The following is a 43,081-nucleotide window of genomic DNA, read 5'->3' on the forward strand; positions in this document are numbered from 1 at the left end:
TGAGGTTTCCACGGTATTGCAGCGTTTCTCACTGGCAACCTGTCGTCCTGCAACAGCTTCCTGCGAATGACCACGGTAAGATCGCGGTAAGGGTCAGACGGGGAGATCGGGGGTAGGTGGGAATGGAACCTGGGCTAATAACATTCAAACGCATCGTGGGCGCGTCCCATGACCGCACCTGACCAAGCCCCACCCGAGGATAGAGCCGTGTCCGTTATTGACTGTGATTATCTACCCGCCGACAAGGTGGTGTTTCCGCCGGAGCTGGCGCTGCTGATTAGCAGGAAGGCCAGCGCAATGGCGGCGGCATTCGAGGAGCAGGCGCTCGACCAGCTCACGAAGGACGCCCGGCGCGCCCTTTCGCGGGGAACTGAGCCAAGGCGCGTAATCAGGGAAATGCGCTTGTAGGCGGAAAAGGGAACTACCGGGGCCTCGGTAGTTTTTCAAGTACCTGCCATACCGGAATGGGAGCCCAGGCTAATTACGGAGAATCCCGGACAACACCCTTTCGCGACCACTACCCTGATCCGGGGTGGTGCTGGCGCGGGGGAATGGCAAGAACGCCTCTGTGTGGTGGAACTGCCACACGGCGCCAGCACCATCGCCGCAAAAGTGTGGCGATGGCTCCTCAAAAGTGAGGAACGAGATAATCGGACCACTTTTGGATTGATCCATCAAAGGAGTGGCGATGATGACCACTCCTTTACACCGGCGGCGGGTTTATAAAGATGGCGTTACCGTTCATCGGGGATGGAGCAACGAACCTCCGTGGCTTTTTCAGCCAGCGTGAAACGGGTCAGCAGCGAGCACCGTGTATCCCCTGGTGTATCCCTTTGGAACGCGCAGAAGACCACACCCTTTAAACACGGGGACTTTGCCTTCAGGTTCAAACGGCGCCTGGCACCAAATTGAAGAAAAAGCCTCAGGTCTTATGGCCTGGGGCTTTTTTGTGGAGGATGTTCCGAAGTGCAAAGGCGCCTGTTCGGAAAGCAGTGGATACGCTTCGAGCACATCAGTGATCCCACTTCTCATGCCTCACCGGTAGGCGGCTCAGCTCGTCCTTGATCTGCCGCCAATGCGGTATGAATCTATCCAACAACGCTAGAAATCTGGCGTTGTGAGTTGGTTCGATCAGGTGCGCCAGCTCATGCACCAGGATGTACTCCAAGCACTCCGGCGGCTTCTTCGCCAGCTCGGTATTCAACCGAATATTGCCAGTGGCCGGGTTGCAGCCGCCCCAGCGTGTTTTCATCCGCTGCACGAAGATGCGCTGGGCCTTAACGCCCATCAGGGACTGCCATTTGTCCAATAGCGTCGGCAGCTTCGCCCGAAGCAGTTCGCGATACCAGCTTTCCAGCAACTCTTGTCGGCGTGCATCGTCACTCCCTGTCCGAATCTGCAACACCAGCGTGGAATGCTTCAGCTCCACAACTGGCGCGGCATCCACTTCGATCACCTCCAGCAAATAACGCTTGCCCCACACCTGATGGCTTTCGCGGTTCAGGTACTCACGTTCCGGCTCGCGTGGCTGGGCGCGCATCTGCCGCTGTTGCGCCTTGATCCAGCTCAGCCGGGAAATGGCGAATGCTCGCAGGGCGTCTAGTCCCATTTGCATAGGCGCAGAGATATGCACCCGGCCTTCGGGCGGATATACGTAGAGATGCGCGTGCTTATTGTTCTTTCTCTGAACCTCGACACGGATATCGCCAAGGTCAATATGCTCGGCCATCAGTATTCCTGTTGGGCAACAATGATTGGAAACAGACGCTCAACCTCTTCCACGCTGTTCAACACCTTGTACATGGCTTGCTTGACCATCATTTCCCTGGCCTGAATGCCACGCCAGCCATCCGGTCGCGCCTGTTTCACAGCGTTGTCGATCTTTAGCGCCAGATCCAGAACAGCATCCCCGGTAGACTGGCCGTAGGGCGCTGCTGGCTCGGCCACCGTGTTCTGTGGCGTCAGGTTGTTGTAGAGCGCCAGTTTGCCAGGGGTGTTCAGCGTGTCCGGCGTGTCCTCAGCCTTTCCGGCTTGCACTTTGGCCGCCAGCTCGCCAATGCGTTTGAGGTACTCCTCGTATTCAATGGCCTTTTCCTTACGCAGTTTGATGATTTCATCGAGCAGGGCCGACATTTTCGCGAAAAAGGCCGGGTCGGTCGGATTTTCCTTGATGATCTTGCTGCGCACGTTGTTCTCGATGGTTTCGGCAACCGCCCCCTGATTACCTTTCATCTCGCCCAGTTTTTTGGCAATGGCCTCGGCAATGCCGCTCTTCACGATCAGCTCCAACAGGCCGATGTTGTCAAAGGGGGAGATTTTGCGTGGTTCGCTGGCCTCGATATAGGTATCGATCAGGTGCCGCATGTCCGCCTCGAACGGCTTGATATCGAGCGTCTCACAGCTGGCCTTGCGGATGATCTCGCGCAACGCCAAGTACCGGTCCAGCTTGCGTTTGATCTCTTCGATCTGCGCCATGCTGTAACCCGCAGCTTCCATCTCATCAGCCAGGTTTGCATAGGCGCGAAGCAGCGCCACTACAGCTCTGTAAAGGGCCACTCGCTGCGGCTCGCAGTTCTGCAGGTCGTCTGCTATTTCAGTATTGCCGCAGAAGTAGTGGATATGCGCCAACTCATCCTTTGGCGGAGCAACCGGTTCGCACAACAGCGCCAGCGCCTCCAGGGCATCGTCCAGGCGCTCCCTGCCTTGCTTCAGGCGATCTTGCAACAGCACTTCTGGATCGGCACCGCCGGCGCTGTGATCCAGCTCGGAGGTGTAGACCGCAATAGCATTTTCGACACTCTTGAACAAATCCTTGTAGTCGACGATATAGCCAAATTCCTTGTCTTCGCCATCCAGACGGTTGGTCCGGCAGATGGCCTGAAACAGGCCGTGGTCGTGCATCGACTTGTCGATATACAGATAGCTGCACGGCGGTGCGTCAAAGCCGGTGAGCAGCTTATCCACCACAACCAGCAGCTTCATGTTGGCTGGTTCCTTGATGAACAGCGCCTTGGCGTGTTCTTCATAGGTTTCAGTCTTGGACATGCCCGGCTTCGCCTGCATGCTGTCCAGAAAGTCGGTATAGGTGTTGTAGATGAACTGCTTGTCGGTTTCGGTATTGGCGCCGGTTTCCTCCAGCGTCACATCCTTGGCCAGCGGGTTGTAGGACGTGATGACCGCGCACTTGCCCTTGAACAACGACTTCTGGAACAGAGTGAAGTACTTGCAGGCTTCATAGATGCTGGAGGCCACGAAAATAGCGTTGCCTCGCTGACTGGACAGACGCGGCTTGGTGCTGAAATCGAAGATGATGTCTGCCACCACGCGGTCCATACGCGACTTGGAGCTGAGCACGTTCTGCATGGTGCCCCACTGCTGCTTTAGCTCATCCTTCTGCCACTTGTTCAACGCCTTGGTGCTGTTTTCGAACCACTGGTCGATTTTTTCCGAAGACCCCAGCCTGGCATCGATGTCACGAGCCTCGTAGAGCAGGTCGAGCACCACGCCATCTTCGACCGCCTCACTGAATTTGTAGGTATGAATGTAACCACCGAATACTTCCAGACTGGTGGCCTTGTCCTGCTTCAGCAACGGCGTGCCGGTAAAGCCGATGAACACCGCATTGGGCATCAGCGCCTTCATCACTCGGTTGAGCCGGCCGCCCTGAGTCCGGTGGCACTCATCGACAAATACGAACACCTCGCCCACGGTTGGGCTGGGCTGGGCCTGCAGCTCTTTGATAAAGGCCTCGAACGCCTTGTCATCCTTGCCTTTGGCAGAGCCACCGAACTTGTGCACCAGTGAGCACAGCAGACGTGGCCTGGGCTGGCTGAGCTGACGCATTAGCTCCTGTCCACTGCCGGTGCGGCAGATGGCTTCTCCGGCATCCCTGAACACCCGTTCGATTTGCTTATCCAGCTCATCACGGTCAGTGATGATGACCACACGGGCGTTTGGGTTGTTCTCCAGAATCCACTTGGCCAGCAGCACCATCAGGATGCTCTTGCCGGCGCCCTGGGTGTGCCAGATAATGCCGCCCTGGTGCTTCTTCACATGCTCCTGCGCGGCTTTGATTCCGAAGTACTGGTGCACGCGCGGCAGCTTCTTTACACCACCATCGAACAGCACGAAGTCATGCATCAGCTCGATCAACCGGGCCTTGTCACAGATTTTCAGCAGGTACTTGTCCAGCTTGTAGCGGCCGTTGTCGGCCTCAGCTTCCTTCCAGGTCAGAAAGTACTTTTCCTGGGTGCCGGTGGTGCCGTAGCGCAAACCTTCCGAGTCATTGCCGGCGAAGACGAACTGCACCGTGCTGAAGAACCACTCATTGAATTCCGGCAGTTGGTTGGACAGGCTCTGGCGGATACCGTCGCCAATGCTGATGCGGCTGTTCTTCAGCTCCAGCACGCCGATGGCGATACCGTTGACGTAGAGCACAATATCCGGCCGGCGCTCCAGCTTGCCCTTGAGAGTGACCTCCTCGGCAATGGCGAAATCGTTTTTCTGCGGCTCGGCCCAGTTGATCAGGTGCACCGTCTCGGTCACCTTACCGGCCTCGGTCTTCACCGGCACGCCATAGCGCAGCAATTGGTAAATGGTTTGATTGTTGCCATACAGGCTGCGATTGGGATGGTTAGCCTCAAGGCTCAGCTTGTACAGGGCGGCATTGATCTGCACAGTGCTGTAGCCCGCGCCGCTCAGATAGGCACCGAGTAAACCCGCTTCGATATTGCTGTTGTTGGTCCGCTCGTTCCAGTCGCCGAGATGCTCGTAGCCCAATTCCTCGACAAACAGCTTGGCTACACGGTTCTGTGTCACTCGTTCTGCTTTGCCGATGTCGATCATTTGAGTACTTCCCAGTGTCCGCTTTTTGTCGGGCCAACGTGCCGGATCGTCCCAGCTGTCCGTAGCTTGTTTAGGTGATATTTGATGCCATCAGGGCTCAAGCCTAGCTGCCTTGCTAACTCGCGCCTTGTTGTGGCCGGTCGCTGACGCAACAGGGCCACGATTTTTCCGCGCACGGTTTCCGAGCTGATTTCTTGGGCGGTTTCTTGGGCAGTTTCTTGGGTGATTTCTTGGGCAGTTCCTTGGGCGGTCGGCGGTGTTTCCCCCAACAACAACCGCGCTGTGTCTCCCAGAGCCTCAGTCAGCTGCATCGAATTGGCTCGGAAGGTAAGCATTAACCCCGACAGGCTGCTGTCGAACAGCGGCGGTGGGATGTCGTGCTTACGGCACTCGCTGAGAATTTTCTCGATGCCCCGGCCCCAGGACTCCACGTAGCCGGCACGGAAAAACGCCGAAGCCAGCAGCGGATTGAAAGGATGGGACGGATGCTTGGCCAGCAGTTGCTGCTGCGTCCAGTGTTCCGGCAACTGGCCAGGGTTCCAGATCACGATCTGGGACTCATAGACGCTGATCTGGATTGGGATGCCGCTGGCGTAATCTTTGTGGATCACCGCGTTGAGCAGCGCCTCGCGCAGGGCTTGCAGGGGGAACAAATAACGCTCCACGCGCTGAATACCTTCGTAACGGATATACGCCTTGAGGTATTTGCTGTGCAGCAGCTCCAGGGTCTTTTCCACCTGAGAGAACAGATCACCGTGGATTTCGTCCTGATAACGCAAATCGTCATCGGTGATGAAAAAACCGAGCTTGATATAGGCGCCGGGTACGAAACGCTCGGGCTGGGTGCCGAACAACAGCGCGGTGGCGCGCTTCAGGTATTGGCCTTCTTCCAGCTGCAGGCTGGCCAGCAGGGCGGCGTCGCTGTCTTCCAGCACGGCTTCGTCCACCCGCCCGCTTCTGGCCGCCCGAGTGCGGAACGCTTGCAGTGCGGCGGGCTGACAGTCGTCTAGGGTGAGACCGGGCAGCGGCACGGCATCCCAGTGCAGGCCTTGCTTGCGCAGCAAAAAGCGCGACAGCGCCGCGCCTTTCAATTCCTGTTTGGTACTGCCACTGCGGTAGTGATATTCGCCCTTGTAGCTGACCGGGCTGGGGTAAGCCGGCACTACAATTTCCAACAGTGCTTTGCCCACTTCCTCGCGCAGATTCACATCAACCATGATGCCCAACACGTCGCGCACCTTGTTGGGTATTTCCTCCAGCAGGCGTGCCGCATCGGCCACCCCGACCGGCGCACCGGCATCGCTGCGGCCAATTTCCAGTACACCGCCCTCAGCATTGGCGAAACCGCATATCCATTTCAGATAGTCGTCGCGCCACACGGCCTTCCATTCCCGCTGCTGGTGTTCGCTCATACCAATCGAATCCTTCCGGTGAGGAGTTCTTGCATCATGCCTTGTTTGAGGTGGCGGGCTTTTTGGAGCTTGGTTTCTAGGGTGATGATTTCGTTATCTATTTCGCGGAGAACAACAGCAATAGCGTCTTGCTCATTTCCATCAGGACAAGATACCTCCACTGATTCGATAGTTTTGGAATTGAGGCTTGGAACTCCAGAGGCTTCGTTATACTGATTCCAGTTGATCAAGCAGAATCGGTAGAACAAAAATTTCACACTGTTTGGAGCGTGCACTTCCGAATAAAAAAGGGTATCTACTGTCCAGAACGGCACATCCATATATTGAGGCCTGTCAATTGTCCCCTTGCGCCCAATTAGAACTGAGGGTTTATCGTAAAGTGGGCGTATTGCTTTCCCAATCTCTCCGCCCGTTGCCAGTATCGGATAGTTACCATTAGCAGATTCAACTTCACGTTGACTCCTACCGTGACGAATGGTCAAAAGATCGCCAAGTCGTTTCGTCATCCACTCTCCACTAAACCCCGGCAGGCGGCGCTGGCCGGTGAGTAGTTCCTGCATAGCGCCTTGCTTGATCTCGCGTTTCTTGGTCAGCAGTTGCTCCAGCGACTCGACCAGCGCCTCCGCATCGCTCAACGCTTCGGCAATGGCCTCCTGCTCATTGATTGACGGTATAGGGATAAGGAATCTTGCCAAATCTTGCACTCCGAGATTTGGTTGGGCAGCCCCTCCCGCCCAGATATCTATCATTTGCTCACACAAATCTGAAGCCAAGAACGAAATCAAATACTCGACTTTTAGCTTGTTGGTTTTGGCGCGAATAATGACTAGTGAGCTGGCGATAGCGCCTTCACCAAACCCATCTATTACAAGACCAAATTTTCCTAACGATCCTCTAAGGCAATACAACACATCCCCTGGCTTAACCTTGCCCCGGGTAAGCCTATTGAAAACAATCTCCTTTATATAGTCAATTGAAGAGGTATCAATACTCCCCCTGGAAATATGTCCCGCATTAATAAACGGTACACCTATAGCCGCAAAATCTTCTTGGCCCGGATAGTTGCTACTTCTGTCACCATTCTCAAACGAACAAACTTCACCGATGGTTAAAAGCTGCCAATCCTCTGGAATCACCCCAACTTCGCTCTGCTTGTACCCCGGACTCAGCTCCATACAAACCCCATCTTCTTCAGATGCGCGGCCACCTTGGCTTCCAGCTCGCTAACGCGGCTGGTCAAATGTGGCAACGGGGTTTCATAACGCTCGGCCAGTTCCTTCACGCGCTGGGTTAGCGTCTGGCTGACACGGTCCATCTCACCGCTGATGGTGGCCTGCAGGGTAGCCAGCCATTTGTCGCCCACGGCCAGTTGCTTGATTTCCGCTTCAGTCAGATTCGGATACTTGGCATACGCCTTTTCGTCCAGCTTAGCCTCCAGCTCCTTGAGGTGTTTTTTCAGCGTAGCTTCTTGGGCGGCCAGCATCTGCCATTGCTTGAGCACTGCCAGCTCTTCGGCGGAAGCATCCTTACCAATTTCCTTGAGGCGCTCCTTTACAGCGGCGACGTTGATCTTGTCGAAGTCGGTGAACACGCCTTCATCACCGCTGTGCTCCTCCTCCAACTCAGCCAGAGCAGAGCTGGCGGCTTCCAGGTCGGCGCTGGTCTGGTCTATGGTTGCCTGCTCGACAACGAAGTAGCGGGCGACAATAAGGTATTTGGGCAGCAGGTCGCAGGCCCAGCCTTTATCCTTTTCCTTGCCCTTCTTGTCCTTCTCGATAATGCGGTAAGTCTCTGCCTTCCAGCCGTCGGCGGCGATCAGGTAGGCGTCGTCCTGCATCACTTCGGCCCAGTAATCCATCAAGTGCTGATAAACGTCATAGGCGTCGATCAGCGGCTTGTCCTGGTAGTGCTGCAGCAGGCTTTCGGCAACCTCATGAATAAGCTGTTTGGGATGGAAACCCGGTTGCAGCGCCTTGAGCGTTTTCGCCGTCTGTTCGTGCCATTCATCAAAATGCGAGGCCATGCCGGCAATAAATTTGGTGAATTGCGGGTGTCCATAGATGCAAGTTTTAATATCGGCCTTGTCCACAGCCAGGTCGAAGTAGCCGGGCCGGTTAGCGGTGAACAGCGCAACCTTAAGTTGCGGGCACACCGCCCAGTAGCCAGCCAACCCCTCGATATCAGCAACCGGAATGCCGCCCTTGAGGTGGCCTTCGATGTCCTGCTTGTCTTCGACCTGGGTGCTGTCGATATAGCGCGGCAGGTTGAGGTTGTAGTCGTTCTTCTCGATCTCCTCGTAACCCACCATACGGGCGTAGCGCGGCTCGCTGTCGTCAAGACGGGTGAAGGCGTCGACAATTCGGTGGACGTCTTGCTCGCGCAGGCGATTCTTGGGACCGTCCTTGAGGAAGCCAGCGCTGGCGTCGAGCATGAAGATGCCCTTGCGTCCCGCCGCGTGCTCCTTGTCAATGACAATGATGCAGGCGGGAATGCCAGTGCCGTAGAAAAGATTGGCCGGCAGACCGATGATGCCCTTGATATAGCCGTGGCGAATCAGGTTACGACGGATCTCGGCCTCGGCATTCCCACGGAACAGCACTCCGTGCGGCAGAATGCAGGCTGCTTTGCCGTCACTTTTCAGCGAGCGGATGATGTGCAGCAAATAGGCGTAGTCACCCTGCTTGGCCGGCGGAGCACCGAAGGTCTCGAAGCGATTGTAAGAATCGTTCTGCGGATCTAGCCCAGTGCTCCAGCGCTTGTCAGAAAATGGTGGATTAGCCACGACATAGTCAAACTGCTTGAGCAAGTCGTGATTGCCCGCCTTGAGTGTGAAGGCCGGACTGGTCAGGGTGTTGCCCTGGGCGATCAGCGCGGTGGGGTTGTTATGCAGGATCATATTCATGCGCGCCAAACTGCTGGTCGCCGAATCCTTTTCCTGGCCGTAGAGGGTGACCGGCGTACCGGCCGCATCGGCGACCTTGAGCAACAGCGAGCCCGACCCACAGGTCGGGTCATACACACTGGTATCGCTGCTGGTCTGCGCTGCACCGATGCCGATGATGTTGGCGATCACCCGGCTGACTTCGGCCGGGGTATAGAACTGGCCCTTGCTCTTGCCTGAATCCTTGGCGAAATGCTGCATCAGGAATTCATAGGCATCGCCGAGGATGTCGTCGTGCTCGGCGCGGTTCTTCGAGAAATCGAGCGCCGGGTTTTCGAAGATGGCGATCAGGTTGGTGAGGCGTTCCACCATTTCCTTACCGGTTCCGAGCTTGTTGGCGTCGTTGAAGTCCGGTAGGTCGGACAGCTTGTTGGCCTCGGCCAGCGGCGCGATGATCTTCTTATTGATCTGGTCGCCGATGTCGCTCTTGCCCTTGAGCGCAACCATATCGGCAAAGCCGGCACCCGCCGGGATGGTGATGGGTGCGAAGGGCTGGCCGGCGTATTTGTCGCTGACGTACTTGATAAACAGCAGTAGCAGTACGTAGTCCTTGTATTGGCTGGCGTCCATGCCCCCGCGCAATTCGTCGCAGGAGGCCCAAAGGGACGAGTAGAGCTCTGATTTCTTGATGGCCATGAGTGTTGGACTTTTCCGTAGCTTTTAGAGCCACCAGACATTGCCTGGTGGCATATCAATTCGTCATTTTTGCGGGAGCAGGAGCAGCTATATCTTCCGGAAGCTGACTGCGAGGGCGGCTTGTTTGTCACGGAGTTGCTGAATTTCGTTCTGGATCTCGGCTGCCTGCTCAAAAACGTGCACCATCCTATCCATTTCGTCCCGCGAGGCGGCGGGAGTTTCCAGCTCTTTGAGGGTCGAGAGTTGAATGGTGGGGATCGTGGCGCCCATACGTTCCCAGCGAGGATACCATCCTGCATCACTGTGATGCCCCTCAGTGGGGTGCACACCATTCAGCAGTCATGGAAGCGGTGCGAGCTATGGCGCGAAGCAGTATCTCTCCAGCCGCGCGCGCATCGTCTAAGGCATTGTGGTGCCAACAGTGAATGAGCGTTTCTTCAAACCGTATCCCGTCCGGGAAAACTCTCTCCACGCTCGATGGGCCGCCCTGGCCGTATCTGGCCAACAGCAGTTGAAGTGATCCAAACCCTCGGTCCGGCAGGCTCTCAGCGTGGCAGCTCGGTCAAAAGGCACATGGCTAGTGACGAATTGACTAGTCACAAAAGAGAGAATCCAAGGGTAAATTTCTGCCCAGGATGGAGCAGATGCAACCATGGTTTCCTGCTCGCAAGATTGAGGTTAGTCGTTTCAACGTCGATGACTGTGAAATCCATTTTCTACTCCGGATAACGAACAAAGGTGACTTCGCGCCTACCATCCCGATGCTAATTATTTGCGAACAAAAATCACCGAGGCCTACAAGCGAACGCGCCAGGCACAGTGCAACAGTCCGATCGTGGAGACCTCACGTGAGTGATCAAAACAACACCGACCATCCTCCAGCCCCTCAAGGTGAGTTGCTGCTGTTCCAGAGTGTCGATGGTCAGGTACGCCTGGAGTGTCGCCTCGAGGCCGATACGCTGGCTGTCTCAGGCGATGATCTGTGAGCTGTACAGAAAGGCCAAGGCCACCATCAGCGAGCACATCAGCCACATCTTCGCCGAGGGTAAATTGATGGAGGATTCAGTTGTTCGGTTTTACCGAACAACTGCCGCCGACGACAAACCTTACAACGTTAAGCACTTCAACCTCCCGCTGATTCTCGCGGTCGGTTACCGGGTCCGCTCCAAACGCGGTACCCAGTTCCGTCAGTGGGCCACACAGATCCTGGAGGAGTATCTGGTCAAGGGCTTCGCCATGGACGATGAACGGCTGAAAAACCCGCCTGTGGGCCACTCGCTGGGACCTGATTACTTCGACGAATTGCTTGCGCGCATTTTTCATTGTGAACCTTGATGCGTTCTAGCCTGCCTTCAGGAGACGGAGGTTTTTTCCGCAGGTAAGTCACTCGTATTTTCAGCGATGTCGACCTGCCGCTCACATTCAGCAGACTCTTCATCCTCCGCTTCCACTGGGTGCACTACCTTACGGCTTGCTGCAATGGCTCTGCGTATGTCTTCGCCCATTGTCGGGCAATTTTTCAGTTTGGAGATGCCGTCTAATCGTTGCGTCATGGCTCACCTCCAACGCACTGGGAATTGATTCGATAGTGCTCGCTTTCAACTCCCGACGCCAACTCTCCCAGCCCTTCATCCAGTGTCTTGCCTTAAAAAGTAATGCCTCAGCGCCGATAACGCCGCACCACGCTGCTGTTGCCCAACACATGATCTTTGATCTTCTCCATCAGCTGCGCACGGGTCAGACCGGCGGGCAAGGCGTCCGGGGCCAGGTCCAGGGCGTAGAGCTGGATGATGTAGTGGTGAGCGCTGTCGCCGACCGGTGGGCACGGGCCGACGTAGGTGGTGGTGTTTTTGATGTTGGTTCCACCCACCCCCTCAAAGGTAGATTTTGCGCCGACACCCGCCGGAATACGGTGGGTGGTGGCCTTGATCCCGTAATGCACCCAATGATCGACACCCTGGCCTTTCTGACCGTCCGGATCGTGCATAACGATGGCATAGCTGAGGGTACCTTCAGGGCCTGGATTCCAGCTCAGGGCCGGGGAAACGTTCTGCCCACCGCAGCCTCTGGCATCACTGACGGCGGACGGGGTGAACAGGCGGTTGTCCGATACACCGGGAATACTGACAGTGAAGCGATCCTGGGCTTGCGCGGGCAGTTGCAGGCAGAGGGTGACTGCCACTGCCGCCAGCCAAGGGTTGAGCGAAGCAAATCGGGTCATTCCAGAACACCTTACGCTGATGGGGCCGTCGTCGGCGTGCAGACTATAACTGGACCGTTCGTAAGGTGGCAGTGGAGTTTTGGCTGAATCTCGCAGGTACAGCCTGCCCACGATGATGTTACACCGAGACCAATTTCAGCCGCTGTTCGCGCGGCACCTGCTGTAGCGACTCGGCGCGAGACGCATGAGCGCTGACCTCACTCACCCCACCCTCCTGATCGTTATGAATCACCAACACCCCCGGCAGACGCAGGCGCTCAAGATGGTTGCCTGTCAGGTTGAAACTTTCGCTCAGACAATCATCACTCAGCACCGGAGCGAGAGCCCGGCGTTGAGCGAAGCGCTTGCCGCGACTTTGCTGGTAGCGTGCCCAACTGATCAGCAGCACGGCGTTGAACAACCCGACGCACAGGTAGATTTGCAGGGTGTTCAACGCCGCAAATAGCGAGGCGTCCAGGCGAGGACCACCATTGCTGTTCAACAGGGGCAAGAGCCCGCGCACCAGCAACGTCAACAGGCCACCCCATGCCATCAGCGTGAGAAGAAAATCAATCGCCTGCATAACAGGGCGCTGCCGGGTTCTTATGAGCTTCATGGGTTGGCTTCCTCGCCGGTCGGTTTGATGCCACGGTCCGGGCTGACCCAGCGGGCGCGTTTTTGGTGTTGGCGGAACAGCACTTTTGGAAAGCTGACGAGGGTGGTGAGCAGGCTGACCAGCCAAAACACCAGCGGGTACCAGACTACCCAGAACAAGGTTTTCCACAGATCGCGTTCGTAGCGGCGGTCGATCAGGATGCTGATGGCGAACTGCATAAGGCAGACCATTGCCAAGACCAGGCCGGTGAACGCCGGAGGCATCAGGTGCTCGACGGCGATGGCCGCAGGTAACGTGACGAACTTACCCACCGCCCAGAAAATCACCGACAGCAAAAAGGTGAAGGCCCAACCGGTGGACAGGCAGTATTCGAACAACAATGGCCAGAGGTAGCGATGGCGCCATTGCCAGATTCCACGGATGTTTTTCAGCAGCACTTCAGCGCCGCCCTGGGCCCAGCGCAGGCGTTGCTTCCATAGGCCGTGCAGGGTTTCGGGCATGAGGATCCAGCACAACGCGCGGGGCTCGTAGAAGATGCTCCAGTGATCCAGTTGCAGCTTCCAACTGATATCAATGTCTTCGGTGATCATGTCCGGACTCCAGTAACCGACCCGGTCCAGGGCCGCCCGACGGAAGGCCACGACCACCCCGGAAACGGTGAACACTCGACCGAAGACCCTTTGCGTGCGCTTGATCAAACCGATGATCGACGAGAACTCGCCGACCTGGACGCGCCCCACCAAGGTCGAGCGGGTGCGGATTCGCGGGTTGCCGGTCACGGCACCGACGCGCGAGTTGTCGAACATCGGCGCAACCAGATAGGCCGCCGCGTCCGGCGCCAGCAGCGCGTCACCGTCGATGCACACCAGGTATTCGCTGCGAGCGGCCACGGCGCCCATACGCAGGGCCACCGCTTTGCCCTGGTTCTCGGCCAGGTGCAGCACCCGCAGACGCGGCTCTTTGGCGGCCAAAGCATCGAGCACCGCTGCGGTGTTGTCGCTGGAGCCGTCGTTGATCGCGATCACTTCGATGTTCGGGTAGTTCTGGGCCAGCGCCGCGCCGATGGTGTCGGCGGCGTTGTCGCCCTCGTTGTAGCAAGGAATGAGGATCGAAATCAGCGGTTCGCCGGCAAACGCAGGTGCTGGAGTATCGGCGTCCCACGGCCAGTGGCGCTCCCAGTGCAGCCAGAAATACAGCCCGCCGGCAATCCACAGACCCGACATGAACAGCGGATAGAAGAAGACGAAATCCATCAGGAATTGCCCGGTGATCAGAAAGATCAGACCGAGCGGCACCCCCAGGACAATCGACAGCACGAGCACAGCTAAAAGACGGTCCAGCATGACTATGGATTCCACTGATTGGAGAGCGCGGGACGCACGGTTTTCAGGTCCGGCTGGTTCTCGAGGAAGTTGTCCGGGTAGTAGCCAAAACTGGTCGCGCCCTGACGCTTGAGGCGGCCCATCCAGTCAGCCAATTGCGCGCCATCCAGCTCGGCCGCGGATTTTTGCGTCCAGTCGCGAGCCTGCAATTCGAACACCGTGCGATTGAGCGCTCCGGGGCGGGACTTGACCGTGGCCACCAGCGCTTCCAGCCAGGCGCCGGATTGTTCCCGGGTCTGACCTTCCATCAGCGGCATGGCCATCGGCGCGGTCCAGGTGTACGTGGCAAGGAAGTCATCGAGGTTCTGGGCGAACCAGACTTCGCTTTGCGGATTGAGCATTGGCTCGGCGAAGATGTTGCGCGCCGTCTCGACCTGCGGACCGCGAATGGCGCGGACCTTGGCGGTCAGCTCACGGGTGAAGTCGATCAGGTAGCGGCTCTTGAAGCGGGTCCAGCGCTGCATGACGGCGGGGTCGGCGCGCAAGGCCGCGATCGAGCCCGGCAGGCCGTTGGCGGCGTAGACGCGTAAGGCCTCGGGAGTCGCGTCCTCGAAATCCGACAACAGCGCATCGTCGTGGAAGAGGATGCCGTCGACGGAAGTCAGGCGCGCCACATCTTCATAGATTTCACCGATGATCCGCCGCACGGTCGGGTCGAAAGGCGATAGCCGGCGATACTGACCGGGATCGATCGAGGTCTGGCCGGTTGCCGGGTCCCAACGAGTGACCCGTGGCAGTGCCGGATCAAGGGCAAAACTGAGCACCGGCATCCAGGCGTAGACCTTGACGTGGGCCCGGGTGCGCAACTGCCAGGCGACCCGGTCGAAAATATCGGCGCGCACCGGCAGGTGGCGGTTGGGGAAGTACATCGAGTGCACCAGACCATCGCCCTTGGGATCGGCGAAGGCTTGCAGGAACACGGTGTTGGCGCCCATATCAGCCATGCGCTGGATCAGCTTGCCGAGATTGATCTCCTGTTGGGCCGGGTCGGGGTCGTAGACGTTATCCAGATCGACATGCACCACGCGCATCGCAGTGTCGGCCTGGACCCCGACGATACTGTTGGCGAAGTGCGCGCCATCCGGGTCTGAGGCCACCAGGAAACGCGGGCTGCTCATCAGGTTGTCGAGACTGTCGAGCCCGTCGTCGAGGGTCAGTGCCATCTGGTAACCCTGCTCGCCGACCACTTGCAGCCCAGTACCGTCCGCCGCACCGTAAGGCCAGACCCAGACACGTGGCGCACGACCGGTGACCGCGCGGATTTTCGCCGAAATGGCCGCAACGTCGGTGCGCAAACGGGCCTGAAACTCGGCCTCGGTTTCGTAGCGGCCGCTGGCAGCATAGTAGCGACGGGTCGCCGCTGCCGGTTGCAGGTTGCCTTGGGGGTTGGCCAGCACGCCTTTGTGGTTGGCATCGGTGTGGGCGGCGATTTCCACCAGTCCGGACTTCGAGATTTCCCGCACTTGGTCCCACGTCAGGAAGTCCGAACGCTGGCGTGGTGTGCCGGCAAAATCCACCGGCTGATTGGCCGGGGTGTCGATCCAGCTACCGACCGGTGCCAGCAAGGCATGCCAGTTGTAACTGCGCAGCACCGGCAGAACACGGGTGTAGAAGCTCGAATAGCCATCGTCGAAACTCAGCAGAATGGCCTTGGCCGGCAGCTCGGGGCCGCCGTTGCGAGCAGCGATTATCTGGTCCACGGTGACCGGCTGGTAATTGTTCTCCCGCAGCCAGGCGAGTTGCTCGATCAGGCGTTCGGTGCGCACGGCGACGACCGCCTGATCGGGGTCGCGATCCTCAACATCGTGGTAAGCGATGCCCAGCACATGGTTTTTCGGCCAAGGGGCTTCATTGGCCGACAGCGGTCGCTGCGCGGGCGGCGCAAAGGCTGGAGCTTGCTGGGCACAAGCACTGAGCAACATGACTCCCAGCAGCAGGATGCAGCGTGGAATAACAAGCATGATCAAACTCTTCTAGAAGCGGTAAGTGAGGTCGACGATCAGGCGCAGGTCGCTTTCGCGATTGCCGTCATAGGGCCGGTTGAGCCAACTCAACGCGGCACCCGCTTCGAAGACGTCGTTCCAGCTGACGCGCTGGCCATAGCTGAGCAAACCCACTGCACCGGTTGCGTAATCGCGCTGGCTGTAAGTCCCGGCACCGGCCTGGAACTGCTGGCTCCAGGACGTTTCGTAACGGTGATAGAGAACGTGGTTCGCGCTCACGGTCGGCAACACGCTGAAGTCCGACGTGGGGTTGAAGTACGGCGTGTTCTGCTCGGTGTTGTGGCTGCTGCCGACCTCAAGCCCAAGGTCGACTTGCAGACCGGGCGCGCTGTACACGCCCTCACGGCCAGTGAGCAACGCTTCGATGCGCCGGTTCCCATCGCTGAAGCGCGATGGGCTCAAGGCCAGTTTCCATTCACGGCTTTCATTGGCGCGCCAGCGAATGAAACCGCTGCCGCCGTTGGAAGTGACGTCACTGTTCAAGGCTCGCAACGGTGTATTGGCGGACAGATATTCCAGGCTCCCGCCGTATTGCCAGTGATCGTCGATATCGCGGGCCAGCGACAAACGCGCGCCCTGCTTGTCGCCGTAGCCAAAGGAATGATTGGAGACTTCCGCTTCCAGGGTCATGTCGCGAGTCCGGCGTTCCACCCCGAGCCGCTGCCAGCGGTGCTGGCCGGTGCCTTCCTGGAAGTCGCCGGTGGCATAACCGACACCGCCGAACAACCGCCAGTCCTCATCGATCGGCGGACTGTAAAGCACGCTCTCGATACCGAAATCGCGGCTGCCGGTCACCGCGCCAGCACCACTGTCACCCCCGCCGTAACTCTTGCCGCCATAGGCCGAAACCCGCAGCTCGGCCATGTCATGCACGTCACGCAGACGCTGCAAACGCTGCACCTGACGGTTATCCGGAAAGCGCGCGCCGACATCGTCGGTGAGCGCGTCGAGCTGGCGCCACTCCTGCAAGTCCAGAGCGGTATGGCCCTGCGCGACTTCCAACCCGACGTCTCGCGGCGCCATGCTCTCGGTTTCCTTGAGCTGGCTTTCCGAGCGGCGCGGCCAATTGCGTGCCAGGTACAGATTGGCCTGGGCCAGGCGCAAACCGATGTTGCCCGGTGCCTGATCGACCAGCGCCGCCAGCCGTTGCTCGCTCGAGGGCAAATCAGCGCCATAGGTGCCCGCCTGAGCAGCGAGCTGTTGAGCATCCATCCATTCATCATTGGGGTTGCCCACCGGCAACCCCTTGAGCTCGACTCGCGGTTTCTGGCTCTGGGCCAGGCTCTCGACGAGGGCGCGCGCATCCGCAACCCGGTCGCATTCAAGCAGTGCGTAGTACAGCGCGGTACTGTCTTCGAGACGGTCGCCGACGTCGGCGTCCGGGGCCGCCAACACCTGACGATACAAATCTACGGCGGCCTCCGGTTGACGCTGATCCAGATACGCAGCCGCTACCCAACGCAGGGCATAGGTCGGAATGCTCGCTCCTTCGGCGTGCAGTGTCTGGTAATCGCTGATGACCTCAGCCGTGTGTGCCCGAGCCTTGAGCGCGCCCATGCGGTCGATTCGCCAACGGACCACATCGTCGTGGGCCTGAGCATCCGCAGACCAGGTGGCCAGTAATTGGTCGTAGTCACTCAAAGCGCGGTCAGCGATGACGTAGCGTTCTTTTTCGCTACGGGTCGCCAGTTCCGCCAGGCGTACCCGCTCGGCGGCAAGGTCGCCTTCGAGGCGGCGCAACAGCACCGGATCGATCAGCCCCGGACGCTGATGAGCCAGGCGCAAGGCGGGTTCTGGCAGGCGCGCACGTTGCAGGGCAAAGACATATTCGCGAGCGACTTCAGGTTTGCTGCCTGCCCGGACGGAAGCCTGGTCGTATTCGAACAGCGCGTCATAGGTCGCACCGGAGCGGGTCAAGGCATAGCCCAGCGCCAGTCGACGAGCAGGATCGTCAGGCTTGGCTGCGACCAGCGCCCGGGCGCGGCTGACCGCTTCTGCGGGGTTACCGGAATCGGCCTGAGTCATGGCCAGACCGAGCTGCAGGTCCGGGTTTTGCGGCTCTCGCGCCAAGGCCTGACGGTAGAGTTGAGTCGCCGGATCCCAGCGCTTGAGGTTGCGGTAAGCGTGAGCCGTGACGCTCAGTGCCTGAATCGGCAGCACCCGGTTGCGGGCCTGGGTTTCATAGACGCTGACGACTTCAGTATCGAGTCCCGCCCAACTGGCAATCAACAGGTGATCGCTGACTTGCCCAGCCGTCAGCCGATCAGTTGGCAACTGGCGCAGTGTGGTCAGCGCCGGACTGTAATTACCGGTCCGCGCCTGGCGAATCAGGCTGTCGTAAGCCGTATCGGCAAAGGCCAACGTCGGCCAAAGCAATTGGCTGCACAGGGCCACGCGAATGATCGGGCGAAGGTGGGGGCGAGCGGTACGCAGCATTCGTCAGCTTCCTTACGAGGAGAGCTGGAGCGATGGGTTCCCCTGCGAAGTACGCATCAGGCGGCCGGTGCCTTATGACCCAACCAAGCTTTCCTGCCGAGCAGTCTTCCACGGCGACACTGGGCAAAAGACAAATCCGCACATTTCTTCAGATTCGTCCCACAAAGCAAAACGCCCAGCCGATCCGCTGATGCGGTGGCTGGGCGTTCGGTTCGTACTTGCGTGCTTAAAACAGCTATTGCTGATCCGGAAAACGGCTTACTGGACGGTGCCAGCGCCACCCAACTTATTCATCACGAAGCCGATAAACTGCTCGACGGTCATTTTCTGGCCATTGAAATCCACCTGATTGTTGGCGTAATGCAGTTTGGACACGATGTTGTTGCCGTCCAGTGTCGCCAGTTGAGTCCCGACCGCCATGCTGCCGACCATTTCACTGGTCGTGGTCCCTTGGTCGGCAATCGTCTTGGCATCGGTCTGACCGCCCATCTGCGCCTGCACACTGGCCACATCGGCGATCATCGGCTTGGATAGCAGCAGATTGAAATCCAATAGCGAAACAAGCTGCTTGCCCACTTCTATTGGCGGAAGGTCCATCGATTGCGGCTTGGTCAGATCGACGACCAGGCTCATACGACTTTCACCGTTGGCGGTATTGAGCGAGAGGTTTTCCAGGGCGATCTGCGGTTTGGCGGCCAGCAGTTTATCCAGATCAGTCTTGACCTGGGCCTCCTCGGCTTCGGTCAGGTTCAGCTCTGGTGCCGGCTGACCTGCGGCAGCCGCAGCGGAGGCAGCAGCCTCGTAGGGTTGCACCTTATTCTGGTAAACCTGCATCAGCGACATCGCAGCCAGGACATCGAGGTTCTTCATGCTCCAGGCCATATTGGCTGTGCCGACGGCCTTGCCGTTGTAGGCGATTTCGCCAATTTTGTAGTCGGCGCGACCCGCCAGGCTCGTGCCGGACTCTTCCGTGGAGCTTTTTACTTCGGAGTTTTTAAGGGTCAGCACCGATTGCTTCTCGCCAAAGGTCGTCTTGGCGCCGGTCAACTCGAGGGTGTTCTGGCCCAGATAAAAGCCGTAGCTGCTCTTGGTGAGATTACTGGCCAGCGTCAGACCGTTGAGCTCGATCTGAACCGGAGTCTGATCCTCAGCGACCGTCGACAGGTTGAGGCTGTCCATGTAGCCATGGGCTTTGACCTTCTGCGCCTGGGCACTGGCAGAAATATCGACATTCATACCGGAAAATTTCAGGTTGGACTTGTCGTCCAGCGCCAGCTCCAGCGGCAACAGTTCGAGCGCGCCTTCAGTAGAACGGTCGTAGCCCATGTTGACCACGCCCTTGAGCGGAGAGACATCCTTGGTGGCGGCGAACCATTTTTCGGTGTTCGGGGTTTTCTCCAGCTCGTAGTGACTGGTCGCCATCACCGGGTACAGCTTCAACGACATCAGGCGCGAGAACGGCAACGGGCCGTGTTCGATATGGTCGACGAACAGCCATTCAACACCTTCAGGGGCCTCACCGAACATTTCGCCCTGACCTTTGAAGCGGTAGTGCGCGGTACTGCTGAACAACTGGCGATCCAGCGACACCAATTCCAAGGTGGCGGTGCCTTTGGAGCCGACCATTGCGGTTTGCAGCTCTTTGTTGGCATCGGAAATCGAGGTTTGCAGCACCCCTTCCAGCTTGGTGCCGGTGTACCAGGCGCCGCCGGCGCTGATTGCGCCTATCGCGACAACGATTCCTAAGAGTACGCCTGCTGATTTATTCATGTTTGACCCGATCAATGTCCGTTGTTGAAAGTGTGGTCGTCTTCCCTGAACCCTTGACGGGTTGCGGCTCGACTCCGCTAAAAGTGCTGGGAGATTAGCATTTTCCGTACGGGGCAACCCAAATTGAATGTGAAACAAAGATCGCTCTCACACTCCCGTGTAGGAATGCCTTCTTTGGAGGGTTATGCGTTTATTTATGATCCGAGGATGTTTGAGACGCGCAAGTCGGTAAGCCCGTGGAAAACGCAAAAAGATCGCAGCCTACGGCAGCTCCTACAGGTTTTGCGTAGGAGCTGCCGTAGGCTGCGATCTTTAGAGCCCCCATTCCCTCAGGAGTACTGAACTTCAATCTCATCCAGCTGATGATCAAAGCTCTTTAGCCTTGCGGTCCAGGTGTAGACGAGCACTTCAAAGTCCCGATTGATCACCGCTCCGCTCGGTGACTCCGAGCGCGGATCGCAGAAATCCAGTTGATAGCGTTCCCGGGCCATGGCAGTGGCGACATCGGAGAGTTCGCGGGCGTTGTTTAGCCAGTGCCGGCCGTCGGCGATTTGCTTGTCGAGGACCAGGCATTGATGTTTCAGGGCTTCGAGGCTTTTTTCCAGCGGCGTGCCGGTGAGTTCACCCATGACTTCCTGGAAGGTCCGCCCCGGTTGCCAGTAACTGCCCCAGAAGTAACGATCAAACACCGTTTCGACCCGGCGCAGCGCAACCTTGGTGTCCCAGATCAGCACCAGGGTTTTGCCTTGTTCGAGCTGTTTTTTCTTGACCTTCTGACCCTGAAACGAAGCCCAGGCGACGACCACGATCGACAGCACGGCGATCAGTGCGCTGGCGCTGTCGAGAAAAAGCAGCGCCTTGTCGATCTGATGGGCCAGCATGATGCCGTAGAAATAGGTAGCAGAGAGCAACACCACCGCAACGATGGCGCACCAGAAGCCGGGAGCATAAGGGTTTTTCATTAATGGAATCCCCATGACCAACGCGAGCCTTGATCCGTGGACAGGCGCAAACAGCCGCGCGTCCACACAACTAATCAAAGCATAGCAACGGCCTCAGGGTTTCGCGTGTTCAGAACCTTGCGTTCGTCCGCTTTCCCAACCACCGCCCAGCGCCAGGAACAAATCGATCTGGCTCATGGCAACCTGAGTGTTGGCCGACGCCAGCTGGGCGCGGACGTCGGTGTAGGTCCGGGTCGCCTGCAGGTCAGCCAGGAACGACGCCCGACCGGCCTGGAAGAACCGGTGCGTCTGGTCCGCCGCCAGTTGCGCCGACTGCTCGGCATCGGCCAGGGCATCACGGCGCTGCAACTGGGCGGAATACTGCGCCAAGCCGGTCTGGGTTTCGCGGATGGCGTTGAGCACCACCCCGTCGAAATGCGCCAACGCGCCCTGAGTCGACGCCTCGGCCTCACGAATCCGCGCGCGGGAACCGTTGGACGGTACGGTCCAGCTCAACAACGGGCCAAAACCCCAACGGTTGGTCGCCGGTTTACCGAGGTTTTCCAAAATACCAACCGTACCGACGGTCGCGCCGATGCTGATGTCCGGGTACAGCTCGCCAGTGGCGATGCCGATCCCGGCGGTTGCAGCAGCCAAGCGACGTTCGGCTTGGCGCACGTCGGGCCGACGTTTGAGCAACGTCGCGCCGTCACCTACCGGTAATAATTGCGCAATGTGCGGCAGCTCGGCGCAGGTGCTGGTGCCGGCGGGCAGTTGCTCCACGGGTTTGGCCAGCAGCATCGACAAACGGAACAGCCCGGCCTGACGTGCAGCCTCGTAGCGAGGGAGTTCAGCGCGTAGGGATTTGAATTGGGTTTGCGAACGGGTGACCTGGGTTTCGTCACCACGCCCGGCGTCTCGCAAGCGCTGAGTGAGCGTGGTGCTTTGAGCTTGCAGGTCCAGCGAATGCTCGGCGATTTGCCGTTCTTCATTGGCGGCGCAAACCTGGGTGTAAGCCCTTACGACGTCAGCTACCAAGGTGATTCGTGCAGTGTCCGCTGCGGCTTGGGTGGCATCGGCGTTGGCCTTGGCCGCTTCAATCCCGCGCTGCAAAGTGCCGAACAAGTCGAACTGATAGGAGGTGGTAATCCCGATATCGCCGACGTTGGCCACCGGCACTTTATCGGCCAGCAAAAACGCCTCGCCGGACTCCTGCAAGCGCTGAGCGCCCATCTTCACCCCACCGCTCCAGCCTCCAGCCGACTGAGCCTCGTCGACCTGAGCGCGAGCCCGGGACAGACTGGCCGCCGCCACGCGCAAATCGGTATTGGACGCCATGGCCTGACGCACTAGCTCATCCAGTCGCGGGTCCTGATACAACCGCCACCAATCGCTCGGCACCGGCGCCGAGACCACGTTGTTACTCTGCCCGGTCAGATCGCCTTGCAGGTCTTCGCGATGCACAGCGGCGTTGTCCGGCAGGTGATAGTCCGGCCCGACGACCTGACAAGCCGAGAGCAGCAGGCCAAGCCCGACGGTTGCCAAACGGGCGGCCGTGTTCATTGCGCAAGCTCCTGCTCGGGCTTGTCACCGATGATCGAAACGGTGGCGGTACGCCCGGCGATCATACGGAAATCTTCCGGCACTTCATCGAAGGCGATACGCACCGGAATCCGTTGCGCCAGCCGCACCCAGCTGAAGGCCGGGTTGACGTTGGGCAGCAGGTTCGAGCCGCTGCTGCGGTCGCGGTCTTCGATACCGGCGACGATGCTTTCGACATGCCCGCGCAGCCGCGCCTTGTCGCCGATGACCCGAATATCGACGCTTTGGCCGACGTGAATGCCGTCGAGCTTGGTCTCTTCGAAATAGCCGTCGATATGGAAGGAATTGCTGTCCACCACCGACAACACGGGGCGGCCCGCCGTGACGAACTCCTGGGCTCGCGGCGCCCGGTCGTTGACGTAGCCGTCTACCGGGCTGCGGATCACCGAGCGGTCGAGGTTCAGCTGCGCGCTGTCCACCGTCACTTGCGCCTCGGCCAGCGCCGATTGAGCCCGGGCGACCCGGGACTGACTTTCTTCCAGTTGCTCACGCGGCACCAGGTTGCCGAGACCGCTATTACGCTTGGCTTCGCGCTGGGCCTGAGCCAGGGTTTCCTGACGGTCGGCGACGGCGGCTTTGGCTTGGCGCAGGGCCAGTTTGAAACGGTCCTGGTCGATGCTGAACAGCACCTGACCGCGCGCCACCAATTGGTTGTCACGCACCTGTACTTGCTGGATCAGGCCCGAGACGTCCGGCGCGATCTGCACGATGTCGGCACGGATATGCCCGTCCCGCGTCCACGGCGCAAACATGTAATACATCACCATGCGCCAGACCACGACGCAGGCGAAAGTCACCACCAGCAGAGTCAGAATCACGCGACCGATGGTCAATAAAGGTTTTTTCATGTCATCAGGTATCGACTGAGTGAGTCCACGGCGCCGAGCAACAAAGCGTAGAGACCCACGTTGAACAATGCCCGGTGCCAGACCAGACGATAAAAGTGCAAGCGCGTCAGCACCCCGTGCACCACCAGGTACAACACATACGTAATGCCCATCAGCACCAGCAGCGTGGGCAGGAACACCCCGCTGATATCCAGATCACCAATCATAAAGGCGCTCCATCGATGCCATGGGGAAGCGGTTCTTCGAGGTCGCCAGCGCCGATGAATTCAACGCCCGGCAACAATGCCAGGCGCAAACCGCTCAATGCGTGCAACAAATGCAGACGGGTTTCATTATCGCCTTGAACGCCTTGGCCGTTCAGAGCTCGGCGTGTTCGATCAAGCGTCATCAACAATGGGCTCGGCGCGGGAAGACGCTCATCAGCCTTCAGGCACGCCTTGAAGTACTCGCCGACCTCGGCCACTACTTGACGCAGCAAGGCCTGCGGCACGCCCGACACCCTCGGCAAGTAGGCCAGCAGATCCAGCAGGTTCAGCGCCACCCGCACTTCACGCAGGGCGATGCCAGTGTCCTGACCGGTCATCGCCAGTCGTGGCAGATGCTGCATCAGCCGGTCGAGCACCTGCACGCCCATGTGTCGGTGCTCGGCCAGGGTCGCCGGTTCAGTCAGGCTGACAATTTCGCGCCAGTTGAAGCGGGTCAGGCGTTTGGCCGCCAGTTCCGAGCCGAACGGGCGGGCGATCAGGGTCCAGACGAACGCGAACAGCAGCCCAATGGGACCTGCCAGATTGGAGTTGGCAAAACTCAGGAAATCCGCGTCGTAAGCGCCCTGGATGCTGATGAACGATGAGGTGTTGACGATGGTCAGCAGCATGCCGAGGTAAAAACGCGGCTGCACGGTGAGCGTACCCACACAGATGAACGGCACAGCGAACGCCAGCACCAGCATCGGGAAGTCATGTAGGTTCGGCAGGATTAAAAACAGGTAAAGGCTGGCGAACAGCACCGACATCGCGGTCCAGAAAAAGAACCGGTAAATCTGCGGCGCCGGGTCGTCCATCGAGGCGAAAAAGCTGCAGGCCACCGCCGCCAGAATCACCGCGCTACCGCCGTCAGTCCAGCCCAGCAGCATCCACAGCACCGAAGCAACGATGATTGCGGTAATGGTCGACGCCACGGAATACAGCATCAGCCCACGGTCGAGAAACGGCGTCAGCCGGCCCAAGCGCCAATGGCGATAGACCGCGCGCCAGATATCCTGGCTTTCGCAGTGAATCGCCTGTTGCAAGCTGCGGCAGTCTTGCCACAAGTCGATCCACTCGCCAAGGCGGTACAGGGCGTTGGAGAACAGCAATTGACGGCGGTCGTCCAGAGCATCAGAGCTCGGTTGCAAGGCTTCGAGCTGACTGCGCAACGCCTGCCAGCGCTCGACCGATGCGTCTTTGGCAGTGCTGTCAAGCCACTCACTAGCGGCGACCAAAAGCGGCGCGAACTTATCCACAAGCTCCGGCGTGCGCCGCTCCAGCGCGTACAAGGCATCGTCCAGCGCATCCACCACCGGCAGCAGGTGAATCATCCGCCCACGCAACTCTTTGGTATTGCGCACCGTTTGCGGCCGCGCGCCTTCGTGGGGCAACTGGCCGATCATCAGTTCAAGGCTGTTGAAGGTTGCGACCATCGAGGAACGCAGGGCGCTGACTTCCTCGGGTTGCACCGTGCGGGCCAGAAAACGTTGGCTGTAGATCGCCGCATCGGCAAACCACTTGCCCGCCGACTCGACGAACACCGGCGCCAGCCGTCGCGGCCAGAACATGCTGCCAATCACCGCCGCGCAGACGATGCCGAGAAAAATTTCCTCGGTCCGCGCTTCGGCCACATCCCACACCGCCAGCGGGTTATCCACCACCGGCAACGCGATCAACGGCAAGGTGTAACCGGCGAGCATCAAGGCATAGCTGTTGGCGGTGCGCAGGTGCAACGAAAGGAACAGCAGAATGCCGGTCCACAGCGCAATCACCACGACCAACAGAAACGGCGTCTGCACAAACATCGGCACGAAAAACACCGCCGCCGACGCGCCCAAGAAGGTACCAACGGCGCGGTACAACGCCTTGGAACTGGTAGGGCCGACGAAAGGGCTGGAAACGATGTAAACCGTGGCCATCGCCCAGTACGGGCGAGGCATCTGCATCAGCATGGCGATGTAGAGCGCGATCATCGACGCAGCGAAGGTCCGCACGCCGTAAAACCAATCCCGTGCAGGCGGCATGCCGCTGAAAAATCCGTTCAAGAAGTTGCCACCGGTAAATGAGTGGCCGACTCAAACGCGCGGATCACCCGCAACGCCGCCTCAAGATCCGCTGGATCGATACCTTCGAGCACCTCACGGCGCAAGCGCACCAGCTCTGCCTCGACGGCCTGAACCAATTCACGACCGCTCTGGGTCAGGCTCAAACATTTGGCACGACGATCATGGGCATCTTCAGTGCGGCAGACATAACCGGATTTGCACAGCTGATCGAGCAAACGTACCAGAGACGGACTCTCCATCCCCGCCGCCTGCGCCACCGTCACCTGCCGCACACCCTCACCCAGGCGCCCGATCATCAGCAACGGGACGGCGCAGGCTTCGGAGATGCCATAGTTGACCAGCGTGGTCTGACAGATCCGCCGCCAATGCCGCGCGGCGACCACCATGGCACTGCTGATGTTCATCTGGAGAGCGTCGAGATTGTTGGGCAAAGGGAAACTCGCACACTGTTAGTTTGCTAACTATCAATATTGCATTGACGGATAAATTCAGTCAAGTTTTGATACAAATTGGTGAAGCGATCGTTCCCACGCGGGAGCGTGGGAGCGATCAGCGGTAAACGTCAGGTCGCCTTCAACGCTTGGGCGGTCAAGCGATGCTGCACTTCTTCCATCATGTCCAAACCATCACGCAACGACACAAACGCGGCATTGATGAAGCGGTAAAGATCCTGATCGTCGATATCGCGGATGGTGACTGAGGTGAGGGTTTCCAGCAGGTCGGTGCCAATGCGGACTGGCCGCTTACTTTTCTTGGCGTTTTTTAGCTCGTTCGTACACAGCGCTACGTTCGCACTTAGCTAAATCAACACCTTCCCCGCCTCCTTCTCAATAAATTCAAAAACCTCCTCCGGCACTCTGTATTGAAACTGCTTGCGCCGATGCTTGGAGACCTTGCCTTCGTTGTCCAGGCACATCATCACCAGCCTGGACAGGTCGCTGCCACGCACATCGAAGCGTTGGTTCACCACGTTGATCACACGGTCGTAACGGTCGAGGAATTCGGTTTCTTCGCGTAGTTCGACTTCCAGGGCGCGACGGGCCATTTGCAGGGTAAATTCGACGCAGCGAGTGGCGTCCCAGAAGCGGTAGATCGACGGGTGGCCGATGAACTCACAGGCCATTTTTTCCGCGTCCAGCCAGGTGACGTTCCAGAACTCGCGGACAGGCTGGGAGAAGTCTTTGAGGGCGGCCAGATAGCTTTGTTCTTCGTGTTTCATTGCGACTGACACGGGCAGGAGCAACCCGTTCTCAAGCGCCCCTGAATGGCAAAGCGTCTGGTGGATCAAAAAGCGGGAGAGTCGGCCGTTGCCATCCATGAACGGATGAAGGAAGACGAAACCAAAGGCCGTCACAGCAGCGGCAACCAATGGATCAACTTGTCGCGAGACCTGATTGGCGAAGGTCATCAGCTCTAGCATCAACTCGCGGCACAGGTCTGGCGCGGGTGGCACATAGCTCACACCGGCTGCGCCTCGCAGACCATTATGCAGATGATTTTGCTCGTGTCGAAATAGCACGGCTTTGTCGAAGGGGTTGGAGACGGTACTGTTTTGCAACTCGACCAAATAGTCTTCGCTCAGCTCGCGGCCTTCATGGGCTTGGCGTAGCAACTGAACGAAGCGTCGGGATTTTTCTTCGCTGGGCTCTTCCTTCTCGATAGCAAAGGAGTCACGGGTTTCGTGGAGGTAGGCCCAATTGATGGCGCGGTCCATCATTTCCGGGGGCAAAGTCGCCATAAAGGCTTTGGCCCGGCTGAGGATGTCGAGACTGAGTAAGGTTTCGAGTTCCGGGGTCCGCTCCACGGTGGCGCAATAGTGAAGGGAGCCAAGGCCGTTGAAGTCGATTCGCCAGCGGCTATTGCGAACGGCTGGGCCAGTTACATAGAGCTGCGGATCGAATAACGCGACAACGCTGCCGCGCACCGGCGTTGAATAGTCGAGTTGTTGTCTTGTGAAGTTTTCCCATAGGAAGCAAGCCTTGCGGATAAAGACGCCATTGGGCGCTTTGGCCAATTCATTCAGCAATTGCTCAGCAGAAATTGTTTCAAGTGCTTGGGCGAGGATGCCAAGGTTGATGCCTTCGTGTTTGAGGGCAAACAGAATATGCTCCAGCATTGAGTCCTGAGCAGGCGCAACGGATTGCGGAACGGCCAGGCAATCGCCGATCAAGGTGATCCGGGTAACAGGCTTGATCATTGCTGTGCGTTTTGGCTCAAAGGCTTTAAGGCCTAGCGCATTACGCAGGTGGGCGTATCCGACAACAGGCATGGTGAGCGTCCACAGAAAAAATTCACTTTGGCGATTAAAGCCCAGATTTTTTTACTACTCACCAGTTTTTTTTACATTTTGCCTGTTTCTCTCAGATTTTTTTACACCCCCCGCCCCTTCCTCAGCAGTACATCCAGTTGATCCACCACCTCTGCCCAATCGGCGTCATCCAGAATCTCGTCCCGCAAAAACTCCGCCTGGCTCTTGGTCCAGAAGAAGGCATCGGCCAAGTGCAGCTCGGGTTTGAGCGGCGAGTGGGTGGCGATGAAAGCGTCGATGCTGACGGGGTCGTCGAGCAGGCCGAGTTGTTTGAACAGGGCTGGGAGGCTGTGGGTAGGTGATTCCATGGGGGACTCCTGGGCTTTAAGTCGTTGAGTTGGCTGTAAGTCTTTTTTCGACTGTTTCACCGTCAATCGCGGGCAAGCCTCGCTCCCACAGGGAATACGCGGTGCCCGCGAAGGTGGTGCGACAATCACTGCCAATCATCATGAATGACTCACCTCACACACTTCGGCATGGGGCACCATTTTCAGGTACTCGTCCATGCTCAAGTGGACAAGGTTGTTGTGGTTGCCGGCCTCGACGTAGATGTCTTTCTGGCGGGTCAGCATCGGGTCGATGACCATGTCCATGCCATAGGATTCGCCCAGTGCAGGCACGGCCCCGCGTTCGCAGTCGTTGAACAGATGAGCCAGCGTGCTTTCGCGGGTGATTTGCCATTCGCCGCTGCCACGGACTTTGCTCAGGTCCAGATGGCGGCTGGCGGGCAGGACGGCCATCAGGTAATGGCCATGGTGGTCGTCGAGAATGACTGATTTCGCCACGCGTTCAGCGGGGATGCCCGCCACCCTGGCGGTTTCCAGGCTGCTCGCCGAGTGCGGATGAGTCACGACGTCATAATCGCATTTGGCCTGTTCCAGGCTCAAATGCACGGTTCTTGCCATACGCATGATGCACCTCGGTGTCCAGAGCAACTGCTTGCGGACGGTGGGTAAACAACTTGATTCACCCTTAAGAGTCTAGGCCGTGCACCGGGTAGCGACCACCCTTATCCCGACAAACTGCTGACCGGTTTGCTGACGTAAATGATCAGAATTCGCTCAGTCCATTGCTCAACTAAACTCCACTTCAGAGCCGACGACAGGATGATGGCCGGCAGGTGCATGACTCTCCGGGTGGGTCATATGAACAAGCGTGGATGGCAGGCGGTGTTGCTGTGGTTGCTGATCGGGTTACCGACCGGGCAGGTGTGGGCTGTGGATCCGGTGATGGTGCTGACGGTGAACGATGTGATCAGCCCGGCCAGTGCCGACTATGTGGTTCGTGGCTTGAACAAGGCGGTCGATGAGCACGTGCAATTGGTGGTGTTAGGCATCGACACGCCGGGTGGGCTGGACACCTCGATGCGAGCGATCATCAAAGCGATCATCGCCAGCCCCGTGCCGGTGGCCAGTTTCGTCGCCCCCAGCGGCGCCCGTGCTGCCAGCGCCGGGACCTATATTCTCTACGCCAGCCACATCGCCGCCATGGCACCGGGCACCAACCTTGGCGCTGCGACGCCGGTACAAATCGGCGGCATACCCGGGCAGCCAAACCCGCCGGCGGCACCACGTACCGACAAGAATCCAGAGCCCGAAGCCACCACGGACACCCTGACCCACAAACAGATCAATGACGCTGCCGCGTATATCCGTGGCCTGGCGCAATTGCGCGGGCGCAACGTTGACTGGGCCGAGCAAGCGGTGCGTGAAGCCGTCAGCCTGTCGGCTCAGGAAGCACTGAAGCTCAAGGTGGTCGACTACGTGGCGGATGACCTGAACGGTCTGCTCAAACAGCTTGATGGCAAGACCTTGAGTGCCGCCGGGCACAATGTGCAACTGCACACCTTCGGCGCCGCACTGATCTACCATGACCCCGACTGGCGCACGCAATTACTGTCAGTGATCGCCCACCCCAGCGTGGCGTTGATTCTGATGATGATCGGCATCTATGGCCTGTTTTTCGAATTCATGAGCCCAGGCTCCGGCGTCAGTGGTGTGCTGGGGGGGATCTGCCTGTTGCTCGGGTTGTATGCCCTGCAGTTGTTGCCGGTGAATTACGCCGGGATAGCGCTGATTTTGCTGGGCGTCGCGTTCATGGTGGCCGAAGCCTTTTTGCCGACGTTCGGGGTGATCGGCTTCGGCGGGATTGCCTCTTTTGTGGTGGGCGCGGTGATCCTGATGGACACCGATGTGCCGGGTTATGGCATTCCACTGCCCTTGATCGTTGGCCTGGCCGTGGTCAGTGCCGCGCTGTTCATGGCACTGGCGAGCATGGCGATGAGGGCACGACGGCGAAAAATCGTCAGCGGCGATGCCGGGCTGGTGGGCAGCATCACGCCAGTGACCGCCGTGCAACCCGGCAACCCTTACAACGGCTGGGTGCAGCTGCAAGGGGAAAACTGGCAAGTGCTGAGCCCGATGCCACTGCGACCCGGACAACGGGTGCAGGTGATCGCCCGTAAGGGCCTGCTACTGGAAGTGACTGCGGCGCAGGCTGCACCGCGAGGAGAATGATCATGGGTCTGGAATTGGGTTTTGGCGCGCTAGTGGCGCTGTTGATTCTGCTGGCTGCGTCAACCTTTCGTATCCTGCGTGAATACGAGCGCGGGGTGGTGTTCCAGCTCGGACGCTTCTGGCAGGTCAAAGGCCCTGGGTTGATTCTGTTGATTCCGATGGTTCAGCAAATGGTCCGGGTGGATCTGCGCACCGTGGTGCTCGATGTACCGCCGCAAGATGTGATCACCCGCGATAACGTCTCGGTGAAGGTCAATGCGGTGCTGTACTTCCGGGTGCTCGACCCGCAGAAGGCGATCATTCAGGTTGAAGACTTCCTCATGGCCACCAGCCAACTGGCGCAAACCACCTTGCGGGCAGTGCTGGGCAAGCATGAACTGGACGAACTGCTGGCCGAACGCGAACGCCTGAACACCGATGTCCAGCAAGTACTCGACGCCCAGACCGATGCCTGGGGGATCAAAGTGGCCAACGTCGAAATCAAGCACGTTGACCTCAACGAATCGATGATCCGCGCCATCGCCAAACAGGCTGAAGCCGAACGTGAACGACGGGCCAAGGTTATTCACGCCGAAGGCGAATTACAGGCCTCGGAAAAGCTCATGCAAGCCGCCGAAATGCTCGGCCGTCAACCTGGCGCAATGCAGTTGCGCTACATGCAGACCCTGGGTGCGATTGCCGGTGACAAGACTTCGACCATCATCTTTCCGTTACCGATCGAATTGTTGAAGGGTATGGCGGATTTGTCATCGAAGGGGTGAGTGTGCAGTCAGGCGCAGAACCCGCACCAGGCCGCCCGCACATGATGAACAGCCGCGCTTTGGCGTTCCCCGCCATGAACTCGCTGGTCTTGTGCCACGCGGTAGGCAGCGGCGCGAATTCGTCCGGCTGATCGCCGGTACTGATTAACCACACCCGCCCCGTCCCGGTGGGTAGCCCAGTCAGGTTGTCGAGGTAGATCTTGTCGGCATCCTCATCCACCAGCGTGCCAAAACCATAGGCATTTGGCCGACTGGAAACCCCGTCGGGCAACAGCGGCGTGTAGAGCAGCGGCTGAGCGTCGGTCCGGTTGTAGTAGACGTAACTCATGTACCAGAGCATGTCGCTGATGACGATGCGATCGCCTGCGACATAGCGCTGGTTCACAAAATCGACCATGACGCTGACCTGATCATTCACGTCGACCGTCGCGTTGGTTTTCAGCCCGACCAGTTCTGTACCCACGAACACTGCGAGCAAGGCAAACGCCACCACCCGAAAACGCGTTTGCAGCCGATCGATGGCAATCGCAAACACCATCGGCAGGCCCAGCGCGTAAGCCGTCAGGTAACGCTCGATAAAAATCGGCGAAATGAACGACACCGCGAACACCAGCAGCAGTGGAAGAACGCTGTAAATCACCAGCAAAATATGAAACCTGTACGGCGTACGATCACGCCAGGCCGTCATCGCGCAGACAATCAGAACCATCAGCGGCAATAAAGCGAAGATCGCCCACGGCAGGCTGTCCCCCTCCTCCTGGATCAAAAACAGCCAAATCATCGAGGGTAACGACGCAAACGTGACGGGCTGCTCCCATCCAACATCGCCGCTGGCTTTGAGTTGGTCCATGTGCTGCAGCAGATCGATCAATCCCGGAATCCAGGGCAGAAAAATCACAACGATCGCCACGTTAGCGAGCCACCAGCCGGGGCGGGTAATGTGCCGAGACTCTGCGCCGGGTTGCAGACGTATCGCCAGCAGATACAGCCAGTGGGAAAGCGCACAGAGGGCGGTGAAGTAATGGGTATAAAAACCCGCCGTCATCAACAGCGCGTAGATCACCAGATAACGCGAGCGCTGTGGTTGTTTTACCCAATACACCAGAGCGATGGTCGCGCCGATTAACAAGGCGCCCAACAGCGAATACATGCGCACTTCCTGGCTATAGCGCACAGCCGTTGGCAGCAAGGCCAGCAGAACCCCGGCCAACACTGCCGCTCGACGCGTGGCGATCAATCCCACCAACCAGACGCCTAGAGCCACCGTGGCGATCCCCGGAAGCGCGCTCAGGCTGCGGATTGAAAAGATCCCGTCGCCGAATAACTCGATCCAACAGTGCAGGAGCCAAAAATACAACGGCGGATGCACATCATGGGCAGCGTGAAACCAGATCCCGGCCAACGAATACTGGCTCAACAGCAAGCTGGAGCCTTCATCGCCCCAGATCGCCGCAGCGGTCAGATCATAAAAACGCGTGAGTGCCGCCAGCGCCAGAATTGGCAACAGCCAGTGCTCACGCCCCCATTGAGCCAGACGCTGCGCTCCCTCACTCCAACTGATCACTGAGTGTTCGTCATGCTTGGCGCCAGGCCCTATTTCTCTGCACACCTCCATCCATCCCCCTGCACTGCACATAAAAATAGAAGCCGCCCACTCTCCCCTATGGGCTCTGAAGCACCTGTAACTCTAGGACAGGGCCCCACAGTCTGCGCCCTGCAAACCGCTGATCCCGACCGATCGCACGCAGACAACATCCGGTAGCGTCGCCGCTCCGCCCTGGCGTGATCGGGCCGTGGAATAAATGAAACGGGATGATTGCACAGGCCCGGGTCATCGGCGAGTTCTCCAGCGACCAGAATGTCACCGCGACCGGCAACAACGTGTCGAACCACCCCCCACACGCTGTGAAAGGGCTGGGTCAGGTCAGCGATTTCCATGAAGCGCTTAGCGCACGAGGCCGTACGTAAATCCGGAACTGCCGCAGGTTGCGATCTTTTCGGCTCCACACGGTCTAGCGTGGGAACGGGTGGATCACCGCTCGTGCAACGCCTCGGCCCGGGCGCGGATGATCGGTTTGAGCAGGTAGCTGAGGATGGTTTTTTTGCCGGTGATGATGTCCACCGAGGCGACCATTCCAGGGATGATCAACAGCGGTTTTTCGTCGGTACCCAGGTGGCTGCGGTCGGTGCGCAGCTTGATCACGTAGTAGGTGGTCTTCTTGTCGTCGTCGGTGATGGTGTCGGCACCGATCTGCTCGAGCTTGGCTTTCAGGCCGCCATAGAGGGTGTAGTCATAGGCGGTGAATTTCACCGTGGCTTCTTGCCCTGGGTGCAGGAAGGCAATGTCTTGCGGACGAATCCGCGCTTCCACCAGCAGGGTGTCGTCCAGTAATCATCCTGATGCCACAGGTCGATGTCTTCTTCGTAGCGTATTTGTTTGTTGAAGAACAGGTTGACCACTTTGAGCTGTTCCAGCTCCCCGACCTGCTTTTGCGTGGCCAGCAAATGCTGCCAGGCATCGATCCGCTACGCCCCTTCACCCAGCGGCCCGTAGAGCGCCTGAGCCCGACGACTGATCAGCGAGAAATCCCAATCGGCATGCAAACTGCCCAGCAGAACGCCGGCCAATAGCACCGCTGAACAAAGCCAGCGCAGGGTCCGAGGGGGAGCTAAACGTACCGCCAATGCGAGGAGTCCGGGGGGGGCTGCGGAAATCGATTGACGGTGAAGGTTCGATAGGTAAAAGACAATGGCACCGTGCAATCACGGCGCTAAACTTAAGTGAGTGATCAGAGAGGTTCAACGGATGGACCCCATAAGATCGCAGCCTGCGGCAGCTCCTACGGGATTTGTGTATACCTGATAATCCACAGGTATAAGGGGTCGGGGTAGGAGCTGCCGCAGGCTGCGATCTTGGCAATCTTCTCAGCGTCGAGAATCTGCGGTTCAGGGACGGCCGGTGGTTTGACAAGTACTAAGGCAATCACTAGTGTGCATTGGATCCAATCAACCTCACCCATTTCAGAAGTAGGGTAGCGTCGTCGTGACACAAAAGCCGAACCCTTTGAGCAGTATTACGGTCAGCGGACCGATACCCGCCCACCTCGCGCGCTCGGTGATTGAGGAAACCCTTCGCTCGGCCATCCTCGATGGTCGCTTGCCGTGCGGGACAGCCCTTCGCCAGCAAGACCTCGCCGATCTGTTCGGGGTGAGTCGCATGCCGGTGCGTGAGGCCTTGCGACAACTCGAAGCACAATCGTTGCTGCATGTTATCGCACACAAAGGTGCCGTCGTCGCGCCTCTGGTTGAGGGCGATGCCGTAGAAACTTACGCCCTGCGCATCCTCCTGGAATCCGAAGCCCTGCGGTTGTCGATTCCCTTGCTTGACGCCGATGATTTCGCCTTGGCCGCGCGTTACATCGACACCCTTGAGACCGAAACCGATTACGCCGAAATTGGCACGCTCAACCGCCTTTTCCACATGACCCTGTACGGCAAGGCCACCAACCGCCGGCTCTTGAGTCTGGTGGAAAGCGGTTTGATCGAAGAAGAGCGTTTTCTGCGTTTCAACCTTGAGGCCATGGGTCTGGGAAAAATCTCTCAGGACGACCATCGGCACTTGCTTCGAACAGCCGAAAAGCGGGACATCGAGCAGTGTGTAAAAACACTCGAAAATCACCTCAACCGAGGCGTCGAGGTCATTACCCGCTACCTGAACAGTCTTGATCCTCTGGGCAAGAAAACTCCGAAGTGAAGCGCGCGGGGAAGGCTGTGCACGCTCAAGACAGTAAGTGGCTGACGGTGTTCAACTCAGATCAACCCACCGACATCCGGTTGATCTGTTTCTCTCAGCCTGGGGACGGTTCCGACCCGTTCTGCAGTTGGGCGGGAGGGCTGAATGATCACATCGAATTGCTCACCGTCACACTTCCAGGCCATGGCGAACGCCAAAACGAAACTCCCGACCCTGAATGGTCACCACTGCTCGCGGACTCATTCGCGACACTCAAATCTTACCTGTCCGAGCCGCATGCCTTGTTTGGTCATGGACTCGGCGCCATTCTGGCCTATGAACTGGCCAGGCTGAGCGAAGCCCAGCGCCCGGGGCAGACCCGTCATCTGTTCATTTCCGGTTGCCGCAGTCCTGGTAGCCAGCCTGTATCACCACTCTTGCACTCACTGCTTTCGTCAGACCGCAGCCTGAGCGTGCCGTTGACCGCCATCTATGGCAGTGAAGACCCGCTGGCCCCGGCTGAAAGCATGGTCAATTGGCGTGAGTTCACCCACCGCGAATTCGAACTCATCGAGGTGGCCGGCAACCATCTCTTCATCACGCCCCAGCGGCAACGTCTCTTGCAGATCATCAATACTCATCTCGGACTGCTCAGCGAATAATCTGCTTACAAACCCCTCCTCTGCACCCATCCAGTGACGCCCGTCCTTTCAGACCTCTGCAGCCACTAGAGGCTGAGCACCAGTTCCCACTTCCAGCATTTAACCCCCTCTCTACCCATGCGCCAGTGATAGCGGAGCCATCCATTTGGGCCCACTCTTGAGTTTGCCGACTAAAAATGGACGAGCGGCGTGCAAATTTGCCTGCACCGCCCTCGCGCAATGGACTAACAGAAGGAGGCTTGCCACAGGAAGGGAAGAATCGGGCTACGGCCGGACACCCTCCTACACCCTCAAATAACTTCAACTCGCCAACCCGAAAGTTGTTCCGAGTGAGGCACTCACTCATTTATTTTAATTCTGACTTAACTAAGCCGGAAGGAACAACTTCATCCCAATAAAACTTGATTACCTAGTTTTATTGTAACTTTTCGCGCCCGAAAAACTGCAACTTACAAATAATATAAAAAACACTTGCCCACTACTTTCCTCATGTATTAATTTTTCTCAGCCGACATAAACTTGCCCAGTCAACTCATGTCGTCGTGATCTGCATCACTGGCACCGGAAGCTGAATCGCAATCTACAGCCAGGCCTACACACCACGGTGTAGAAGGCCATTAACTCTGGCCTTGTCTTGCATAATCAGCCTCAACCTTAGAACCCCATCAACTTTTGCTTGATGCACTTGCTTGCCCTTTAGAAAGTTAACCGCGTTCGTCGTTATTTATAAAAACGCCATTAGTCTTCCGCCCACACACGTTCACCAGTTAGGGACCACACCATGAAAACAAACAAAGAGTTGCTTCAACTAAAAAAAACAGAACTGAGCGCACATCCGATTTTTTCAGAAATAAACTCGCTCCCGATACTCCAGCGTTTTATGGAAACCCATGTGTTCGCCGTGTGGGATTTCATGTCGCTGACCAAACGCCTGCAACAGGAACTCACCTGCGTCCAGCTGCCATGGCTTCCGCCGCAAGACCCTCAAGCGGCTCGACTGATCAATGAGATTGTCCTGGGCGAAGAGTCAGATGATCGAGTCGATCACGGTCACTACAGCCATTTCGAGTTGTACCTGGATGCAATGCGCGAAGTCGGCGCCAGCACCGTGGCCGTCGAACGCTTCGTGGCGCTGCAACGCGAAGGCGTGAGCTACGAAACTGCTCTGCAAAGTGTGGAGGTTGACCCGGCCGCGGCGAACTTCGTCAGGCACACCCTGCACACGGCGCTGCATGCACCGGGCCACAGTGTCGCCGCAGCATTTTTGCACGGTCGCGAAAGCGTCATCCCACAGATGTTCCAACGCATCCTCGATGATTGGGGCATCGGCTTCGAACAGGCTCCGACCTTTCGCTACTACCTGGAACGGCATATTGAGGTCGATTCCGAAGACCACGGCCCAGCCGCGGAAAAACTCCTAGCGCGCCTGGTCAATGGCGATCCGCAGCGCGAAGAGGACGTTTACACCGCCGCGATCGCTGCCGTGCAAAGCCGCATCGCATTGTGGGACGGTTTGCGTCTGAGCATGGGTGAAACGATCGCCGAGGTGAGCGCATGAACGCCGCCGACTACCAATCCTTCGCCGAGGCCTGGGAAGGCCGGGCAACCATCCGCACCCGTCCACGGCGCATGGTCGAGAACGACGACAAACTGATCTATCCACTGAGCCGCCAACCCTTGGTCCTGGGCGAAACCTTTTTGCGCGAGTGCCCCGAGCAACGGGATTTTGCTCTGGTGCAAACGCTCTACAAATTCATCAACGATGTGGTGATTTTCGAAACCGAGATCGTCGACAAAACCGCGCGCAGCATTGCCAAAAATCGCTTCGCGGTGTCCTTCCCATTCGCCTGTCGGTATGACGCCATGACCGTGGTGGTGGATGAGGACTACCACGCGTTGGTAGCGATGGATTTCATGCAACAGACCATCGCCATGACCGGTATCACGCCGATAGAACTGCCGCGTGAAATCGAGCTGAGCCGAGCGATTCCGGCGGCATTGGCGCTGGCTCCGGAACACCTGCGCGCCGCCGTGGAGCTGATCTGCGTGGCGATTGCCGAGAACACCGTGACCAACGATGTCGCAGCGTTCGCCAAGGACGACACGGTCAAGCAATCGATCAAGGGACTGATGGCCGACCACCTGCTGGACGAAGGCCGCCACTCCAGTTTTTGGGCACGGTTGGTGCGGATCTACTGGCATGGCGCAACCGAAGCCGATCGCCAACGCATTGCGCACATCCTGCCGGTGTTCATCACCCATTACCTGACCAACGACATCCAGAAAGCCTTCGACTTTCAGTTGATCGAACACTTGCAGATCAGTGACGCCGCAAGGCTGGCACTGAAGAGCGAAATCTCCGGCCTGGCCTTCCCGATCAATCGCCACCACCCACTGGTCGCCAACATCGTGCGGTTTTTCCGCAGCAGTTCGTTGCTGGATTCGCCGTGCGTGCAGGACGCCCTGAGCGCCTATTTGGTCTAACCGAGGAGAACATCATGAGACGTCTCGACATTCTGCTCATAGGCCAGAGCCAGGCCTTGAACGACCTGGCCCTGGAACTGGAACAACATGGCCACTCACTCGCCCGCCTGATGGATGATCGGGCCCTGAACGAACAACCGGTGAGCGCTGTCGACCTGCTGATCGACGACGGCAGTCTGGCGATCTCGGCACAACGTCTGCGCGACTTAGGCGATTGTGCGCAGCTGAGCTTACGGCTGGGTGTGGGACCGCTGAGCGAATCGGGATTGCCGCAACTCGAAGTACTCTGCTGGTTTGGCTCTGGCACCGCGCAGCGTCTGATTACCCGATTGCCGGCGGCAGATGAACCGTCAGGCAACGGCCAGGCGCTACGCATCAAGGTAGTTGCCGAGTTGGTGGAGAATGTTGCCGTTCTGGTCAGTCGCTTCTCCAGGGATGCCGAGTATTTTCTGCAAGCCGCGCCGGTCAAACCTGGCCGCAACGGGCATCCGGAAAATCTGTTGGCGTTGGAGCGATTGGCCTACGAGCATCGGTTCAACCTCACCAGCCAACCGGACCTGTTGCAACTCGCACAAACCCCAATGATCGAAAGGCTCGAACAGAGCCTCAGTGGACTCACCAACCGGCCAGCGCTGAACATTGCCGGCACGTCCATCAGCTATGGCGACTTGTACGCTCAAAGCCGAGCGATCCAACAGCGACTGCTGCCGCTGCTCGAGCAATACGAGGCGGTCAATGGGCCGTGGGTGGTGGGCATATGCCTGCCGAAATCCAGCGCCCTTTACGCGGGCATTCTGGCAATTCTCGGCAGCGGCGCGGTGTATCTGCCACTCGAGCCAGGCCATCCACTGCAACGCCAGCAGTACATCCTGGAAAATGCTGGTGCGATACTATTGCTTCACGATGGTCAGCATGCGCTCAGCGCCGAGATGCCCGGGCTGGACATCAGCGGCATCGACGCCTGCAACCTGGATCTCTCGCGACCGTTGATGCATCGACGCCCTGACAGCGACGCGCCCTGTATGGCGCTGTACACCTCGGGTACCACTGGCCATCCCAAAGGGGTCTTGCTCAGCCAGCGCAATCTGGCCCACTTCACCGCTTGGTACGCCGCCTATGTACAGCTGACCGAACGCAGCAGGGTTTTGCAGTTTTCGTCCCTGAGCTTCGACTCTTCGCTGATCGATATCTTCCCGACGCTGATCCAGGGCGCCGAATTGATCGTCCCCAGTGACGACGAACGTCGCGACCCGCTGCAACTAGTGGAGTTGATCCGCCGTCAGCAGCTCAGCCATGGATTCCTGCCGCCAGCATTGCTGAGCATTCTGCCCCTCGACCAGCCGCTGGGGCTCGACCATGTGATGACCGGCGGCGACGTCTGCGAACCCTACGTGATCGAGCGTCTGACGCAGCAATGCCGGCTGTACAACCTCTACGGCCCGACAGAAGCCACGGTGCTGATTACCACGCGGCAACTCCAGGCCGGCGACAACAACCGGACCCTGGGCTCGCCGATTGCCAACAGCCAGGTGCTGATTCTCGATGAAGACTTCCAGCCCGTTTCCGAGCAGACCGTTGGCGAGCTGTACATCGTCGGCCCCGGGGTATGCCTGGGCTATTTAAACAACCCGCAGCAGACCGCCGAACGCTACCTGTATTTACCATTGCCCGACGGCCAAAGCCTGCGCGCCTACCGCACCGGCGATATGGCGAAGTGGACTGCCGATGGGATTGAGCTCTGCGGGCGGCGAGATAATCAGGTGAAAATTCGCGGCTTCCGGGTCGAGCCAGAAGAGATCGAACGCTGCCTGCGCGACAGCCAGTTGTTCCGTCAGACTGCGGTGGTCATCGATAGCAATCGACGGATTCTGGCCTTCCTCGCCCAACCCCAGGAAGACCAGCCGGGCAGCGCCCGCAAGGCGTTGAAAGCACACGCAGTGCAGTTTCTACCGGACTACATGCAGCCGGCCGCCTGGACCGAACTGGCGAGCATGCCCTACGCCAGCAACGGCAAAGTAGACCGCAAAGCCCTGCTGGAACTGCCGGTAAGCTTCCTTGAAAACCATCAGCGACGATTGCCCGAAACAGCCGACGAAGCGCAGCTGCTAGAACTTTGGGCCGAGCTTCTGGAGTTACCAGCCAGCGATATTTCCACCGACGAAAGCTTCTTCAATCTCGGCGGCCATTCGATCCTCTTGTCGCGGATGCTTCTGCGGTTGCGCGAACAATTCGGGCGCAGTATTTCGATAAATCGGTTCATAGAAGTGCCGACCATCGCCAAGCTGGCGACGCTGGTCAGAGGCAGCGGCACCGAAGAGGTGCTCAGCAAAAAGGCCATGGCCGACGCCTTCCGCGAACTGGATGTGCAGCCCTTGCCGATCAGCCGGATGGGTGATGTACACAAGGTCATCGTCACCGGAGCCAACAGCTTTGTCGGCGTGCACATCGTTGAAGCGCTGCTGGCCTGGGGCGCGACCGAAGTGGCGTGCCTGGTGCGTGATGGTGCCGAGCAAACGGCCGCCGAGCGTTTTACCCACTCCTTACGCGAGAACCGTCTGGAGCATCTGGATTTGAGCCGGGTGCGGGTTTACGCAGCGGATATCACCCGACCCGAGTTGGGGCTTGTGCCCGAGGTTTACGAACGGCTCGACCGGGAGTTCGGCGCTTTGGTGCACAACGCGGCCAACGTCAATCACGTCATGGACTATGAGTCGCTGGCACGGGACAACGTCGAGCCGATTTTCGAATGCCTGCGATTGTGCGAAGGGCGCAGCAAGAAGGTCTTCAATTTTGTCTCCACACTCTCGGCCTCCAGCACCATCGACGCCGATGGCCGGGTCCTCGAACAGCCTGCCGCGCAGACGCCTCCGATCTACATCAAGAACGGCTACAACTTGTCCAAATGGGTCGGCGAACGAATTCTTGAGCGCGCTCGCGAGCGCGGGGTTCGGGTCAATCTCTATCGGCCCGGCAACATCAGTTTCAACAGCCTCACGGGCGTTTGCCAACCCCACAAAAACCGCCTGATGCTGATGCTCAAGGGCTCGATTCAACTGGGCCAGGTGCCGGAGTTCGCCCTGAACTTCGACTTGATGCCGGTGGATTTTCTCGCCCGTTTCATCGCCTTTCACGCCAGCCGTTACCAACCCGAACAGGCGGTGTTCAACCTGCACAACCCCGAGCCGCTGAGCTGGGACGCGTATGTGGCGTCCTTTCGCGAGGCCGGCCGCGAGTTCCGCATGGTCAGCGTCGCCGACTGGCAACAGCAACTGGGTCGGGTCGATAGCGAAAACGCGCTGTTCGGCGTACTGGGTTTTTATCTCAACGGATTCGAGGAAGACATCGGCGACATTTCGATGATCGGCCACGATAACGCCCAGGCCGGCGTCCGGTTGATGGGCGAGCACTACCCGCAAAAATCCCCCGCGCTGCTGCGCAAGGGCTGCGACTACCTGAAAGAAATCGACTTCATCTGATTCATCAAACCCCAACCAAACTGGAGCACACCATGACTACTCTGCAACCCGACACCCTGATCAAAAACCCTCATGGCTGCCACGTTGTGTCCTCGGTCGAGGTTCCTGCCGACGCATCATGTGTGTGGGAAGTCGTCGGCAACTTCGCCGGCTTTGATAAATTCATTCCCGCGTTGTCGCACATAGAGATGACCGGTGAAGGCGTGACCTCGCTGCGCAAGAAGTTCTTCAAGGACGGCAATCTGGTAGTCGAGCAACTCAACTCACGGGACAATCAGGCACTGAGCATGACCTGGACGACGATCTACAACACCCTGGGTGTCGCCAACCTGTGGGCCGCCATGACCGTCGAGCCGCTGGGTGAGAGCAAATCCCGGGCGACCTGGACCATCATCGCCGAACCGGCTCAAGGCGGCGCCGACGCATTGCCAGGCTTCAAGGACTTCGTTCAGGGCTTTGCCGATGACTCGATGAACAACGTGCTCGAACTGTTTGCCTGAACATGAAAAAGCCCGCTGCGGGGTGTCCCCGCAACGGGCTTCTTTTTTCTTCAAGCAGCGATCAAATCTTGAAGCTGTCGACCAATTGCTTCAGGCGGTTGGCCTGCAGCGACAAGGCATCGCAATCCTTCGAGGTTTCGTTGAGGTTGACCACGCCCCGCTGATTCAGAAGGTTGATCTAGTTGAGGGTTTTCACCACCGCGGTCTGCTCTTCCCTCGCCGCCGCCACCGACTGGTTCATGCCGTCGATTTCGGTGATGCGTTGAGTCACGCGGACCAAACGGGCATCGGCCTGGTTCGCCACTTCGACACTTCCACGGCAAAATCATGGTGAGCTGCGGGACCGATCACCAAGCCTCATATGGCTGGCCTCTACTGGTCCAAAGCCGGTAGGGTCTTTTGAGCTGGATCATTGTTGCCAAGGTGATTGGTAGCTGAGAGCTTCGAGTGTATTGATGATCCAATCGAAGCCAGCCGGACATTGCAGTCCTGGCCTTAAGGTCTCAGGTACATTCTGGGTTTCGGCAACACAAAAACAAAACCCCTGTCTGCTCACGCAGACAGGGGTTTTGGAATTTAATCTTGACGATGACCTACTCTCACATGGGGAAACCCCACACTACCATCGGCGATGCATCGTTTCACTGCTGAGTTCGGGATGGGATCAGGTGGTTCCAATGCTCTATGGTCGTCAAGAA

At 58.4% G+C, this 43,081-nt stretch carries 35 protein-coding genes, 1 rRNA gene and 3 pseudogenes; 12 read left to right on the forward strand and 27 right to left on the reverse strand.

What is annotated here, in order from left to right; translation table 11 throughout:
* The first annotated feature begins 207 nt into the window (after positions 1-207).
* On the forward strand, positions 208-408 hold the full coding sequence (locus ACZYSM_RS25785; protein WP_489075941.1) for a hypothetical protein: 201 nt from the start codon (positions 208-210) through the stop codon (positions 406-408).
* A gap of 604 nt (positions 409-1,012) precedes the next feature.
* Here the strand turns inward: ACZYSM_RS25785 and ACZYSM_RS25790 are convergent.
* The 6 genes from ACZYSM_RS25790 to ACZYSM_RS25815 all read right to left on the reverse strand — a co-directional run bounded on the left by ACZYSM_RS25790 (position 1,013) and on the right by ACZYSM_RS25815 (position 10,104).
* Positions 1,013-1,729: a M48 family metallopeptidase gene (locus ACZYSM_RS25790; RefSeq protein ID WP_489075943.1), complete on the reverse strand. Its 717-nt coding sequence runs from the start codon at positions 1,727-1,729 to the stop codon at positions 1,013-1,015.
* The gene (locus ACZYSM_RS25795; protein WP_489075945.1) at positions 1,729-4,845 is read right to left on the reverse strand and encodes a type I restriction endonuclease subunit R; all 3,117 of its coding nucleotides are present in this window, start codon (positions 4,843-4,845) and stop codon (positions 1,729-1,731) included. Before ACZYSM_RS25795 ends, ACZYSM_RS25790 begins: the two co-directional genes overlap by 1 nt.
* Positions 4,842-6,257 carry an ATP-binding protein gene (locus ACZYSM_RS25800; RefSeq protein ID WP_489075948.1) on the reverse strand — a complete coding sequence of 472 codons (1,416 nt, stop codon included), beginning with the start codon at positions 6,255-6,257 and terminating at the stop codon, positions 4,842-4,844. Before ACZYSM_RS25800 ends, ACZYSM_RS25795 begins: the two co-directional genes overlap by 4 nt.
* Complete coding sequence (locus ACZYSM_RS25805) at positions 6,254-7,432, reverse strand: restriction endonuclease subunit S (protein ID WP_489075950.1); 1,179 nt, start codon at positions 7,430-7,432, stop codon at positions 6,254-6,256. The genes ACZYSM_RS25800 and ACZYSM_RS25805 overlap by 4 nt, the downstream gene beginning before the upstream one ends.
* Positions 7,423-9,834 carry a type I restriction-modification system subunit M gene (locus tag ACZYSM_RS25810; protein ID WP_489075952.1) on the reverse strand — a complete coding sequence of 804 codons (2,412 nt, stop codon included), beginning with the start codon at positions 9,832-9,834 and terminating at the stop codon, positions 7,423-7,425. The genes ACZYSM_RS25805 and ACZYSM_RS25810 overlap by 10 nt, the downstream gene beginning before the upstream one ends.
* 87 nt (positions 9,835-9,921) lie before the next feature.
* Positions 9,922-10,104: a hypothetical protein gene (locus tag ACZYSM_RS25815; RefSeq protein WP_489075954.1), complete on the reverse strand. Its 183-nt coding sequence runs from the start codon at positions 10,102-10,104 to the stop codon at positions 9,922-9,924.
* Between the two features lie 578 nt (positions 10,105-10,682).
* Between ACZYSM_RS25815 and ACZYSM_RS25820 the strand changes: the two genes are divergently transcribed.
* Both ACZYSM_RS25820 and ACZYSM_RS25825 read left to right on the forward strand, forming a co-directional pair.
* Entirely contained in the window at positions 10,683-10,820 is a 138-nt protein-coding gene (locus ACZYSM_RS25820) for a hypothetical protein (protein ID WP_489075956.1), read from the forward strand.
* Positions 10,810-11,169 carry a virulence RhuM family protein gene (locus tag ACZYSM_RS25825; RefSeq protein WP_489075958.1) on the forward strand — a complete coding sequence of 120 codons (360 nt, stop codon included), beginning with the start codon at positions 10,810-10,812 and terminating at the stop codon, positions 11,167-11,169. Before ACZYSM_RS25820 ends, ACZYSM_RS25825 begins: the two co-directional genes overlap by 11 nt.
* 17 nt (positions 11,170-11,186) lie before the next feature.
* On the opposite strand, the gene ACZYSM_RS25830 is transcribed toward ACZYSM_RS25825, so the two are convergent.
* From ACZYSM_RS25830 to ACZYSM_RS25905, 16 genes are all read right to left on the reverse strand, one after another.
* Positions 11,187-11,387, reverse strand: coding sequence for a hypothetical protein (locus tag ACZYSM_RS25830; RefSeq protein WP_489075960.1), 201 nt, complete (start codon positions 11,385-11,387; stop codon positions 11,187-11,189).
* A 107-nt stretch (positions 11,388-11,494) separates the two neighbouring features.
* Positions 11,495-12,055 carry a YbhB/YbcL family Raf kinase inhibitor-like protein gene (locus tag ACZYSM_RS25835; RefSeq protein ID WP_489075962.1) on the reverse strand — a complete coding sequence of 187 codons (561 nt, stop codon included), beginning with the start codon at positions 12,053-12,055 and terminating at the stop codon, positions 11,495-11,497.
* Positions 12,056-12,173: 118 nt separating this feature from the next.
* Positions 12,174-12,650 carry a poly-beta-1,6-N-acetyl-D-glucosamine biosynthesis protein PgaD gene (gene pgaD / locus ACZYSM_RS25840; protein ID WP_489075964.1) on the reverse strand — a complete coding sequence of 159 codons (477 nt, stop codon included), beginning with the start codon at positions 12,648-12,650 and terminating at the stop codon, positions 12,174-12,176.
* The gene (gene pgaC / locus ACZYSM_RS25845; protein ID WP_489075966.1) at positions 12,647-13,993 is read right to left on the reverse strand and encodes a poly-beta-1,6-N-acetyl-D-glucosamine synthase; all 1,347 of its coding nucleotides are present in this window, start codon (positions 13,991-13,993) and stop codon (positions 12,647-12,649) included. The genes pgaD and pgaC overlap by 4 nt, the downstream gene beginning before the upstream one ends.
* A 2-nt stretch (positions 13,994-13,995) precedes the next feature.
* Positions 13,996-15,993 (reverse strand): poly-beta-1,6-N-acetyl-D-glucosamine N-deacetylase PgaB, encoded by a 1,998-nt coding sequence (gene pgaB / locus ACZYSM_RS25850; protein ID WP_489075968.1) that lies wholly within the window; start codon positions 15,991-15,993, stop codon positions 13,996-13,998.
* Positions 15,994-16,005: 12 nt separating this feature from the next.
* Complete coding sequence (gene pgaA / locus ACZYSM_RS25855) at positions 16,006-18,471, reverse strand: poly-beta-1,6 N-acetyl-D-glucosamine export porin PgaA (RefSeq protein ID WP_489075970.1); 2,466 nt, start codon at positions 18,469-18,471, stop codon at positions 16,006-16,008.
* Positions 18,472-18,729: 258 nt separating this feature from the next.
* A complete protein-coding gene (locus ACZYSM_RS25860; RefSeq protein ID WP_489075972.1) occupies positions 18,730-20,241 on the reverse strand; it encodes a YdgA family protein in 1,512 nt (503 codons plus the stop codon).
* Between the two features lie 329 nt (positions 20,242-20,570).
* Positions 20,571-21,203 (reverse strand): NADH:ubiquinone oxidoreductase subunit N, encoded by a 633-nt coding sequence (locus ACZYSM_RS25865; RefSeq protein WP_489075974.1) that lies wholly within the window; start codon positions 21,201-21,203, stop codon positions 20,571-20,573.
* 93 nt (positions 21,204-21,296) lie between these two features.
* Positions 21,297-22,745 carry an efflux transporter outer membrane subunit gene (locus tag ACZYSM_RS25870; RefSeq protein WP_489075976.1) on the reverse strand — a complete coding sequence of 483 codons (1,449 nt, stop codon included), beginning with the start codon at positions 22,743-22,745 and terminating at the stop codon, positions 21,297-21,299.
* Positions 22,742-23,632, reverse strand: a complete 891-nt coding sequence (locus tag ACZYSM_RS25875; RefSeq protein WP_489075978.1) for an efflux RND transporter periplasmic adaptor subunit — start codon at positions 23,630-23,632, stop codon at positions 22,742-22,744. Before ACZYSM_RS25875 ends, ACZYSM_RS25870 begins: the two co-directional genes overlap by 4 nt.
* Complete coding sequence (locus tag ACZYSM_RS25880) at positions 23,629-23,838, reverse strand: DUF1656 domain-containing protein (RefSeq protein ID WP_419119102.1); 210 nt, start codon at positions 23,836-23,838, stop codon at positions 23,629-23,631. Before ACZYSM_RS25880 ends, ACZYSM_RS25875 begins: the two co-directional genes overlap by 4 nt.
* Positions 23,835-25,922, reverse strand: coding sequence for an FUSC family protein (locus ACZYSM_RS25885; RefSeq protein WP_489075981.1), 2,088 nt, complete (start codon positions 25,920-25,922; stop codon positions 23,835-23,837). Before ACZYSM_RS25885 ends, ACZYSM_RS25880 begins: the two co-directional genes overlap by 4 nt.
* A complete protein-coding gene (locus ACZYSM_RS25890) occupies positions 25,919-26,347 on the reverse strand; it encodes a MarR family winged helix-turn-helix transcriptional regulator (RefSeq protein WP_489075983.1) in 429 nt (142 codons plus the stop codon). The genes ACZYSM_RS25885 and ACZYSM_RS25890 overlap by 4 nt, the downstream gene beginning before the upstream one ends.
* Positions 26,348-26,742: 395 nt before the next feature.
* Positions 26,743-28,212: a Fic family protein gene (locus ACZYSM_RS25895; RefSeq protein WP_489075985.1), complete on the reverse strand. Its 1,470-nt coding sequence runs from the start codon at positions 28,210-28,212 to the stop codon at positions 26,743-26,745.
* 101 nt (positions 28,213-28,313) lie between these two features.
* Positions 28,314-28,559, reverse strand: coding sequence for a DUF2789 domain-containing protein (locus ACZYSM_RS25900; RefSeq protein ID WP_489075987.1), 246 nt, complete (start codon positions 28,557-28,559; stop codon positions 28,314-28,316).
* A 138-nt stretch (positions 28,560-28,697) separates the two neighbouring features.
* Positions 28,698-29,162, reverse strand: coding sequence for an aminoacyl-tRNA deacylase (locus ACZYSM_RS25905; protein ID WP_489075989.1), 465 nt, complete (start codon positions 29,160-29,162; stop codon positions 28,698-28,700).
* A 234-nt stretch (positions 29,163-29,396) separates the two neighbouring features.
* On the opposite strand from ACZYSM_RS25905, the gene ACZYSM_RS25910 reads away from it, so the two are divergent.
* Both ACZYSM_RS25910 and ACZYSM_RS25915 read left to right on the forward strand, forming a co-directional pair.
* Positions 29,397-30,767 (forward strand): NfeD family protein, encoded by a 1,371-nt coding sequence (locus ACZYSM_RS25910; protein WP_489075991.1) that lies wholly within the window; start codon positions 29,397-29,399, stop codon positions 30,765-30,767.
* Between the two features lie 2 nt (positions 30,768-30,769).
* Positions 30,770-31,528, forward strand: a complete 759-nt coding sequence (locus ACZYSM_RS25915) for a slipin family protein (protein WP_489075993.1) — start codon at positions 30,770-30,772, stop codon at positions 31,526-31,528.
* On the opposite strand, the gene ACZYSM_RS25920 is transcribed toward ACZYSM_RS25915, so the two are convergent.
* A complete protein-coding gene (locus ACZYSM_RS25920) occupies positions 31,467-33,143 on the reverse strand; it encodes a glycosyltransferase family 39 protein (protein ID WP_489075995.1) in 1,677 nt (558 codons plus the stop codon). The two genes, ACZYSM_RS25915 and ACZYSM_RS25920, sit on opposite strands and share 62 nt — an antisense overlap.
* Positions 33,144-33,340: 197 nt before the next feature.
* Between ACZYSM_RS25920 and ACZYSM_RS25925 the strand changes: the two genes are divergently transcribed.
* On the forward strand, positions 33,341-33,496 hold the full coding sequence (locus tag ACZYSM_RS25925) for a hypothetical protein (protein ID WP_489075997.1): 156 nt from the start codon (positions 33,341-33,343) through the stop codon (positions 33,494-33,496).
* Between the two features lie 64 nt (positions 33,497-33,560).
* On the opposite strand, the pseudogene ACZYSM_RS25930 reads toward ACZYSM_RS25925, so the two are convergent.
* Positions 33,561-33,917 (reverse strand): annotated as a pseudogene (locus ACZYSM_RS25930) (beta-barrel domain-containing protein); the annotation flags it as partial.
* Positions 33,893-34,213: pseudogene (locus ACZYSM_RS25935) on the reverse strand (hypothetical protein); the annotation flags it as partial. The pseudogenes ACZYSM_RS25935 and ACZYSM_RS25930, both read right to left, overlap by 25 nt.
* Positions 34,214-34,571: 358 nt before the next feature.
* Between ACZYSM_RS25935 and ACZYSM_RS25940 the strand changes: the two are divergent.
* From ACZYSM_RS25940 to ACZYSM_RS25965, 6 genes are all read left to right on the forward strand, one after another.
* Positions 34,572-35,282: a GntR family transcriptional regulator gene (locus tag ACZYSM_RS25940; RefSeq protein WP_489075999.1), complete on the forward strand. Its 711-nt coding sequence runs from the start codon at positions 34,572-34,574 to the stop codon at positions 35,280-35,282.
* Between the two features lie 17 nt (positions 35,283-35,299).
* A complete protein-coding gene (locus ACZYSM_RS25945; RefSeq protein WP_489076001.1) occupies positions 35,300-35,923 on the forward strand; it encodes a thioesterase II family protein in 624 nt (207 codons plus the stop codon).
* A 781-nt stretch (positions 35,924-36,704) separates the two neighbouring features.
* Entirely contained in the window at positions 36,705-37,481 is a 777-nt protein-coding gene (locus ACZYSM_RS25950; protein WP_489076003.1) for a DUF3050 domain-containing protein, read from the forward strand.
* Entirely contained in the window at positions 37,478-38,407 is a 930-nt protein-coding gene (locus ACZYSM_RS25955; protein ID WP_489076005.1) for a diiron oxygenase, read from the forward strand. The genes ACZYSM_RS25950 and ACZYSM_RS25955 overlap by 4 nt, the downstream gene beginning before the upstream one ends.
* Positions 38,408-38,421: 14 nt before the next feature.
* Positions 38,422-41,883, forward strand: a complete 3,462-nt coding sequence (locus tag ACZYSM_RS25960) for a non-ribosomal peptide synthetase (RefSeq protein ID WP_489076007.1) — start codon at positions 38,422-38,424, stop codon at positions 41,881-41,883.
* Between the two features lie 32 nt (positions 41,884-41,915).
* Positions 41,916-42,383 carry an SRPBCC family protein gene (locus ACZYSM_RS25965; RefSeq protein ID WP_489076009.1) on the forward strand — a complete coding sequence of 156 codons (468 nt, stop codon included), beginning with the start codon at positions 41,916-41,918 and terminating at the stop codon, positions 42,381-42,383.
* A gap of 61 nt (positions 42,384-42,444) precedes the next feature.
* On the opposite strand, the pseudogene ACZYSM_RS25970 reads toward ACZYSM_RS25965, so the two are convergent.
* Both ACZYSM_RS25970 and rrf read right to left on the reverse strand, forming a co-directional pair.
* Positions 42,445-42,696: pseudogene (locus tag ACZYSM_RS25970) on the reverse strand (chemotaxis protein); the annotation flags it as partial.
* A 267-nt stretch (positions 42,697-42,963) separates the two neighbouring features.
* A 5S ribosomal RNA gene (gene rrf / locus ACZYSM_RS25975) occupies positions 42,964-43,079 on the reverse strand.
* Positions 43,080-43,081: the final 2 nt, after the last annotated feature.

The sequence above is a fragment of the Pseudomonas sp. F220 genome (assembly GCF_057813935.1).

Excerpts from the sequence above, each read along its gene's own strand:
- ACZYSM_RS25790 (WP_489075943.1), bottom strand. The coding sequence starts at position 1,729 with ATGGCCGAGCATATTGACCTTGGCGATATCCGTGTCGAGGTTCAGAGA.
- ACZYSM_RS25795 (WP_489075945.1), bottom strand. The coding sequence starts at position 4,845 with ATGATCGACATCGGCAAAGCAGAACGAGTGACACAGAACCGTGTAGCC.
- ACZYSM_RS25800 (WP_489075948.1), bottom strand. The coding sequence starts at position 6,257 with ATGAGCGAACACCAGCAGCGGGAATGGAAGGCCGTGTGGCGCGACGAC.
- ACZYSM_RS25805 (WP_489075950.1), bottom strand. The coding sequence starts at position 7,432 with ATGGAGCTGAGTCCGGGGTACAAGCAGAGCGAAGTTGGGGTGATTCCA.
- ACZYSM_RS25810 (WP_489075952.1), bottom strand. The coding sequence starts at position 9,834 with ATGGCCATCAAGAAATCAGAGCTCTACTCGTCCCTTTGGGCCTCCTGC.
- ACZYSM_RS25815 (WP_489075954.1), bottom strand. The coding sequence starts at position 10,104 with ATGGGCGCCACGATCCCCACCATTCAACTCTCGACCCTCAAAGAGCTG.
- ACZYSM_RS25825 (WP_489075958.1), top strand. The coding sequence starts at position 10,810 with ATGATCTGTGAGCTGTACAGAAAGGCCAAGGCCACCATCAGCGAGCAC.
- ACZYSM_RS25830 (WP_489075960.1), bottom strand. The coding sequence starts at position 11,387 with ATGACGCAACGATTAGACGGCATCTCCAAACTGAAAAATTGCCCGACA.
- ACZYSM_RS25835 (WP_489075962.1), bottom strand. The coding sequence starts at position 12,055 with ATGACCCGATTTGCTTCGCTCAACCCTTGGCTGGCGGCAGTGGCAGTC.
- pgaD (WP_489075964.1), bottom strand. The coding sequence starts at position 12,650 with ATGAAGCTCATAAGAACCCGGCAGCGCCCTGTTATGCAGGCGATTGAT.
- pgaC (WP_489075966.1), bottom strand. The coding sequence starts at position 13,993 with ATGCTGGACCGTCTTTTAGCTGTGCTCGTGCTGTCGATTGTCCTGGGG.
- pgaB (WP_489075968.1), bottom strand. The coding sequence starts at position 15,993 with ATGCTTGTTATTCCACGCTGCATCCTGCTGCTGGGAGTCATGTTGCTC.
- pgaA (WP_489075970.1), bottom strand. The coding sequence starts at position 18,471 with ATGCTGCGTACCGCTCGCCCCCACCTTCGCCCGATCATTCGCGTGGCC.
- ACZYSM_RS25860 (WP_489075972.1), bottom strand. The coding sequence starts at position 20,241 with ATGAATAAATCAGCAGGCGTACTCTTAGGAATCGTTGTCGCGATAGGC.
- ACZYSM_RS25865 (WP_489075974.1), bottom strand. The coding sequence starts at position 21,203 with ATGAAAAACCCTTATGCTCCCGGCTTCTGGTGCGCCATCGTTGCGGTG.
- ACZYSM_RS25870 (WP_489075976.1), bottom strand. The coding sequence starts at position 22,745 with ATGAACACGGCCGCCCGTTTGGCAACCGTCGGGCTTGGCCTGCTGCTC.
- ACZYSM_RS25875 (WP_489075978.1), bottom strand. The coding sequence starts at position 23,632 with ATGAAAAAACCTTTATTGACCATCGGTCGCGTGATTCTGACTCTGCTG.
- ACZYSM_RS25880 (WP_419119102.1), bottom strand. The coding sequence starts at position 23,838 with ATGATTGGTGATCTGGATATCAGCGGGGTGTTCCTGCCCACGCTGCTG.
- ACZYSM_RS25890 (WP_489075983.1), bottom strand. The coding sequence starts at position 26,347 with ATGAACATCAGCAGTGCCATGGTGGTCGCCGCGCGGCATTGGCGGCGG.
- ACZYSM_RS25895 (WP_489075985.1), bottom strand. The coding sequence starts at position 28,212 with ATGCCTGTTGTCGGATACGCCCACCTGCGTAATGCGCTAGGCCTTAAA.
- ACZYSM_RS25900 (WP_489075987.1), bottom strand. The coding sequence starts at position 28,559 with ATGGAATCACCTACCCACAGCCTCCCAGCCCTGTTCAAACAACTCGGC.
- ACZYSM_RS25905 (WP_489075989.1), bottom strand. The coding sequence starts at position 29,162 with ATGCGTATGGCAAGAACCGTGCATTTGAGCCTGGAACAGGCCAAATGC.
- ACZYSM_RS25910 (WP_489075991.1), top strand. The coding sequence starts at position 29,397 with ATGAACAAGCGTGGATGGCAGGCGGTGTTGCTGTGGTTGCTGATCGGG.
- ACZYSM_RS25915 (WP_489075993.1), top strand. The coding sequence starts at position 30,770 with ATGGGTCTGGAATTGGGTTTTGGCGCGCTAGTGGCGCTGTTGATTCTG.
- ACZYSM_RS25920 (WP_489075995.1), bottom strand. The coding sequence starts at position 33,143 with ATGGAGGTGTGCAGAGAAATAGGGCCTGGCGCCAAGCATGACGAACAC.
- ACZYSM_RS25925 (WP_489075997.1), top strand. The coding sequence starts at position 33,341 with ATGATTGCACAGGCCCGGGTCATCGGCGAGTTCTCCAGCGACCAGAAT.
- ACZYSM_RS25950 (WP_489076003.1), top strand. The coding sequence starts at position 36,705 with ATGAAAACAAACAAAGAGTTGCTTCAACTAAAAAAAACAGAACTGAGC.
- ACZYSM_RS25955 (WP_489076005.1), top strand. The coding sequence starts at position 37,478 with ATGAACGCCGCCGACTACCAATCCTTCGCCGAGGCCTGGGAAGGCCGG.
- ACZYSM_RS25960 (WP_489076007.1), top strand. The coding sequence starts at position 38,422 with ATGAGACGTCTCGACATTCTGCTCATAGGCCAGAGCCAGGCCTTGAAC.
- ACZYSM_RS25965 (WP_489076009.1), top strand. The coding sequence starts at position 41,916 with ATGACTACTCTGCAACCCGACACCCTGATCAAAAACCCTCATGGCTGC.